Source organism: Jujubicoccus corallicola (genome assembly GCF_047345645.1).
Classification (GTDB): domain Bacteria; phylum Pseudomonadota; class Alphaproteobacteria; order Rhodobacterales; family Rhodobacteraceae; genus JBLEFH01.
In genome coordinates this window covers 111,009-165,430 of sequence record NZ_JBLEFH010000009.1, presented here as the reverse complement: position 1 = coordinate 165,430, position 54,422 = coordinate 111,009, and the positions used below count along the sequence as shown (strand labels likewise).

Genomic DNA, 54,422 nt, shown 5'->3' with positions numbered 1-54,422 from the left:
CAGCTTCGACGATATGGCGCAGGATATCGAGATCCCGGCGCGCTACGGGATCACGCAATCGGTGGGCGACACGGTGGGGCCGGGCGGCTATGTCCGCGCCCTTCGCGCCATCCCGATGATGCTGGAGATCGGCGCGGCCATCGCGGCTCATGCACCGCACGCTTACGTATGTAATCTGACAAATCCGATGAGTGTTCTGACAGGCGCGCTTTACCGGGCGTTCCCGGAGATCCGTTGCTGGGGCGAGTGCCATGAGGTGACGAAACTGCGCAAGCAGGTCGCCTGGATCGCCAATCGCCGCGACGGAGGCGCGCGCTGGACGCAGCGCGATGTGGAGGTCAACGTCCTCGGCATCAACCATTTCACCTTCGTGGACCGGATCAGCCTCGGCGGCGCCGACATGATGCCCGCCTATCGCGATTTCGTGGAGGAATTCGCGGGGCCGGGTTGGACCGCCGCGCCGGTGGACCCGGCGGATGAACATGCGCGCTATTTCGAGGATCGCTCGCGGGTGAAGTTCGATCTCACCCGGCGCTTCGGGATCGCGGCGGCGGCAGGGGACCGGCATCTCGTCGAGTTTCTGCCCGCGGATCTCTATCTCGCGCAGAATGACGACTGGGATTTCGGCATCACGCCGATTGCGTATCGCAAGCGCGACAATGCGGCCCGCCGCGACGCGCGCGCGGCGCTTTTGCGCGGTGAGGGCGAAGTGCAGCCGAAACGCTCGGACGAGGCGCTGGTCGATCAGATCCGCGCGCTTATGGGCGGGGAGCCGCATGTGTCCAACGTAAATATGCCGAACCGCGGCCAGATCGCGAATTTGCCCGAAGGTGCGATTGTGGAAAGCAATGCGCTCTTTTCCGGCCTTGGCGTGACGCCGCTTCTGGCGGGCCGTCTGCCCGAGGAGCTGGCGGCGATCACCCGCGATCACGCGGCGCGCCAGTCGGCCTGGCTGGAGGCGGTCGCCACGGGCGATCACAGCACGATTTTTGAACTGTTCCGGTCTGACCCGTTGGTCGCGCCACTTGGCGATAACAAAGCCCGCGAGATGCTCGCGGAGATGATCCTGGCAACGGCAGCCCATCTGCCAGAGGCCCTGATAAAGGAGGTTGCCTGATGGGAGGAGAAAGCAAATATGTGGGGCTGTGGTATGTCGCGCCCTATGTGATCGGCCTGCTGCTGTTCACCGCATTTCCGTTTGTTGCGTCGCTCTATCTCAGCTTCACCGATTATGACTTGCTGTCATCCCCGGAATGGGTCGGCACGGAGAATTACGAGCGGCTGTTTACCCGCGACCGCACGTTTAGCAAATCGCTGAATGTGACGTTGCTGTATGTGTTTTTGACCGTGCCGCTGAAGCTCGCCTTCGCGCTCTTCATCGCGGTGGTGCTGAATTACCGGCTCAAGGCGATCAACCTCTTCCGCACGGCCTATTATGTGCCCTCGATCCTCGGCGGCTCCATCGCGATTGCGGTGCTGTGGCGCTATATCTTCGCGGATACGGGCCTTGTGAACATGGTCATCACGGCGCTTGGCGGCGAGCCGATCAACTGGTTCGGCGACCCGGAAAACGCGCTCTTTACCATCACGCTGCTGCGCTGCTGGCAGTTCGGCTCGGCGATGGTGATCTTCCTCGCGGCGCTCCAGTCGGTGGACAAATCGCTCTATGAAGCGGCGTCGATTGACGGGGCCGGTCCGTGGCAGATTTTCCGCAATATCACCCTGCCGCTCATCACGCCCGTGATCTTTTTCAACCTGATCATGCAGACCGTGCAGGCGTTTCAGGAATTCAACGGCCCCTACATCATCACGCAAGGCGGCCCTCTCAAATCCACCTATCTGCTGCCCCTTTATATCTATGACGAGGCGTTCAAGAGCTTCGATATGGGTTACGCTTCGGCCATTGCCTGGGTGCTGTTCGTCATCATCATGGTGCTGACGCTGGTCGCCTTCTGGTCGTCGAAAAAGTGGGTCTATTACGCAGGCGACAAGCGGAGCTGAACCTATGTCCATGTTATCCGAACTTCCCAGACAAGACGCCGGCGAACGCCAGCCGCCGACCGCGCTGGAGCTCAAGCTCCGCCGCAAGGCCCGCGTGAACGCGATCATCCGCTACACGCTGCTGACGGTGATTGGCCTGATCATGGTCTATCCGCTGATCTGGCTCGTTGGGGCGTCCTTCAAGACCAATGCAGAAATGTTCTCCTCGCCCTCCTTCTGGCCGAGCGAGCCGACCTTGCAGGGCTATATCGACGGCTGGAAAACCTCGACGCCCTACACATTCGGGCATTTCTTCCTCAACTCGCTCTGGATCATCATTCCCAAGACCATCGGGACGGCGATTTCCTGCACGCTGGTGGCTTACGGCTTCGCGCGGTTTGATTTTCCCTTCAAGAAGATCATGTTCGCCTCGGTGATCGCGACGCTGCTTCTGCCGAATGTCGTGACGCGCATCCCGCAATATCTGCTGTTCCGCGATATTGGCTGGCTCGACAGCTTCCTGCCGCTCTGGGTGCCCTCGGCACTGGCGGGCGATGCGTTCTTCGTGTTCATGATCATCCAGTTCCTGCGCGCCATCCCGCGCGACATGGAAGAGGCCGCGCGTGTGGACGGGGCGAACACCCTTCAGACGCTGATCTATGTGGTGGTGCCGATGCTGATGCCGGCGATCATCTCGGTCTGCCTCTTCCAGTTCATGTGGACGATGAACGACTTTCTCGGGCCGCTCATCTACATCTCCTCGGTGGACAAATATCCTGTGAGCCTCGCGCTCAAACTGTCCATCGACACCACCGAAGCATTTGCCTGGAACCAGATCCTCGCAATGTCGGTTCTCGCACTCGCGCCGTCACTCTTGGTGTTCTTCATGGCGCAGAAATACTTCATCGAAGGCATCTCGACAGGGGGGGTCAAAGGCTAATGGCTCAGTTACAACTTCGTTCGGTCGAAAAGACCTATGGCAACGGCTTCAAGGCGGTTCACGGCATCAATCTCGATGTGGCGGAAGGGGAGTTCATGGTGCTGGTTGGCCCATCGGGCTGCGCCAAATCCACCACGCTGCGGATGATTGCCGGTCTGGAGACCATCACCGGCGGGGAGATCCGCATCGGCGAGCAGGTCGTCAACGATCTCGTCCCCGGCAAGCGCGGCATCGCGATGGTGTTCCAGAACTATGCGCTCTATCCGCATATGAAGGTGCGCAAGAACCTCTCTTTCGGACTCAAGCTGAAGCGCAAGCCGAAAGAGGAGATCGAGCATAAGACGGAAGAGGTGTCGGGCATTCTCGAAATCGAGACCCTGCTCGACCGTCTGCCCAAACAGCTTTCGGGCGGACAGGCGCAGCGGGTCGCCCTTGGGCGCGCGCTTATTAAGCATCCCGAAGTCTTCCTCTTTGACGAGCCGCTTTCGAACCTCGATGCGAAACTGCGGGCCTCGATGCGGGTGCGGATCACCGATCTGCACAAGCGTCTGCGGCAGGAAGGGCGCCCGGCGACGGTGGTTTACGTGACCCATGACCAAGTCGAAGCCATGACCATGGGCGACCGGATCTGCGTTATGAAGGACGGCCACATCATGCAGGTGGCGGACCCGGCGACGCTCTATGAAGCGCCCGCGAATGATTTCGTGGCGGGGTTCATCGGGATGCCGGAAATGAACCTTGTTCTTTGCGATCTTGCGCGCGGTGACGGCGCGCCGGTGCTGACCGTGGGCGGGCAGACAATCCGCGTCCATGACGGGCTGGCGGAGCGGCTGAACACCAGCGAGGGCGTGGTGAAGCTCGGCATCCGCCCGCAGCATCTCGAACTGGTCGCCGCCGAGAGCGAAGACGCCTTCACCGGCACGATCAGCAATCTCGAATTCATGGGGCATGAGGTCAATGTTCATGCCGATGTGGGCGGGGCGACCTTCGTGAGCGTCGTGCCCTCCGAGAAATTCGACAAGAACCTGCAACGCGGCGATGCCGTGGGCCTGAGGCCCGACGGCAAGCGCATCCATATTTTCGATAGCGAAAGCGGCCTCAACCTGTCGCTGGCGCAATGACCATCTGGCTCAATCTGGGAGGAATGAAGATGAGAAAGATTTTTGTAACCACACTTCTGGCAGGCACCGCGCTGTCGAGCGCATCGCAGGCCGCCGATCTGCGGATGAGCTGGTGGGGCGGGGACAGCCGCCACATCGCCACTCAAGAGGCGCTCAAGGTTTGCGGCGAGAAATACGGCCACACGATCCAGCCGGAATTCACCGGATGGACCGGCCATTTCGAGAAAGTCGCCACCCAGATCGCGGGGCAGACCGAAGCGGACATCATGCAGATCAACTGGCCCTGGCTGCCGATCTTTTCGGAAAGCGGCGACGGGTTCGCGGATCTCAATCAGTTCTCGGACACGATTGATCTGTCGCAGTGGAATGAGGATGAGATCGCCGCAGGGACCGTGGACGGCAAGCTGAACGGGCTGTCGATCTCCACCACCGGCCGCCTCTTCGTGTTCAACAAGACGACCTGGGAACAGGCGGGGCTGGAGCTTCCCGAAACTTGGGATGATCTGATGGCCGCGGGCCCGGTCTTTCAGGAGCAGCTTGGCGAGGGCTATTATCCCTTTGAGGGGATCGGCCTCGACGGTTCGCTGATCGTGACCCTTTACGGCACCCAGAAAACCGGCAAATCGCTGATCGACGCGGAGACCAATGAGATCGCATGGACCGAGGAAGACATGGTCGATGCGCTGAATTTCTATCAGTCGATGGTCGATAACAACGTCATCCAGGCCTGGACCGATGTGGCCGCTGCGGGCAATGTGCCGCTCTTTGAGAACCCGAAATGGGCGAATGGCGAGCTTGCTGGCACCTATCAGTGGGACACGACCTATTTCAAAATCTCCGATCCGCTTCAGGACGGGCAGGAGCTGGCTTACACCGATCTTCTGTCGCAGGAGGGTCAGCAGACCGCCGGGATTTATCGCAAATCCTCCATGCTCTTTGCGATCTCGCGCAATTCCGACAATCAGGAAGCCGCCGCGCAGATCGTCAACTGCCTGCTGAATGAGCCGGAAGGGGTGACGGCCATGGGCTCGGCTCGCGGTGTCCCGGCCTCCGATGCGGCGCGCGAGCAGCTTCTGGCGGAGGGCATTCTTCAGCAAGAGCAGGTCGATGCGCAGCAGCTGATCCTCGATGCGGAAGGCCCGGCGATCCACCCGTTCATGGAGCATCCCGATGCGCGTTCGGCCCTCGATGACAATCTTGAGCTATTTGCCTATGGCGAGATTGATGCCGAAACCGCCGCGTCGGATATGTTCTACGGGCTGAACGAACTGCTCGACGAAATCCGCTGATCTCCCTGGCCGGAGCCTTCGGGCTCCGGTTCCCTCCAAGGTCTTTCCCCATGACAGTCACGCTTGAACTTGTTTCCCTTTCCGCGCGCACAGCGACGCTTCTCTGCCGCGACGGCGACACGCGCTATCATTTGGGCGGGCCGCGTGACTGGCGGTTGACCCTTGCGGGCGGCGAGCCCGTTCAGAGCGGGCAAAGCGATGTCGCGCCGGTCTTTCTCGAAGCGCTGTCGCCGGAGACGGACTATGTCTTTGCCATGGGCGGGGCCGACTTGCGTTTCCGCACCGCCGCCTGCGCAGGCGCGGTCAATGTCGCGGATTTCGGCGCGGACCCGGAGGCGGCGGACAACAGCGCGGCCTTTGCGGAGGCCATCGCCGCCGTGCCGCAGGGGGGCACGCTGATGGTGCCGCCGGGCCGCTACCGCATCCGCCCGATTTTCCTCAAAGCGGATATGACGCTGTATCTGCCCGAAGGGGCCACGCTTTACGCCGATCACGACCGCGCGGGCTGGCCGATCCTGCCGCCCCATGACGATGCGGGCCGGGTCATCGGCACATGGGAAGGCTTGCCCGAAGCGGCTTTCGCGGCGCCCGTGACGGCGCTTGATTGCAATAATCTCATCATCACCGGACGCGGCACGCTCGATGCGGGCGGCGACCGGGGCGATTGGTGGGACTGGCCGAAGGAGACCCGCGACGGCGCGCGCCGCCCGCGAGCGCTCTTCGTCGCGCACGGCAAAAATGTGCAGCTTTCGGGGATCACCGTGCAGAATTCCCCAAGCTGGACCGTCCATCCCTACCGCATCGACCGGCTGACCTGCGCCGCGCTGCGGATCGAGAACCCGCCGGACAGCCCGAACACTGATGGGCTGAACCCGGAAAGCTGCACCCATGTTGATCTCGTCGGCATCCATTTCTCCGTGGGCGACGATTGCATCGCGGTGAAGGCGGGCAAGCGCACGCCCGCCAAGGTGGAGCATATCGCGCCGACGCGGCTGCTGAAGGTCCGTCACTGCATGATGGCGCGCGGCCATGGCGCGGTGGTGCTCGGCTCCGAGATGAGCGGCGATATCACTGATGTTCATGCTTATGCGTGCGAATTTACCGGCACGGATCGCGGCTTGCGGATCAAGACCCGGCGCGGGCGCGGCGGCAAGGTCGCGCATGTCCGGTTCGAGAATGTGCTGATGCGCGATGTGGCGACGCCCTTGGCGATCAATGCGTTTTACTACTGCGATCCCGATGGGCGCAGCTCCGCCGTGCAGTCGCGCGGCCCGCGCGCGGTCGATGCCAGCACGCCGGAGATTTACGATATCTGCTTTGAAAATGTGACGGCAACCGGGGTGCAAGCGGTCGGCGCGGCGATCCTTGGCCTGCCGGAAATGCCGGTGAAGGCGGTGGCGCTGCGCGGCTTTCAGGTCAGCTTCGCGCCGGATGCGGCCCCGCAGATCCCCCTCATGGCGGATGATGTGCCCGCATTGAGCAACACGCCGATCTGGAGCGATTTTGCCGAAGTGACCGGCACGGTTGAGGTTTTGAGCAATGAAAAGGAGCCGCAATGACGCTGGCCGAGTATTTCACGGATTTTGTTGCGGATTATCAGCCCTATAAGGGCGGCAATTGGTGCTATGAGGACGGCTGCATCTATCGCGGTCTCGCGCTTTTGGCTGAGGCCACAGGTGAGGCGCGCTGGCGCGAGATGCTGGCAGTGCGTCTGGATGCCCAAATCGAGCCGGGACCGGCGCTGACCGGCTATAATCCTTCGGATTACAATATCGACAATATCCTGTCTGGCCGCGCGGCGCTCTATATGTATCGGGAGACCGGCGCTGCGCGCTATCTCGACGCGGCGAAGCTTCTCATGCGCCAGCTTGCGAGCCATCCGCGCACAAAATCCGGCGTCTATTGGCACAAGCTGCGCTATCCGTGGCAGATCTGGCTCGACGGTCTCTATATGGGCCAGCCGTTTCAGATCGAATACGGGCAGATCACCGGCGATGACGCGCTCATCGCGGACAGTCTGGCGCAACTCGGCGCAGCGCTCGATGCGCTGGCGACGCCCGAAACCGGCCTCTATGCCCACGCGATTGACGAGGCGAAAATGCAGCCCTGGTGCGACCCTGAGACCGGGCAGTCTCACGCCCATTGGTCGCGCTCGCTCGGCTGGCTTGTCATGTGCCTTGTCGATGTGGCCGAGTTGGTCGGGCCGGAACGGTTTGCGCCGCTGAAGGCGCGGACGGAGAAGCTGCTCGCGGATATTGCGGGCTATCGCCAAGCGGAAGGCGCGTGGCTGCAAGTGCTGGACCGCCCTGATCTTGCGGAGAATTATCTCGAAAGCTCGGCCTCTGCGATGTTCGTCTACGGGCTGCTGCGCGGTTCGGATCTGGGGCTCTATGACGGCGATGTGTCGACGCTGATGGAGGATCTCACGCGGTTTGCGATTCAGCCCAATGACGCGGGCGGGCAGAGCATGGTGGAGATGTGCGAAGTCGCGGGTCTCGGCTGGTTCGAGGGCCGGTTCCGCGACGGCTCGGCGGAATATTATCTGACAGAGCGCCGCGTGGCCGATGATGCCAAAGGCGTCGGGCCGATGATGATGGCCTATGCTGCGGATTTGCTGCACAAAAAGGCTGGGTGATGGACACGCTGAAACACGCCCCTTCTGACCTCATTTGGGCCGCGCGGCACCGCGGCGTGCGGCCCGTTCTGACCGACGCGCAGGCCGCGCGCTTCACCCGGCAGGCGGTTCTTGCGCTCACCGGCCCGGCGGGGCAGGAGCGCTATGAGCCGTGGACGCCCGCGCGCGAGATCCGCAGCGACCCTTGCGATTATCTGGTGGATCCGGAGGCGGCCGCGCCCGCCCTTGGCACCGTGCAAGAGGCAGTCGACGCGGCGATCCGGAGCGGCAAAACGGGCCGGGTGATCATTGATCTCGCGCCCGGCACGTATCACGGGCTCGTTTATCTGCCGAAGGTGCAGGGCAGGGGGCTCGCCTTCACCCTGCGCGGGCGCGGCGCGACGCCGCAGGATGTGGAGATCACCGCCGCGATTGATGCGGAAATGCCGGGCGCGGAGTATCAAACCCGCTTCGGCGCAGCGTTCGAGACGGCCGCCCGGGAAAGCCGTGCGATTTTTGCGAGGATTGCTGCGCGGGAGACCTTGAGCACGGCCAATGCCTCCGTCATCCGGACCGAGGCGGATGACACGGAGCTCTTCAATCTCACCATCCGCAACGCCTATAACGCCGACCGCGCCGCCGCGACGCCGGAGGGATTTTCTCCTGACGCCATGGGCCGTTACCCGCGCGGGCAACATCAGGCGGTGGCCTTTCTGAGCGCGGGTGCGGATCGCGTCGTGCTCGGCCATGTGCATCTCAAAAGCTATCAGGACACGCTTTACCTTCAGGCCCCGGACAAGTTTTCGACGGTGCGCAGCTATCTTTTCGACTGTGATATCGAAGGCGATGTGGATTTCATTTTCGGCCAGTCCACCGCCTATTTCGAGGGCTGCACCCTGCGCGCGCTCGGTGCGCGCGGCGCGCGGTGCTGGGTGACGGCGCCGTCCACACATATCCGCACGCCCTTTGGCTTTGTCTTTGAGGATTGCGATTTTGTCGACGACGGCGCGGCACCTTTGGGGCGCGTCCATCTGGGCCGCCAATGGTTTGAGGCCGTGAAAGCGTCGCCCTACGGCACGCCGCCAGTTGCGGGCTATGCGGTGACGCTCGGGCCGGTCAGCTATTACACGCCGCCCAAGGGCGAGATTTCCGAGGCGAGTCTCTTCTCCGTCGGCAAATGCGTCCTTCTGAACTGCCGGATCGGCCCGCAGATCAATCGCGCCGCGCCGTGGGATGACTGGTCCGGTCCGGGTTACGCGGCGGACGGCGCGCTCTTGCCGGGTCCATGGCAGCCACGCTACCGCCCGCATCAGATCGGACCTTCTGATTTCAAACGGTTTTTATCAAACTGGCCGGAACTGGCGCAGGTTGATCTCTCGGATCTGGACCCCGAAGATATCTGGCTTGGCGAATACAACACGATGGAAAGTGAGGCGCGGCATGGCTGACCCTGACCAAAAGATGAAGCGCATTTTGCTAACCGGCGCGACCGGCAGCATGGGCACGGCGATCCGCCCGCTGCTTGGCGAGATCGCCGAGGTCGTCGTGGTCTCGGGCCGCCGGGAGATCACGGATCTTCTGCCCCATGAAGAGAGCGTCCAGACCGAGCTGACCGACCCGGACGGCATGGCCCGCGCGGTCGCCGGGTGCGACGGGATCATCCATCTCGGCGGCTATTCCATCGAGGGGCCGTTCCGCCCGATCATGGAGGCCAATATCGAGGGCGTTTACACGCTCTACGAGGCGGCGCGGGCGCACGGGATGCCGCGGATCATATTCGCCTCGTCCAACCATGTCGTCGGCTACCACCCGCAATCGCAGACCATCGACGCGACGGCGCTGCCCCGGCCCGACAGTCTTTACGGCGTCTCCAAAGTGTTCGGCGAGGCGCTGGCGCGGATGTATTTCGAGAAATTCAGGCAAGAGACGGCGATCCTGCGCATCGGCTCCTGTTTCGATCAGCCCGAGGATCACCGGATGCTGGCGACCTGGTTGTCTTACCGCGATTTCGTGGCGTTCTGCCGGGCGGCGTTTACCGTGCCGGACCTCGGTTGCCCGATCGTTTATGGCGCGTCGGCCAATGACCGCAGTTTCTGGGACAACAGCGCCGCCGCCGCGCTCGGCTGGGCACCGCAGGACAATGCGGAAGACTACGCCGCGGCGGTCGAGGCGGCGCATCCAAACCCCGATCTGAGCGCCCCGATCCACCGCTATCAGGGCGGAAAATTTACCGAAATTCCGATTTTGACGGAGGAAAACCATGACTGATTTCAGCCCCCACGGGAAGCATTTGATTGCCGGCGACTGGGTTTCTGGCGAGCGGAGTTTTGCGTCGGAGCCTGCGCATGGTCCGTCGCATGATTTCAGCGTCGGGTCTGTTGATCTGGTGAACCGCGCCTGCGAGGCCGCGGAAGAGGCGTTTTGGAGCTACGGGTATGCGAGCCGCGAGGACCGCGCCAAGTTCCTCGACGCCATCGCCGATGAGATCGACGCACGCGGCGAGGCCATCACCGAGATCGGCAGCCAGGAAACCGGCCTCCCCGAAGCACGGCTACAGGGCGAGCGTGGACGCACGGTCGGCCAGTTGCGCCTCTTCGCCGAGCACATCCGCAAGGGCGACTATCTCGACCGTCGCCATGATGAAGCGCTGCCGGATCGCGAACCGCTCCCGCGCCCCGACCTGCGGATGATTCAGCGCCCCATCGGGCCGGTCGCCGTGTTCGGTGCATCCAACTTCCCGCTGGCCTTCTCGACCGCGGGCGGCGACACCGCGGCGGCGCTCGCCGCAGGCTGCCCGGTCGTCGTGAAAGGCCATTCCGCCCATCCCGGCACCGGCGAGATTGTCGCCGAGGCGATCCATGCGGCCATCCAGAAAACCAACATGCCGAAGGGCGTCTTCAGCCTGATCCAAGGCGGCAATCGCGAGGTGGGCCAAGCGCTGGTCCAACACCCGCTGATCAAGGCGGTCGGCTTCACCGGCTCGCTTGGCGGCGGACGCGCGCTCTTTGACTTGTGCGCACAGCGCGACGAGCCGATCCCCTTTTTCGGCGAGCTCGGCTCGGTGAACCCGATGTTCGTGCTGCCCGACGCAGCAGCCAAACGCGGGGAAGAGATCGGCACCGGCTGGGCCGGCTCGCTGACCATGGGGGCGGGCCAGTTCTGCACCAATCCCGGCATCGCGGTGATCGAGAAAGGCGCGGCAGGCGACGCCATCGTCTCCGCTGCCAAAGCCGCGCTGTCGGACGCCGCGCCGCAAACCATGCTGACCGACGGCATCGCCAAGGCGTACCGCGACGGCCAAGCCCGCTTCGAGGGCCGCAACAGCGTAACGCCTCTGCTCTCGACCGAAAGCCAGGGCCGCGAAGCCAGCCCCAATCTTTACGAGACCGACGCGGAAACCTATCTGCAAGACCACGCGCTCGGCGAAGAGGTCTTCGGCCCGCTCGGCCTCGTGATCCGGGTCAGCGGTGTCGACGAGATGGCCACGCTGGCGAAGGGTTTCGAAGGCCAACTCACCGCGACGCTCCACATGGACGACGGCGACACCGCCGCTGCCCGCCGCCTGCTCCCGATCCTTGAGCGCAAGGCGGGCCGGGTGCTGGCGAACGGCTTCCCAACCGGTGTGGAGGTGGCCGACGCCATGGTCCATGGCGGCCCCTACCCGGCGAGCACGAACTTCGGCGCAACCTCGGTCGGCACGCTCTCCATCCGCAGGTTCCTGCGCCCCGTGAGTTATCAGAATATTCCGGAAAACGTGCTGCCGGAGGATTTGCGGTAGGGCGCAATCCTACGTTGACTTGTATGATAACTTGTCCTACAAATTTAGCAGACAACTAGGGATGACACATATGACACCTGATTCGCTCAAAACGGCCCTCGGCTCTGGCCTGCTCTCTTTCCCCGTGACGCATTTCGATGCGGATGGTGCCTTTGCGCGGGAAAGCTACAAGAAACATGTGGAATGGCTCGCGGGCTATGACGCGCCGGTGCTTTTCGCAGCGGGCGGGACGGGGGAGTTCTTCTCCCTTTCGCCGGAAGAAATTCCCGAAGTGGTTAAGGCGGCCAAGGAAAGCGCGGGCAAAACGGCGATCGTTTCGGGCTGCGGTTACGGTACGGAAATGGCGGTTTCGATCGCGCAATCTGTTGAAAAGGCAGGCGCGGACGGGATCCTCGTCCTCCCGCATTACCTGATCGACGCGCCGCAGGAGGGTCTTTACCATCATATCAAAAGCATCTGCGATGCGGTCGATTTCGGGGTGATGATCTACAACCGTGACAACTCGCAATTTGAGGTCGATACCGTCGCGCGGCTCTGCGATGCCTGCCCCAATCTGGTCGGGTTCAAGGACGGTTCGGGCGATATTGGCAAGATGCGTCAGATCACTGCGAAAATGGGTGATCGGCTGACTTATCTCGGCGGAATGCCGACGGCGGAGCTCTTCGCGGAGGCCTATCTCGGCGTCGGGTTCACCACCTATTCCTCGGCGGTGTTCAACTTTGTGCCGGAAATGGCAAATAAGTTCTACAAGTCGCTGCGCGCGGGCGATCGGGCGACCTGTGAGACCATTTTGAATGATTTCTTCTTCCCCTTCATGCAGTTGCGCGACCGCCGCAAGGGGTATGCGGTGTCGGCCATCAAGGCGGGCGTGCGTCTGGCAGGGTTTGACGCGGGCAAGGTGCGCGCGCCTCTGGACGATCTGACCAAGGAAGAGGAAGATATCCTGCGCCAGATCATGGACGCCAATAAGTGAGGCTAACCCGTTGAAAATCGTCGATGTCCGAACCCATCTTCTCGAACATGTGCTGGACACGGCCTTTGAAAGCGCGAGCATGCGTTTCGACCGGCGCACCCATGTGCTGGTCGAAATCATCTGCGATGACGGGACCGTGGGCTGGGGCGAATGTCTCGGGCCCGCGCGGCCGAATGCGGCGATTGTCGCGGCATATAAGGGCTTTCTTGTCGGACAGGATCCGCTGGAAAGCGAGAAATTATGGGCGGTGCTCTACAATGCGCTGCGCGATCAAGGGCAGCGTGGGTTAACAATCACAGCACTCTCGGGGATCGACATTGCGCTTTGGGATCTCAAGGGCAAGCATTTCGGTGTCCCGATTTCGACGCTGCTTGGCGGGCGCTGGCGGACGCGGATCGAGGCTTATGCGACCGGTAGCTTCAAGCGCGACGGTATCGACCGGGTGTCTGACAATGCAGAAGAAATGGCGGGCCATGCTGCGGCAGGATTCAACCGGATGAAGATCAAGATCGGTTTCGATCCGGCGGAAGATTTGCGCGTGATCGCCGCCGTGCGCGAGGCGATTGGCCCGGAGCGGCGGCTGATGATTGATGCCAATCATGGTTACACGGCGAGCGAGGCGATTTCTGTCGGACAACGAGCGGCGGAATATGGCATCGACTGGTTCGAGGAGCCGGTGGTTCCCGAACAGCTCGCCGCCTATCGCGAGGTGCGGGCGCGTCAGCCGATTCCGCTTGCAGCGGGTGAGACTTGGCACACCCGTTGGGGCTATCGCGAGCCGCTGGAAACGCGCGCGGTGGACATCATCCAACCCGACCTCTGCGGTGTTGGCGGGATCAGCGAAGCGAAGAAAGTCGCTGATTTGGCAAGCCTTTACGGGGTGCGCGTGGTGCCGCATGTCTGGGGGACGGCGGTGCAGATCGCGGCGGCGCTTCAGTTCATGTCCGCGCTGACGCCCGATCCGGTGCGGGGCAAACCCGTGGAACCGATTCTTGAATTTGACCGTACGCACAACCCGTTCCGCCAGGCGGTGGCGACCGCGCCGCTCGATCACGTCGATGGCTGGGTTGAGGTGCCGGACGGGCCGGGTCTCGGGATCGAGATCAACCGGGACGCGCTGCGTGAATTCGCACCGAAGGGGGCCTGAATGATTGAGCGGAAACTGACCGGGCCTGCGCCCTCTGTCCGATTGCCGGAAGGCACAGTGGACACGCAGATGCATATGTATTTAGAGGGTTTTCCTGCGCGAGAGGGCGGGCCGGGTCTGCCGCTGGATCCGCTGCCGACGCCGCAGATGTATCGCGAAGTGATGGGCTGGCTTGGCATTGATCGGGTCGTGATTACCCAAGGCAATGCGCATCAGACGGACAATGCTTGCCTGCTCGCCTGTCTTGACGAGATGGGGGAGGCGGCGCGCGGTGTGGCGGTTATTACGCCGGAGACAGACGAGGCGGAGATCGCACGCTTGTCGGAAAAGCGGGTTGTCGGGGCGCGGATCATGGATCTTCCCGGCGGCGCGATTGGTCTCGACGCGCTGGAGGCCATTGATGAAAAAGCCGCCAATGCGGGCTGGATGATGGCGGTGCAGTTTGATGGTTCGCATTTGCCGGATTTGGAATCGCGGCTTAAGGCGCTGAAATCCAACTGGGTTTTGGACCATCACGGCAAGATTTTCTCTGGCGCGACGCCGGAACATGTCGCGACGATCAAGCGGTTGATCGATGGCGGAAAAATGTGGTTCAAATTTGCGGGGTGCTATGAGAGCAGCCGCGAGGGCGGGCCGGACTACGCGGATATCGCGCAGGTTGCGCGGGAGATTGGCGTCTATGCGCCGGAACGCATCCTTTGGGGGACAAACTGGCCGCATAATATGGCCAAGGAAACAAAGGATTATCCCGATGATGCGGCGCTGATGGAGACGTCGCTGAGTTGGCTCGCCGATGATCATGCCAAGGCGCTGGCGCTGGTGGATAATCCGGCGGAGTTGTTCCAGTTCTAACCCCGCATCGCTTATGAAAAACGCCCGGTCTGCACGCGCAGCCGGGCGTTTTCTATGCGTTTTCTAGGGATTAGCGCGCCAGCCAGCCGCCATCCACATTCAGAACCGCGCCGTGGATATAGTCCGATGCGGGCGCGGCGAGGAACACCGCGGTGTCGGCAATATCCTCGGGATCCCCCCAGCGACCGGCGGGAATCCGGTCGAGAATGGCCTTGCTGCGCTCTTCGTCATTGCGCAGCGCTTCGGTATTGTTGGTTGCGATGTAGCCGGGCGCGATGGCGTTCACATTCACCCCTTTGGCGGCCCATTCATTGGCGAAAAGTTTGGTTAAACCCGCGACCGCATGTTTCGACGCGGTGTAGGAGGGTACGCGAATGCCGCCTTGGAAGGACAGCAGCGAGGCAATGTTAATGATTTTGCCGGTCTCGCCACGCGCAAACACTTCCCGCGCGAAAGCCTGACAGGTGAAAAACAGCGCCTTGGCGTTCACATCCATCACGGCGTCCCAATCGGCTTCGTCGAAATCGACCGCATCTTCGCGCCGGATGATGCCCGCATTGTTCACCAAGATATCGTAACCCGCGCCCGCAAACACATCCTTGGCGGCCATGGGATCGGCGAAATCGAGTTGGAGACCGGAGCCCTTGCCCCCGGCCTCCGCGATTTTCGCCAACGTCTCGTCGCAGCTGCGGCGACCAGCACAAACCACCTCGGCGCCCGCGCCGGCGAGAGCGACCGCAATCGCCTGACCGATGCCGGTATTCGCACCCGTCACCAGCGCCTTTTTTCCGTTTAAAGAGAAGCGGTTCATTTGAGATCCTTGGGCTGGATGAAGTCCATATCGGTGTAATCGACATTGTCGCCCGCCATCGCCCAGATGAAGGTGTATTCGCCAATGCCCGCACCGGAATGGATCGACCAGGACGGCGAAATCACGGCCTGCTCATCGCTGACAAATAGGTGGCGCGTCTCCTGCGGATCGCCCATGAGATGCAGCACGCGGCTTTCCTCATCCATGCCCCAATAGAGATAAGCTTCCATCCGGCGGTCGTGGATATGGCTCGGGATCGTGTTCCAGACGGAGCCTTCCTCAAGGGAGGTGTAGCCCAGAATAAGTTGGCAACTTTCCATGACTTGCGGGTGGATGAACTGTTTGATGGTGCGTTTGTTGGAGGTCTCCGGCGCGCCCAGTTTCACCTCGACACAATCGGCGACGGTGATGAGTTTCGACGGGTAGGTTTGGTGAGCCGGCGCGGAGGTCAGGTAGAAGCGGCCATTCCCGGTGAAGGTCACGGCGCCGGTGCCTTTGCCGAGATAGAGCACATCGCCGCGGTTCATCTCATAGCTGTTGCCGTCCGCCTCGACGGTGCCGGGCTCGCCAATGTTGACGATGCCCATTTCGCGGCGTTCAAGGAAGGTGTCCGTCTTGGTTTCTTCCACCTTATCAAGCACAAGCGTCCCGCCCGCAGGCACGGCGGCACCCAGAACGAAGCGGTCGTAATGGGTGTAGACGAGCCGGATTTCGCCATCTTTGAACATCCCTTCAGCCATGAAATGGGCGCGCAGCGCGTCCGTATCCATCGTCTTGGCATGTTCGGGGTGGATGGCGTGGCGTGTTTCAACGGTCAGCATGTGGGTCCTCCGGCATAGGTGAAAAATCGCCGCGTGATGCGGTCTTGTATAACAAGTTGTCATACATTTTTTCAGGAGTCAAACGGGACGTACTATGCCGCGCGTTTGGCCGCAATTTATTGCCGGAGCAGTTGGCGATAGCGGTTCTGGCTGCCTTTGAGATGGCGGCGCATGGCGCTCCGCGCGGCCTCTTCATCGCCGTCGAGGATCGCATTGACGATAGCCTCATGCTCTTCCTTGAGCAGCGCCAGATAGTCGGGGGAGACTTCGCGGGCCTCTGGTTTCAACCCGTGGCGGGGGATCATCTGCGCGCCAAGCATCCGAATAATCTCGGGAAAGCGCGGGTTGTTGGTGGCCTCTGCGATGGCGAGGTGGAGATCGAAATCCGCTTTATGGTCGAGGCCGGACTGGTCGATCGCGTCATTCACGGCCCGGAACGCGCCCATAATCGCTTCTTCCTGAGCGGGGGCGCGGCGGATGGCGGCGAGCCCGGCGGCTTCGACTTCAATGGCCGTGCGCAGTTCCAGTAGTTCGATCATCGAGGACAGCCGCGCCGTATCGACATTGCTGAAGGGGACGATGTTTTTCTCTTTGGGCTCAATGACAAAGACGCCCGCGCCGCGCTGCGAGTCCACCAACCCGTCGGCGCGCAGGGAGGCGATGGCCTCGCGCACCACCGTTCGCGAGACGCCGAAGGCCTCGGTCAGCCGCGCTTCGCTGGGGAGCCGGTCGCCCGGTTTATATTTGCCCGCATGGATCTCTCCACGGAGATTGTCGAGCACTTCGACGACGAGCGTTCTGCGTTTTGGCATAGGTGGCACCCCTCGCTTGCGGCAGATTGCCGCAGATTTATATGATGTCATATAGCATCATAATACGCGCGCTGCACAGGTGCTACGTTCAGTTTGGTGAAAATAGGGGAAAACGCGTTGTTTTGCGCGGAAAATGTGAGGCGGCGGTTGTCGGATCACCGTGCACAGCCATTCGCGCACAAAAAACGCCGGCGAGAAACGCCGGCGTTTGGGAGGAAGTTTCAGAAGTCTTAGCTGTTCATCCAGTCGTCGACTTCTTTCTTGGCTTCTTCTTTGGTCTTGCCGTATTTCTGCTGGAGTTTGCCTTCCAGCTGCTCACGGTCGCCATTGATCTGGTCGACTTCATCGTCGGTCAGCTCGCCCCACTTCTCGCGGACGGAGCCTTTGATTTCTTTCCACTTACCTTGGATTTCGTCCCAGTTCATAACTTTCTCCTTTTAAAAGCTATTGATATCTAACCAACGTGACGGAACCGGTTTGGTTCCCCGGGACGCAGAAAAAATCCAAATTTTTCCGAGAAAATAAATTGCGGATCAAAACCGAATGGCGATGGTCGTGTTGTCGGTCTCGAAGGTGCCGCCGATCTCGCGCGCATAGGCGGCGGTGAGGCGCTGGCTGAGCGTGTCGCTCGCGGTTGGCGGGGTGTCGCCGAGCAGGCGGATCGCGCCGGGGGTCGCGTGGATGCGCACCCGCGCCGCGCCCGCATCGCTGAAGCGTTTCAGGCCTTCGACGGTGAGGTGCAGAAGCGCACCGGTTTGCGGGATCGGCATGTCGATCTCGTCCACCTCGAGGGTCAGCTTGAGTTGCCGCATCAACCCGCTGGCGCGCAGGCTCGTCACCAAAGCGGGCAGGGCGGAGGCCATGCGTCGGATTTCGGCGGTTTCCAGATCATGCTGCGCTTTATGCACGACGCTGAGCATCTGGACGCGTTCGGCCATCAACTCGGAAATATCCGCGCCCTTCGCCTCGCGCGCGGCGAGGTGGATCATGGATTGGATGACCTGGAAATTGTTGTTCACCCGGTGCAACAGCTCGCGTTGCAGATCAAGCGCCGTGGTCTGCTGTGTGGCGGAGCGTTCCTCGCAGCAGGTGAGATCCTCGGCCAGCCCGCCAAAAGCGATTTCGAGCGGAGTGTTCGAGGCGAAGCTGCTGCCCGCGCGCGGGTCCTTGCGGAAATTCACGATGTCTTTTTCGAGCCGCGCCGTCTGGCGGTTCACGGCCCGGTCGCAGGCAACGCCGAAAATATAGAGGCTGCCCAGCAGGGCCGCGAGGGTCATCACCACGGAGACCGGGGCGGCGATGCTGGGCGCAAAGAGATGCATCGCGAGGGCCGCTGTCGCCATGGCCGCCGCGATGATGAAGAAAAAGGAGGTGCGCAGATTGCTCTGAAACATGTCTCCTCCCTAGGCGATAGAGCGGGTCGCTTTGAGTGGGGCGGCGCCGGGATCGGTGTCGTCGAGCTTCATCAGCTCGGCGAGTTCCTTGCGCGCGCGGTTCGTGCGGCTCTTCATCGTGCCGACCGCCACGCCGCAGGTTTCCGCCGCTTCCTCGTAAGACAGGCCAAGCGCACCGATGAGGGTCAGCGCCTCGCGCCGTTCGTCAGAGAGCAGCGCAAAGGCTTTGCGAAACTCCGCAAATTGCAGCTTGCTGTCATGGGCGGGCGCGACGGTGAGTTGCGCCGCATAATCGCCATCCACATCCTCAACCTCGCGGCCCGATTTGCGTTTGCCCGAGTAAAAGACATTGCGCAGGATGGTGAACAGCCAGGCGCGCAAATTGGTGCCCGCTTGAAACTTATCGAGATTGCTGAAGGCCTTGACCAGCGCATCCTGCACCAGATCGTCGGCGCGCACCGCATCGCGTGTCAAACTGCGCGCAAAGGCCCGGAGTGCTGGAACATGGTCCAGAATCTCATCACGGGGATCGCTCATCTATGGCTTCCCTTATTGGCAGCGGATTTCAGCTCCGCAATCAATTGGGCAAAACGGTCCGGCACCCCTTCCTGAACGGTCTCATCATAAGCATGCTTAAGATTTCGATCAATCAATTTGCGGAAACGGTCCGGCACCCCCTCATCGACGGTGTCTTGGAACGCCGCTTTGAGTTGATCGCCAATCAATTCCGTATTGTCTGACTTTGCTTCCTTACCCATCTTCGCCATCACATCTGGTTGTCTTTGCGAATGATCTATAGCATTAACGAGCAAACGTCATAAAAAGTTCCGAATTTCCTGATCGTCTGGAGGTCCTGATGGATCATATTGCAACTCATATTCCCTTTCTGCGCCGCTTTGCGCGGGCGCTGACGGGGAGCCAGTCGGCGGGGGACGCCTATGCAGCCGCCGTGCTGGAGGCGATGATCGAGTCGCCCGAAACGATTCCGGGGGCAGACGCGGCACGGGTGGAGCTGTTCCGCATGTTCCACGCGATCTGGCAAAGCTCCGGCGCGCCGGTGAGTGCGGAGGAGCAGGGCCGTGCGGCGCAGGCGCAAAAGCATCTGGCGCATCTGACGCCGAATTCCCGCGAGGCGCTTTTGCTGAGCGCGATGGAAGATTTCGGCGCTGAAGATGTGGCGCGGATCATCGGTGTCGAGGAAAGCGAAGCGGCGGAGCTTATTCGGATCGGTCAGAGCGAACTCGCAGACGCCGCGCGCGGCGCGGTGATGATTATCGAGGACGAGCCGATCATCGCCATGGACCTCGAAACCATCGTCAGCGATGCGGGCCATCAGGTTTTCGGCGTCGCGCAGACCCATGATGAGGCGGTGAAGATTGCCGCCGAGCGCCGCCCCGATCTCATTCTGGCGGATATTCGCCTCGCCGATGAAAGCTCGGGGATCGACGCGGTCAACGATCTGCTGGCGGCCCATGGCGACGTGCCGGTGATCTTCATCACCGCCTATCCCGAAATGCTGCTGACGGGCGAGAAGCCGGAGCCGGCGTTTCTCATCACCAAACCTTTCCGCCCGGAGCAGGTGCTCTCCTCGATCTCGCAGGCGATGTTCTTCGCTTCGACCGAAGCGCTCGCCTAACCTTACCGAATCACAAGAAAAAAGCCGATCCTTTGTTGGGTAAGGATCGGCTTCAGACGGGCGGGGTGAGGGGGCAATCCTGCTAGCCCCGCCACGGGGGTTGTGCCGCGAGAGCGCAAGGCAGAGTCACCGAACCTTGCGCCATCCGACAGTCATGTAACGGCTGAAGTTCCAAAAAGTTTCAAAAAATGTAGCGTGCTGCGTAATTTTTTGCGAAGCTGTGGACGTGTTCGCATTAATCAGTTATGGCTCGTAATCGATTTGGGCGGCCTGACGAGGCGCCTGCGTTCAGGAGAATGGGAGAGTTGGTGCCTTTATCGCACAGACAGCAGACACGCGCTGGCCGGAGCCGCCTGCGTGTATAAGCGTATTCTCCGCCTGACACCCGCCAGGGCCTTTCTGATTACCCTCGTTTTCGGGCTTTTGCTCGCCCTCATCGCCTATCAGGCGGAACGCCGCTCGCGGGCGGCGGAGTTTGACCGTCTGGCGGCGGAGGCGGTGGACCGGATCAATGCGCGGCTCTCCCAGCATGTGGCGCTTCTCACGGCGACGAAGGCCTATTTCGAGACCACCAACCAGATCGCGAACCGCCGGGAATTTGCGCAATTCACCGGGAATTTGCAGCTTGCAGATGATTATGACGGGATTCAGGGTATCGGCTTTGCCATGCTCACCCCGGTCGGGCAGGAGCCCTTTGCCGCCCGCGTGATCGAGCAGAATTATGGCGTGCGGCGGCAGATCCACCCGGAGACGGATCAGCAATTTCGCACCCCCATTACCCTGCTGGAACCGGAGGCTGACCGCAATTTCGTCGCCATTGGTTACGATATGTTCGCCGATCCGGTGCGCCGCGATGCGATGGTCGCGGCGGCCTTGAGCGGGGAAGCGCAGGCGACCGCGCCGGTCTCGCTCGTTCAAGAGATCACGCCACATAAGCAGATGGGATTCCTCATCTATCTGCCGACGGTGCTGGCGAGCACGGATGGGTATCGGGTGCAGGACGAGGCGAACCGGCTCGACGGGTTCATCTATGCGCCGTTCCGCGCCGATGATTTTATTCATGCCGCGCTGGAGGAGGGGGCGAGTATGCCGATCCGCCTGCGCGTGCGGGATCGCGCCATGCCGGAGACCGCGCTTTACGAGAGTTCCGGCGGCATCGAGGGCGATCACATTTTGCCCGCGCTCAGCACGCAGGAAACGCTTGAGGTCTATGGCCGCGAATGGATCGTCGATGTGGCGGCGACGGTGGATTACGAGCTGGAAACCAAGGGGCTCGCCAGTGCCTTCATGGGGCTGATGACGCTGCTTCTGGCCTGGGCGTCGTCGTCCGCCGTGACCGCCTATCGCCGCCGCGCCGATATTGCAAATGAAGCCGCGCTGGCCGCCGAAGAGCAGGCGGAGGCGCGGGAGTTCATCCTTCAGGAAATGAAGCACCGGATCAAAAACCACATCGCGCGGATTCAGGCGATCTCCCGGCAGACGGTGCGCGGGTCGGACAATCTCGAAGAGTTCGACAAGACCTTCAATGCGCGGCTCGCCTCCATGGCGGTGGCGCAGGATGTGCTGTCGCAAGGCGGGATCAGCGCGGCGCCTCTGGGGGCCATTGTCACGAAAGAGCTGGAGCAGATCCTCACCGAAGAGGAAGTCGCCGCGATCGTCTCCGGCCCCGAGGTGATGCTCGGCGCGCGGCAAAGCCACAGCATCGGCCTCATCATCCACGAGTTGATGACCAACGCGCTCAAACATGGCGGCGTGTCCGGGACGGAGCCGGAGCTGAGCGTGACATGGCAGCTGAACGACGGGGTGGACCCGGTCACGGTCCGGCTCTTCTGGAAGGAATCCGGCGGCAAGACCGATTACCAGAATGGCGGCCATTCTGGCTTCGGCTCACGCCTGCTTGATGTCTGCGTCCGCGAGCTTGGCGGCGATTTCTCCCGCGAGATGGAGGCGGACGGGCTGCGCATCACCATCCGCTTCCCGGTTCGCCCGACGAATTTGCCGAGCTAAGCGGGCAGGGGGCGTAGGTTCCCGCGCCGGATTTTCCTTGCGAAAACCCCGGTTTCCACCCGGAGCGGACCCATAACTATAGCTCCCGCGCGTAACGCGAAACGCCCGCCGAAGTTCCCCTAAAAAAATGATTATTTTCTGCGATTTTCGCGGAACGAAAACGGTTCGGGCGGGGTTGTCTCGTCATAGTTGTCATAGAAGGAGACGACCATGAATAAGCTGATGATTACCTCGACCGTTGCTGCACTGATCGCTGCACCGATGGCCTTTGCTGACAATCACGACAGCGCAACCGAGACCGACGCGGCAGCCGCAGAAGCGACCACCGCAGAGGCAAGCACCATGCCGGCAACCGGCGGCGTGTTCCTGACCGAAGTGGACCCGAGCGACATGATGGGCACCACCTTTATCGGCAAGCGCGTCTTCACGACCGAAGGCATGGAGCCGGGTGAGACCGCTGAAGGCGTTCAGGACGGCTGGAACGACGTTGGCGAGATTGGCGACATCGTGCTGACCGCTGAAGGTCAGGTGAAAGCGGTTCTCGTGGACATCGGCGGTTTCCTCGGCATTGGCGAGCGCCGCGTTGCGATGAACATGGAAGAGCTGGCGATGGTGGCTGACAGCAGCACCGAAGACGAGTTCGATTTCTTCCTCGTCGCACCGGTGGCAGAAGCCGACCTTGAGAACGCGCCTGAGTTCGTCTCCCCCGAGCAGGAAGCTGCTGCCGCAGAAGCTGAAGCTGCCCAAGAGCAAGCTGAAGCTGACAACATGGCAGACCCGGCGACCGAAGGCGGCGACATGGACGCTGAGCCGGAGACCGGCATGGAAGAAGTGACCGACCCGGCGGAAATGGACGCTGAAGCGGGCGCAGAAGCCGAAGCTGGTGCTGAGACCGACATGGACGCAGACGCCGGTGCAGACGCTGAAGCAGGCGCAGAGGCAGATGCCGAAGCGGGCGCGGAAGCTGAAACCGAAACTGCGAACTAATCCAACCGGACCCTAGGAGACACATATGAACAATATCATCTATCTCGTGGGCCTCGTTGTCATCGTATTGGCGATTATTGGCTTTGTAATGTAAGCCGAGGCTTAGACCAGAAAGGGCCGGGATCTTCCCCGGCCCTTTTTTATGTGCTAGTTTAATTTTCGGTTTCGGTGGGGGTGTCCGCACGTGCCGAAAATTTCGCGGTTCTCCTTGTTAACGAATATCAGCAAGCGTCAAATTACTGTCACAGCTCTGCGCTAAGGACTCCTCCGGACAAGCAATCAGGAGGATTCTATGCTTCGTTTCACCAGCGCATGTGCGTTGCTTCTCGCAGGGGCCGCTTCGGCGCAGACCGCCGTCAATCAGGAAAGCAGCGCGTGGTATACCGACGCGCAAGCGCTTCTGGAAGAGAAGCTGGCGCATGAAAACAACACGAATACCGCGAAAAATGTGATCCTCTTCGTTGCGGATGGCAACGGCGTCGGCACCAATTATGCGACCCGTCTTTGGGTGGGCCAGCAGGAAGGCGGTCTTGGCGATGATTACGTCCTGCCGCAGGAAGAATTCCCGAATATGGCGCTGGTGAAAACCTACACCACCAACGGTCAGACCCCGGATTCCGCACCGACCGCCTCGGCGCTGAACACCGGCGTGAAGTCGAAAAACGGGATGATCAATGTCAGCGAAGATGTGGCGCTGAGCGATTGTGCAAATTACGACGGCAACACGCTGACCACCTTTGCCGAGATCGCGACCGATCAGGGCAAATCGGTCGGCATCGTCTCCACCGCGCGGATCACCCATGCGACCCCGGCGGCGGTCTATTCCAAGACGCTGAACCGCGATTGGGAGAACGACACCGAGATGCCGGAAGGCGAGTGTCAGCAGACCGAAGACATTGCGGCCCAGCTCATCACCGCCATGGAAGCCGGCACGGTTGATTTCGTCATGGGCGGCGGGCGCCGCAACTTCCTGCCGAATGGTGTGACCGATGATGAGGGCGGCGAAGGCCTGCGCCTCGACGATCGCAACCTCGTGGAAGAAGCGCAGGAGCTTGGCTGGCAGTATGTCTGGAATGACGAGACCGCTGCGGCGGCTGATCCGGGCCAGCCGGTCTTTGGTCTCTTCGAGGCCAGCCATATGCAGTATGAGCATGACCGCGAGGGCGAGCCGAGCGTGGCCGAAATGACCGAAATGGCCATCAACTCGCTGCAAAACAATGAAGACGGCTATTTCCTTCAGGTCGAGTCGGGCCGTGTGGACCACGCCAACCACGATGGCAATCTCTACCGCACCGTGACCGATGGCGCGGCCTTTGCCGAGGCGATTGCCAAAGCGGTCGAGATGACCAACCCGGAAGAGACGCTGATCATCGTGACGGCGGACCACAGCCACGCGATCAACTTCAACGGCTATTGCGGGCGCGGCTCCAACATCGTCGGCCTGTGTATGCAGGTGGATGATGAGGGCACCGAGCATAATGGCGAGCCGAACATGGCGCTCGATGGCAAGCCCTACACCGTGGCGGGCTATCTCAACGGCGCGGGCTCCGTGATGGTGCAGGAAGAGGGTGCGAATGACTACTCTGGCTCGCGTCCTGAACTGACCGAAGAAGAGGCGACCGACCCGGATTATCTCCAGCAGTCGCTGATCCCGATGACCTCCGAAACCCATTCGGGTGAGGACATCACCGCCATGGCCACCGGCCCGTGGTCGCATCTGGTGGATGGCGTGATCGAGCAGAACTTCCTGTTCCACGTCATGAACTACGCGATCTCCGGCGGGGAAGAGATGGCCTCGGGCGATGCGGAAGCCGAAGGCGAGATGGCTGCTGAAGAGGCGGCTTCGGAAGAGGCTCCGGCTGAGGACGCCGCTGCCGAAGAGGGCGAGACCGCCACGCAGTAAGCGTTGCGCGCGAAAGTTTGGAAGCCGCCCGTCACCGGGCGGCTTTTGCGTTTTCAATGGGCGCGCCCGTGAGCGCGATCCCGCAGTAAGCGCATGAAAAGACACGTGAAAACACGCATCTCAATAACCTTATTGTTAAACTCAACTTTGGCGGTTATCTTACGCGCATGACGACTCACGCGCTTGCCTTTGACACGCTCGACACCGCCCGCGAGGTGGATCCTTGTCCGAAGGATCTCGTCAGCGTTTTGAACAAACTCCGCTTCCTGATGGTGACCTGCCGCGCCGCGCCGCGCCTCGATCTGATGAGCGCCTGTGCGGTGCTGTCGATGGAAGGGGAGGTCGCCGCGCGCCGCTATGCCGACACGCTGCTGCGCACGCTCCGCGATGTGCTGGGCCGCGCACCGATTCTCCACGCTCCGGGCACCGAGGGCGTCAGCTTCGACGAAGCGTGGCTGATCCGCATGATTGATCGTATCACACAGGGGGATGAGGCCAGCATGGCGTTCCTTCTGTGCCGCCGCGTGCCGCGCGCACAGCGCAGCGGAGTTGGGTTTTTGGTCCGGGGTTTGGCGCGCGAAATAGAATCGCTCTAAACTGGTTGAACCGCTCCGGGCAATGGGCTACATTAGAACCATTCAAAGGAGACGATTATGACTCAGACTGCAGAAACCCTTGCCCCCGACGCCACCAAAGCGATCTGCGAAGCGCTTGAGCAAGCCAAAGCCGAGACCGTTGTCGCAACGATGCTCGCACAGAATTTCCACTGGAATGTGACCGGCATGGCCTTCGGCCCGCTGCATGCGCTGTTCCAGACCATCTACGAAGATCATTTCGTTGCGCAGGACGATCTCGCGGAGCGTGTGCGCGCTCTTGGCGGCCATGCGGAAGGCAAACTCTCGGTCATGGTCAAGCAGTCCAAGATCGACGAGGATGACGGCAAAGGCGATGCGCAGGACATGATCCGCAAGATGGCCGAAGCCGAGCGCACGCTGGCTTCGACCCTCACCGCAGCCGCCGCAATTGCCGCAGAAAACGACGATCTGCTGACCGAAGACCTCTGCATCGGCCGGGGCCGTGACCATGAGAAATTCGCCTGGCTCCTCTCGGCGCATCTCGACTAAGCGCCGCGCCAGCGACAGACGAAAAACCCGCCTCGATGGCGGGTTTTTTTAGACGTTTTCAGCCGGGTTCTTTACGCCCTTCTTGGCGCATTTGCGGGCGTAAACCTCCGGCCAGGCGTGATATTTGCCCATATGCGCCTGCTGCGCCGCGAGCATTTCCACAAAGGCGATCTGGAATTTCTTCTTTTTCAGGCTCTTGAACATCGATTTCTGCGCCTTGGTCATGGAGCAGCCGATGCAATGGCCTTCGCGCCGGAATTTACAAACGCTGATACAGGGACTTGGGATCTTGGACATGGGGCAGATCTATCACGGAAGGGCGGCGCGCCGCCAGATGGATTAGAGGGCGACGACCTCGACGCGGCTGCCCTTGGCGGAGAGGGCAATTTCTCCGGCCCGGAGCCGCAGCGCATCGGCGCCGAACACATCGCGCCGCCAGCCCTTGAGCGCAGCCACATCATCATCGCCCGCCGCAATCGCATCAAGATCGGCGCTCGACGCGATGAGTTTCTGCGCCACATCCTCGGCATCCGCGCGGGCCTTGAGCAGGACCCGTAGCAGTTCGGAGAGCGCTTCCGCCCCTTGCGGCTTGTGCCGGGGCGTTGGCGGATTGGGCAACTCGGCTTTCGGAATGGCATCGGCGGCGGCGACCGCGCGGAGGATCCCTTCGGCGATCACCCCTTTGCGGGCGTCACGCAGCAGGAGGCGCGATTTGCCAAGGTCCTCAACGGTTTTGGGGCGGGCGGAGGCGATTTCTAGAAGTGCATCATCCTTGAAGACCCGGCCGCGCGGGATGTTGCGATCCTGCGCAAATTGCTCACGGAAAGTCGCAAGCGCCCGCACGGTCGCGAGGAAGCGGCTCGAACCGGAGCGGATCTTGATGCGCTCCCAAGCGGCGGTCGGATCGGCGCGATAGGTGTCGGGATCGGTGAGAAAGGCGAGTTCCTCCTCCACCCACGCCGTGCGCCCGGTTTTCTCCAGCCGCGCCAGCAGTTTCTCGTAAACGCCGCGCAGATGGGTCACATCGGCCAGCGCGTATTTCTTCTGCGCGTCCGAGAGCGGACGGCGCGACCAGTCGGTGAAGCGCGAGGATTTGTCGATGGTGACATTCGGGACCAGCGCCTTGACGAGCCGTTCATAACCCACCTGATCGCCAAAACCGCAGACCATCGCCGCGACCTGTGTGTCGAAAAACGGCGTCGGGATGAAGCCCGCATCATGCCAGAAAATTTCGAGATCCTGCCGCGCGGCGTGGAAGACCTTCACCACATCGGGGTTGCGGAAGAGGTCGAACAGCGGCTCCAGCGAGATGCCGTCCGCCAGCGGATCGACAATCGCGGCGGTCTCGTCATCCTCGCCGGGCATGGCGATCTGCACGAGGCAGAGCTGCGCGAAATAGGTCCGTTCGCGCAGAAACTCCGTGTCCACCGTCAGATAGGGATGTTTTGCAGCCTCGTCGCAAAATGCGGTTAATGCGGCTCTGTCACGAATAATCTGCATCAGCCCAACTCCTTCCCGAGCGGGGTCAAGATCCGCCCGCGCGCCGACAGCGCGTCGTCCATATCATGCGTCACCATCAACACCGGCAGACCCTGCTCCTGCGCCTTTTGAAAGACAAAATGGCGCATATGTTCGCGCAGATCGGTATCGAGTTTTGAAAAGGGTTCATCGAGCAGGAGCGCTTGCGGCTGCGAGAGCAGCGTGCGCATCAGGGCGACCCGCGCGCGCTGCCCGCCCGACAGGCTCTCCGGGTCGCGATGCTCGAAGCCTTCGAGGCCCGCATTGTAAAGCGCCTCGCCAATCACCCGCCGCCGCTCGGCGCCGCGCAGATCGGCGGGCAGGCCAAAGCCGAGATTGCCCGCGACCGAGAGGTGTGGGAACAGCACATCATCCTGAAAGAGAATGCCGATCCGGCGCTGTTTGGTTTCGAGATTCGTAATGTCGCGCCCGAAAAGCAGCACCCGCCCGCGGGCGATGAAGTCATCCGGCATATTGCCGATGAGGAAATTCAGCAGGGTCGATTTGCCGGAGCCGCTTGGCCCCATGATGCTCAGAATCTCGCCGGGCGCGATCGCGAGGTTGAGGCGGACCAGACTGTCACCGCCACGTTGCGCGAGATCGATATGATCGAGGTGCAACCCCCCTGCAATCTCTTCACCCACGCCGCCAATCAAAGTGTCAACCCTTATTCCTTGAATTCTCCATCAGATACGGGAGGGCGGCGGCGAGCGCAAACCCCAAAAAGGGTAAGAGTGTCTGCCATAATGCCCAAACGCCAATAACTTGCCGATTGCCGCCTGCGCTGAGCGCAACCGCCTGTGTGGTCAGGGTTTCGATGCGTCCGGCCCCGATCAGGAGCGTCGGAAGGTATTGCCCGATGGAGACGGCGAGGCCGATGGCGAAGGCGATCAGGATCGGGCGCAGGAGAATCGGCAGGCGCAAGCGCCAGAAAATCCGCCAAGGGGAGGCGCCGAGCGCCGCGCCGACTTTGTCGATCCGCCGGTCATAGGCCGCCCAGGGGCCGGAGAGCGAGAGCCAGACATAGGGCAGCACGAAAATGAGATGGGCAAAGGCGACCGCGAGGGTCGTTCCGTCGAGGCCGAAGCGGATGAAGCTCGTTTGCAGGCCGAAGAGGAAGGCGAGTTGCGGGACGATCAGCGGCAGGAACATCAGCCCGTGCAGGCGCGGCAGGCGCGCGCCGCGGCGCAGCGCTTCGAGGGACAGAAGAACGAGGATCAGCGCCGCGCCCGCCGAGAGCCCCGCGATCAACACGGTTTCGGCGAGGACGGGCATCAGGTCCGGCATCACGCGCATCCAGCCGCGCAAGGTGAGGTTGGCGGGCAGGATGTCCGGCCAGCGCCACGGACCGGCGACGGACCAAAGGGCGAGCAGGGCAAGGCCCAGAAAGATCGCGGCGGTGCTGGCGAGCATCAGGATCATCGCAAGCAGACGCGCCGCGCGGTCGCGCGGGAAGCGGCGGCCAGAGGCGGCGAGCGGGCGCATGAGGCGCGCGGTCACACGTTCGCCCGCGAGCCAGAGCAGGATCAAAAGCAGCGTCAGCCCCATCAGCAGCGCCGCGCCCGCCGCCGCCATGAAGCGGGCGTCGAGATCGGGGTCGCGCATCAGGTCCAGCACGCAGATGGCGAGGGTCGCGGGCAGGTTCGGGCCGAGGATCATCGCCACATCCACTACGGAGACGGAGAAGGCGAGGACGGCAAAAACGGGCAGGCGGATCTGGCGGTAAAGCGCGGGCAGCACGGCGAAGGTGAAGCCCGCGATCTCGCCATAACCCGCCGCCCGCGCGATGCGCATTTTCCGGCGCGGCATGGTCTGGGGCAGGGCGGCGAGGCTCATCAGGAAGAGGAACGGCACCTCTTTGACGACCAGCCCGAAGATCAGGGCGAGGCCGTAGGGGTCTCGCGTCGTCAGCAAATCCGGCGGCGCGTCCCAGCCAAAGACGGGCGCGATCAGGCGAAAGAGCGGGCCGGAGGGCGCGAGCAGCACCGCGATGCCAAGCGCCGCCGCCGCGTGGGGGATCGACAGGAGGGGGGACAGGAGCGCGCGCAGGCGTTGGAAGGTCTTGCTCTCGCTCCACCCCGCGATGAAGGCAAAGGTGAGGGCGAGGGAAATGACCGTCGCCGCGAGGCCGGTCCAGATACTGAGGAAAATCGCCTCTACCATCCCCGGCTTGCCGAGCAGCATGGCGAAGGGCTCAAGGCTGAGGGCCGTGCCACCAAGCGCGGGCAGATAGCCAAAGGCCGGGAGCAATGTGCCCGCCAGCCCCGCCAGAACCGGCAGGGCGATCACCGCCAGCATCAGCCAGGGCGCAAGGGCGAGCGGGCCGCGCATTTACTGGCCGTAGCGGCGCTGCCACTCCTCCGAAATGCGTTCGGACCAGCTCACATGCGGCTCGGGCAGGGAAGCGCCGAGGTCTTCAGGCGAGAGGGTCGCCGGGCCGCGCTCCACATCGAAAAGCGCGCGCTGATCGTCAGGGAGCGCCGCGACGTCCAGCACCGTGTTGCCGCCCCAAAGATCGCCCTCCTGCTTGCGCGCCTGCGCCTCGGGCGAGAGCAGGAAATTGGCCACGACCATCGCCGCTTCCTTGTCGGGCGAGTTATAGGGGATGGCGACGAAATTGGTGTTGGCGAGGGTGCCGCCCTCCATCACGAATGTCCGCACGGTCTCGGGCAAAATCCCTTCCGCAATCGCCGCCGACGCGCCGCCGGGATTATAGGCGAAGCCAATCTCGATCTCGCCATCCGCGAGGAGTTGGCGGAGCGCCGTTTCATTCTCCGGAAAGGCGCGGGCGCTGCGCCAGAGGTTCGGATGCAGCGCGTCGAGATAGTCCCAAAGCGGCGCGGTGGCGGCTTCATAGGTTTCATCCGTGGCGGGTTCCAGAAACATCTCCGGGCTGTCCGTCAGCGACAGAAGCACCTGTTTCAGGAACGTCTCGCCCAGATAATCCGGCGGCTGCGGATAGGTGAAGCGGCCCGGATTGCCCGCCGCCCAATCGGCCAGCGCGGCGATGCTCATGGGCGGTTCCGGCAGGCTCTCGCTGTCATGCTCAAAGACAAGCTGCGCCATGTCCCACGGGGCCTCATAGCCCTCCACATCCACCCCAAAATCATTCACGGTCGTGGGCTTGCCTTCAACATCGACGAGATCGAAATGTGGCAAATCCTCCGCCCATGGCCCGAAGAGCAGGCCGTTTTCCTTCATCGCCGCAAAATTCGCGCCATTGATCCAGATGAGATCCACCGCGCCATTCTCATCCTGCCCCGCCGTTTTCTCGGCCAGAACCCGGCTCACCGTGTCGGCCGTGTCGGAGATTTTCACATGCTCAAGCGTGACACCCATGGGCGCGACCTGCTCGGCCACCCAGTCGATATAGGCATTGATCCCCTCGGACCCCGCCCAGGCGTGAAACTGCACGGTCTGGCCCTCTGCGGCGGCGACCGTTGCCTCCCAGTCGATCGGCTGGGCATGGGCCAAAGCGGCACTGGCGAGAAGCGCGGCGAGGGTGGTGCGGATCATGAAATCTCTCCTGTTTGCGCGCAACTTAGAGGCCCGCACGGGTTTGGGCAATGACACGCGGGCAGCCGTGCGTAAGACGCTACGAAAAGGGGCCGGAAAGGGTTTCCCTCCGGCCCGTGAAGATTTTGTGAAGAGGGCGGCGCATCCGCCCGCGCCGTTACCGAATCCCGACGGCTTGGCTCTGCTGCTGGCCCAGCACCTGAATTTGGCTGATCCCTGCGAGGTCTTGCGCGTCGAGGAAGACGGCGACGGCGATGGTGCGCGAGCGCGGTGTCGGGCCGGGGCGCGGCTCTTCGGGCGGCAGGGCGCGGAATTCGAGGCGCAGGATGCCGTCCGCCAGCGTTTCGGGCGAGACCGGGCGCAGCTGCGCGTCATAATAGCCAGCGCTCGGCAGGATCGCTTCGGCGCGGATGATGACGCCCGAGGGGGTGCGCTCGGCGGCGGCGGTGCTGACCTGCATGGCGAGTTCCGTCGGATCTTCCTCGACCCGCTCGGCATTGCGGTCGCCCACAATATACCGGTCGAGCCGCTGAAGTTGGCCGCAACCAGCGACCAGCGCCAGGACGGAAAGAGCAAGAACCGCGGATTTCATAACGCACCTATCTCTGTTTGCCCCTTGGATAGCCTCGCGCGCGGTCTATGAAAAGCCCAGATCGTTCGGGGGGCAGACGGCTGGGTCGATCATTCGGTGCTGACGCTGGAACTTGCGCAATGCGGGACCAAGTTGCCGTCCATTCCCACAAACTGGAGGTCTGCTTCAAACAAACAAGATCAGACCGCTCACCGATGCAGCGATCTAGTCGTTGCATTTGCCCCGTTCTTGCAACGTTGCCCGCTGAGATTGTATAATTTGTAACGAACAAGTTTTCCGGAACCGTTTATGCCAGAAGTTGATTTTGAGGAATTTGAATATGCCAAAAACCGGGTTCCAGACAGGCTCTATATTTCGAAGAGTTTCAGCTACGCTGGCAAAGAAACCGTTTACCGGCACGGCTGGAAAAGGTTGGAGGAAGGGCCGTTGAAAGAGCTCGTCAGGGATGGTGATGAATTCGTTCTTCATGAAACCGATAAGGGTATCCAGCAGATAAAGGCCCGGTTCATCGAAGATGGAAGGAGAATAACCCATCTCCACATTCAGCGATGGAGTACCAAAACTGGTAATCCAATGGGTGATCAGGTCGTGTTATATGGTGAGCAAATTTATAGGTTGTTAGAGTTTCTAAACAATATCCAGCGCTTGGAAATTCATGGACCTGCCAAACTCAATGTCAATGAGGCCGATTTGCGCTTAGTCCACATGCCGGACGCTGAGGCGCGCAAACTGCTTAAAGACCGTCCTGATCTCGTTGCCGAATTTGCACGCAGCCAGATCACTAACGAGGATGTCGTGGCGCTGGCATACCGCCGCAAAGAACTGAAAGCTTTCTACGAAATGCTCGACACAGCTAAGGATGTCTCAGAAGGCAGTTGGCAAGAGTTCTTTGAGCGCAATCAGTGGATTTTTGGCTACGGCCTTAGCTACGTTTTCACTACAGGGTTGGATGGACGAAAACTTCAACAAACGATCCGTGGATCCAGTTTGGTTGCGCCGGGAAAGGTTCCAGATGGCATCATGAAGACCCGCGCAGCTATCAGCGCCCTGTGCTTAGTTGAGATCAAGAAAAGCGACACCGGCCTTTTGAAAGATAACGAGTACCGCCGTGGCACGTGGGCACCTTCTGCGGAACTCAGTGGCGCGGTGGCTCAGTGCCAAGAGACGTTGCGTGCCGCGACCAAAGAACTAGACACTTACCATCGCCTTTCCGACGACCAAGGCAACCCGACGGGAGAGGAATTGTTGGCGGTTCAGCCTAGATCATTCCTCGTAATTGGCAGTCTTGGTCAGTTTAAAACCGAGAAGGGTGTGAACGCATCGCGTTATCAGGCTTTCGAGGGTTTCCGCCGAAACCTGCGCCAACCAGAAATTATCACCTTTGATGAGTTATACGAGCGCGCTCGATTCATCGTTGAACATACTGAAAATTCAGGTGTGTCTACTGAAAGCGACGACGAAGACGAAATTCCCTTCTAATTACAACGTGCTCTACAAGGCAGCCCTTTGCACAAAGTGCAGCGTTCGTCAATGAATGTCTCAAACCGGACGTTCACTGTATGACAGGGGCAGCCTCTCATGGGAGGATGCTCACCCGCCGATCTTTACAACTCGATACCACCCGCGTTCTCGCAAAAGCTCGGAGGACCCTCGCACCCACACCACCCCAGCTCGCTCTTGTTGCCGGGGGCGATGATGCCTATTGTCCGCGGCGAAGAAGGAGAGCCCATGGCCACCGCCGCATTCGAAGACATTGTTGCCAATTTTGAATTTCTCGACGATTGGGAAGATCGCTACCGTTATGTCATTGAGATGGGGAAGGACTTCCCGCCGCTCGATGATGCGCTGAAGGTCGATGCGACCAAGGTGGAGGGCTGTGCCAGTCAGGTGTGGCTGGTGCCGCGCATCGAGGACGGCAAGCTGCAGTTCATGGGCGAGTCCGATGCGATGATCGTGGAGGGGCTGATCGCGGTGCTGCATGCGCTTTATGCAGGGTTGCCGCCAGCGGCGGCGGCGGCGGTGGATGCGCCGGCGGAATTGAAACGCCTCTCGCTCGATGAGGCGCTGTCGGCGCAGCGCTCGAACGGGCTGAAGGCAATGGTGGCGCGGCTGCAAGCCTATGCCGCAGAGAATGAGGGTTAAAATGGGACTTTTCAGCGATCTTCTGGCCGAGCGCGGCTTTCTGCTGACCGATGGGGCGACGGGGACGAACCTGTTCAATATGGGCCTGACCGCCGGGGATGCGCCGGAGCTGTGGAATGTCGATAAGCCGGACAATATCCGCAAGCTGTATCAGGGCGCGGTGGATGCGGGGTCGGATCTCTTTCTAACGAATTCCTTTGGCGGGAATGCAAGCCGCCTCAAGCTGCATAATGCGCAGGACCGGGTGTTTGAGCTCAACAAAATCGCCGCCGAGCTGGGCCGCGAGGTGGCGGACAAGGCGGATCGCAAGGTGATCGTTGCCGGGTCCATGGGGCCGACCGGGGATATTTTCCAGCCCGTGGGGACGCTCTCCCACGAAGAGGGCGTCGAGATGTTCGAGGAGCAGGCGCGCGGGCTGATCGCGGGCGGCGCGGATGTGCTTTGGGTCGAGACGATCTCCGCCCCTGAGGAATATCGCGCGGCGGCTGAGGCGATTGGCAATGTCGGTGCGGAATGGGTCGGGACGATGAGTTTCGACACGGCGGGGCGCACCATGATGGGCGTGACCTCCGAAGGCATGGTGGATCTGGTCGAGAGCCTTGGCCACAAGCCGGTGGCCTTTGGCGCGAATTGCGGGGTGGGGGCCTCGGATATTCTGCGCACGGTTCTGGGGATGGCGCCGACGGCGCAGCGCCCGATTGTCTCGAAAGGCAATGCGGGGATCCCGAAATATGTCGAGGGCCACATTCATTATGACGGCACCCCCGAGGTGATGGCGCAATATGCGGTGATGGCGCGGGATGCGGGCGCGGCGGTGATTGGCGGGTGCTGCGGCACCATGCCCGAGCATTTGCGGGCCATGCGCGCGGCACTCGACAGCACGCCGAAAGGCGATGCGCCGAGCCTTGAGGAAATTGCGGCGGCGCTTGGCGGGTTCTCGTCGGACAGCGATGGCACGGGCGATCCGGCGGATGCGCCCAAGCGGCAGCGCCGCAGCCGCCGGCGCGGATAACCGGCCCCGGAAACTCCACAATCGCTCGATCCCTGGCGGTCTCGCTCATGTGGATTTTCCGCGCCCTTGCGTTTCAGAAAAACGAGAGTTGATCTCCGGCCTTTGGCGGCTGCCCGAAGCGGCTGCAATCTAGCGGCGGGTTTCTCGCATCGAGGTGGAAGCGCCGTTTGGCGAGGCGGAAGCGTTGGTGGAGAAGCTCGATTTCCTTTCCCTCACCGCGCATCCGGCTGCCATAGCGCGGATCGTTGTCGCGCCCGCCGCGCATGGCGCGGATGCGGTTCATGATGTGTGCGGCCTTGCCGGGGTGGTGGCGCTCCAGCCAGTCGCGGAAGAGCGGCGCGACCTCATAGGGCAGGCGGACCGGGATCATGCTGGCGCTGCTGGCCCCGGCTTCGCGGGCGGCTTCCAGGATCGATTCCAGTTCCGGCTCGTTCAGCACCGGAATGATCGGCGCGACCATCACGCGGACCGGCACCCCGGCTTTCGTCAGCCCCTCAATCATCTTGAGCCGCGTTTGCGGCGTCGGCGCGCGGGGCTCCATCTGGCGGGCGAGTTTGGCGTTGAGCGTGGTGAGGGAGACCCCGGCGAGGGCCATGTTTTTCGCCGCGAGTTCGCCCCAGAGATCCACATCGCGCAGGACCAGCCGCCCGCGGGTGACGAGGGTGACGGGGTGGTTCCAGTCCGACAGCACGCGCAGGAGTTTCGGCATGATCTCGAATTTCGCTTCGGCGGGCTGATAGGGGTCCGTGTTGGTGCCAAGCGCGATCGGGGCAACCTTGTAGGACGGGCGCGCCAGTTGCCGCTCCAGCACTGCTGCCGCATTCGGTTTGGCGGTGAGTTTGGTTTCAAAATCAAGGCCCGGCGAGAGGCCGATATAGGAATGGCTGGGCCGGGCGAAGCAATAGATGCAGCCATGTTCGCAGCCGCGATACGGGTTGATCGAGCGGTCGAAGGGCACATCCGGGGAGGTGTTGCGAGCGATGATGCTGCGCGGCTCCTCGGTGGTGATTTCGGTGCGCAGCAGCCGCTCTTCCTCGGGAATATCCCAGCCATCCGATTCGCGCTCCCGCCGCTCCTTTTCGAAGCGGCCCGGCGGGCGGGTGTCCGCGCCGCGGGCTTTCAGGCGCTCATCGGGATTGCGTGGTGGAAGCATAAACCGAGACTAGAACACTAAGAGAACATTTACCAGTCCCAAGCCCGCGCCTTGGCGGCGCTCTGCCGCTGGTCAAGCGCCCGCAAATGCAGTATGAAGCGCCCTGATTGAACCCAAAGGCTGGACCCATGGCAGACGACGACGACCTCATTCTCTCCGAGCTCAATGATGAAGAGCTGTGCGAGCAGATGATGGACGACCTTTATGACGGTCTCAAAGACGAGATTGTCGAAGGGGTGAATATCCTGCTGGAGCGCGGCTGGATGCCCTATGACATCCTCACTAAATCGCTGGTGCTGGGGATGAAGGTCGTGGGCGATGATTTCCGCGACGGGATTCTGTTTGTCCCCGAGGTGCTGCTTGCCGCCAATGCGATGAAAGCGGGGATGGCGGTGCTGAAGCCGCTCCTGACCGAGACCGGCGCGCCGAAGCTGGGCAAGATGGTCATCGGCACGGTGAAGGGCGACATTCACGACATCGGCAAAAATCTCGTAACGATGATGATGGAAGGCGCGGGCTTCGAGGTGCGGGATCTGGGGATCAACACCGAAGCCGAGAGCTATATCAACGCGCTGCATGAGGAAGAGGCGGATATCCTCGGCATGTCGGCGCTGCTGACGACCACGATGCCCTACATGAAAAACGTCATCGACGAGTTGAAAGCGCGCGGCGAGCGCGATGATTTCATCGTCATGGTCGGGGGCGCGCCGCTCAACGAAGAGTTCGGCAAAGCCATCGGCGCGGATGCCTATTGCAAGGACGCCGCGGTCGCGGTGGAGACGGCGAAAGAGCTGATCGCGCGGCGGCATAACCAAGCCAGCGCCTGACGTGGTGAATATCTCGACACTCGCCTTTGTTCTCGTGGCTGTTTACGCGGCGCTGATCGGCGGCGTCTGGTTTTTCGGGCTGATCATCGGCATTGGGAGCGTCTCGCCATTGGCTTTGATATTGATTTTAATCGTTCTTTTTCCCATTGCTTACATTATCGGGAAAGTGATTGCCGAACGTCTGACGAATGAAGAGGACCGCAAATATGACGACATCGAAAAATGATATTCTCGTGGTGACGAGCGACATCGTGCCGGGCCGCGAGGTTGACGAGGCGCTTGGCCTCGTGCGCGGCACCACGGTGCGCGCACGCCATGTCGGTGCGGATATCGTGGCGTCAGTCCGCAGCGTTTTTGGCGGCGAGATTTCGGAGTATACGGCTATGGTTGCTGGCGCGCGTGAACAGGCGCTGGACCGGCTGCGCGATGAGGCCCGCGCGCTTGGCGCGAATGCCGTCATCGCGATGCGCTTCGAAAGCAGTTCCGGCGCGAAGGGCGAGGTCGATGTGCTGGTCTATGGGACGGCTGTGCGCCTTAAGTAACCAAAATCGGCAAGTTTTTACTCTAAAATCAAAAAAATGTCACTCCCGGATGACATTGGTTAAAATTTGATGCATTCTCATCTGCGACGCTTGGTGGATCACGCGTCAATGGAATGGGTGAGATATGAAACAGATTTTAGCACTCAGTGCGGCCCTTGCCGTCTTGAGCGCCTGCGCGTCGTCGTCGGAGATGTCCGCAGAGCAGCAGAGCGATTCCTTTCTTGAGGTTCTGAACATCCCGCCAAGCGGGCCGGTGTCGGAAACCGTGATGAAGGACGGGCTGGCCGCGATGCGCGCGGTGCCGCGTGGGTATGATTATGAGGATGTGCTGGTCGAGGGGCGGAGCGAAGGGCGCTTGCTGGTGCTGGTGCGCGCAACGCCGGAGACGAGTCTCGAAGAGGCCGATGCGGTGTATTATCGCGAGCGGGCCGTGCGGGTCTGCGTGGAAGCGGCGGAGGGCCGTCCGGCGCAGGCAATGTTTGCGACCTATCCCGATGGCGGCTATGGTGCGGCTCTGGTCTGCGACAATGCGTTGCCGCTGTCCTATGCAAACGCAAATATTCCGATGATGGCCCCATGATCCGATTTCTTCTTCCGCTCGTCGCCCTTGCCGCCTGCACCGCCCCTGCCGAGACGCCGAATGCCCGGCCGCCGGGCCTGACCAGCGATGCGGCCATTCTCGCGCGGCTTGGCGATGTGTCCGAGCGCCATCCGGAGGTGGATCTTGAAACGGCGCTCGACGAGATTACGCCGAACCGTTTGCTGGTTCTCGCGCGGGCGAGGCCCGACGCGGATGTGAATGAACTCAATGGGTTCCTCAGCGAGGTGCTGTGTATCGAGGCATCAAAAGGCCGTCCGGAGAAGACGCTGCTCCGGGATTACGCGGATGGTGATATCGGTTTGGGTTTGATCTGTGCAGAGACGCTGCCCTATGACGAGGCCGATGCGCGGATCGGGCAGCTCTCGCGCGGCGAAGCACTGGCAGATTAGACGCAGTCGGAAACTAAATCCCGCTTTTCTCCGTTGCATCTGGTGACAGCGCCGTAAGGCTCTGAAAGATTACAGGAGAATTGACGGAGAGATCTCATGTTCAGATTTGCCTTGCCGCTCGCGCTGCTTGCGGGCTGCGCCGCGACCAGCCCCGAAACCCGCGTCGATGATCCTTTGCCCGAAGATGCGAAAATGGGTCTCGATTATTACGTCTCGGGCGGCGGTGTCGTGCTGCTCGAAGCGCGGTTTGCGCGGGAGGTGCCACGCGAGCTTGCGGGCTTCATCATGGCCGAGGATTTGTGCATCGGCACGCTTGGCGGCACGCCGGAAGAGATTTCCGGGATGCCTTTCGAGGATGGCGAATTGGGGGTGCTGGTGATTTGCGCCGAGGTTCCCCAAATCGAAACCGCTAGTGACCGTATTGACGCCTGGGAGCCGGGGGATGGTGTGCAATGAAACAGTTTATGGTCCTCCCGATTCTGGGGCTCGCGGCCTGCGCGGCCAGCCCGAATGCGCCCGATGAGGTGGAGATGAGCACGCGGCTTCTCAGCACCAACAAGATGGTGCTGACGGGCACGGTTGGCCCGTCGGTCGATCCGGTGGATTTGATCAGCACGCTCGGGTTCTCCTGCGAAGCGACCATGGGCGGCACGGTGCGCCTGCTCTCCGTTCAGGAAGAGCTGCAAAATGGCCGCCGGGCGGTGATGATGATTTGCGAGGATCTCAATGATCTGGACCAGATTGGCCAGCTTGCCTCGGAGCTTGACCGCGAATTGCAGGCTCATAGTCAGGGCGGTCAGGCGGGCTGAAGCGCCGCCATCGCGGTGGCGAGATCGCCATATCCGGTGAAACGTCGCTCATAGGTGAGGCCGAGCCGATCCGCCGCGTCGCGCGCCTTGGCATCGAGCGCCGGATCGTCGGTTTGCGCGAGATAGACCAGCTTTTCGTAATTGCCGAACATCATCGGAATCAGGTCAGGATGTTTGTCGAAGCCCATGGGTTTCCAGACAAAGGCCTCGAATTGCCGGGCGAGGAAGTCGGTCAGGTAGAAGCTGGTGACTTCATCGCGCGCGGCGAAGGCTTCGTTGCCATCGAAGAAGGAATAGCAATGCGGGCCGTCGATCCGCGCGACGCCGAGGCGCGCGCAAACCGCGTCGAGTGCGCCCGCCGTGCCGCAATCGCCGTAGAGGACGAACACATCGTCATACTCCGCCCGCCGCGCGAGGATTTCAGCCTCGACGGCGGGCGCGATTTTTTCGGGCCGCAGATGCAGGTCGGCGGGCAGGCAATGCAGGTCGAGATGATCCCATCCATTCGCGGATTTGAGCGCCAGCACTTCACGTGCCAGCGCGCCGCACGCCAGAAGGAGGATCTTCTCGGCCATGGTCAGCCCGTGGTCAGCTTGTCGAGGATCCGCGCCCAGGAGCGGATGCCTTTGTGGAAGCTGCGCAGGTTGTATTTCTCATTCGGCGAATGGATCGCGTCGTCATCAAGCGCGTAGCCGATAAGCATCGCATCCATATCGAGAATGGTTTTGAAATAGCCCGCAATCGGGATCGAGCCGCCCATGCCGGAGAACACCGCCTCATTCGGCCACTCCTCGGAGAGCGCCTCGCGGGCTTTCTCGAATTCGGGCCGGTCGGTGTTCATCACCGCAGCAGGCGCGCCGTCAAGATCGCCGTTCCATGTGACCGACGCATCCTTCGGAAGCTGCGCCTTCACATGGGCGCGGAGATTTTTGCGCACCTCTGTAGGGTCCATATCGCCGACGAGGCGGCAGGTGATTTTGCAATGCGCCTCGGCGGGGATCACGGTTTTGCTGCCCGCGCCCTGATAGCCGCCCCAAAGCCCGTTGATCTCCAGCGTCGGCCGCGCCCATTGCTGTTCCAGCGTGGAATAGCCTTGCTCGCCATGGGGCTGCGAATAGCCGACCGAGCCAAGATAATCCTTTTCGTCAAAGGGGATGCTCTCCCACTGGCGGCGCATTTCATCGGAAATCTCATGCACGCCGTCATAGAAATTCGGGACGGTGACGCGGCCATTTTCATCCCAGAAACTGGCGATGACTTCGGAGATCACCCGCAGCGGGTTGAGGCCGGGGCCGCCGTAATGGCCGGAATGGAGGTCAATGCGCGGGCCGTGGAGGGTGAATTCTTCCTTCAGCATCCCGCGCAATTGCGAGGAGATCGACGGCACATCGGGCGCGACCATGGAGGTGTCGCAAATGAGCGCAAGATCGGCGGTGAGTTCCTCGCGGTTCTCTTCCATGAAAGGCACGAGAGAGGGCGAGCCGCTTTCCTCTTCGCCCTCGAAAAAGAGCGTGATCTTGCAGGGGAACGCGCCGGTCTCGGCCTTCCACGCGCGGACGGCCTCGACGAAGGTCATGAGCTGGCCTTTGTCGTCCGACGATCCACGCCCGCGAATGACCTTGCCGTTTTTGGTCTCTTCGATTTGCGGCTCGAAAGGCGGGGTGTTCCACAGCTCCAGCGGGTCGACCGGCTGCACGTCATAGTGGCCGTAGAACAGGAGATGCGGCGCGCCTTCCCCGGCATGGGCGACGACCATCGGATGGCCGGGCGTGTCCCGCAGCTCCACGTCAAAGCCGATGGTTTTGAGATCCTCGACCAGCCACTGACCGGCTTTGCGGGTCTCGTCATTATAGGCGGGGTCGGTGGAAATACTCTCGATCTTGAGCAGCTCGAACAGGCGCTCGACGGCGGGGTCGAGATCAGCGTCGATACGGTCGAGGATCTTGTCGATACTCATGAAATTCTCCTGCGAATGACTTTGGCAGGACGCTATCAGGGGCGGGCCGGGGGTGCCAGTGCTGTGATTAGGGTGGGCACTGGTGCGGGTTGTTCACGGGCAGCGATGGCGATGGCGCCGGGTCGGCGTGAGCGAAAGGGGAAGCCACGTGCACCCGGCGCGATGCGGCGGCGTGCCGGGCCTCAGCCCTTCCAGATCCAGCCGCCGCCCAAAACCTGCGGGCTGTCGGGGTTGTAGAAGACGCAAGCCTGACCCGGCGCGATGCCTTGCTCGGGGGTGAGCAGTTCGACCTCGGCCTCGCGGTCCGAGAGCGGGCGGATGATCGCGGGCGCAGGCGGGCGGGTCGAGCGGACGCGGACGAGCGCTTCGATTTCGCCCTTAAACGGGCCTTCGCCAAGCCAGTTGATCTCGCGCACCGGGATGCGGCGGGTCGCCAGTGCCTCTTTCGGGCCGACGATGACGCGGCGGGTGTCCGGGTCGAGCTTCACCACATAGAGCGGCTCGCCGCCGCCGATGCCAAGCCCGCGGCGCTGCCCGATTGTGTAGTGGATGACGCCTTTATGCTCCCCCAGAACCCGGCCATCGAGATGTACGATCTCGCCGGGATCCGCCGCACCGGGCCGCAGTTTTTCGATGACCGAGGCGTAATTGCCGTTCGGCACGAAGCAGATGTCCTGACTGTCCGGCTTGTCCGCCACCGCGAGGCCGTAGCGGGCCGCGAGTTTGCGGGTCTCGTCCTTGTTCGGCAGACCGCCCAAAGGGAAGCGCAGATAATCAAGCTGTTCTTGGGTGGTGGAGAAGAGGAAATAGCTCTGATCGCGGTTCGGGTCGGCGGCGCTGTGGAGCTCCGCCTTGCCGTCCACCATCTCGCGGCGGATATAGTGACCCGTCGCCATGCAATCCGCGTCGAGATCCTTGGCCGTTTCCAGAAGATCGCGGAACTTCACCCGCTCATTGCAGCGGATGCAAGGCACCGGGGTCGCGCCCGCGAGATAAGCATCGGCGAACTCGTCAATCACGCTTTCCTTGAACTTGCTCTCATAGTCGAGAACGTAATGGGGAAAGCCCATTTCCTCGGCTACCCGGCGCGCATCATGGATGTCGCGGCCCGCACAGCACGCACCTTTTTTCGCCAGCGCCGCGCCGTGATCGTAAAGCTGGAGCGTCACCCCCACCACGTCATAGCCTTCTTCGGCCAGCATAGCGGCCACGACCGAGCTATCGACACCGCCGGACATGGCGACGACGACACGGGTGTCTTGCGGGGCCTTCGCAAAGCCCAAAGAATTGCGCGCGTGATGGGTCATGATGATCTCCTGAAGCGCGCAATATAAGAAAATTGTCGGTATTCTGAAAGGGGGGGCTTCAAAGGATTTTAACGGACACAGGGTTAACTCGCCCATGGGTAAAACAAATGGGTGAAAAACGATGTATGTCCGTAAAGTTGCGGGCCCGGTCTCTGTGCGCGGGCTCAATGGGGAACTGATCACACGTGCCGATCTGCCGCCGGAGGATACGGTCCGCTGGGTGGCAGGGCGCAAAGCCATTGTCGTGGCCGCCGTTCAGGGCGGAATGTTAACGGAAGAAGAGGCCTGCGAGAAATACTCACTTTCCGCAGATGAGCTGGCAGAATGGATGACTCTGGCCTCGGAACATGGAAGTGCAGCACTAAAAACGACAAAGATAAAAAATTACCGATAATGTTGTTTCCCTCTTCCGGTCCTTTTTTTAAACTTTGCGTTAACCTTATTGCGCAAGGTTAACCGCCATACGGCAGAGTCACCGGAGGGAAATATGCGCATTTTGTTGGTCGAGGACGACCCCGTCACATCGCGAAGCATCGAAATGATGCTCGCGGGGGCGAATTTTAACGTCTACGCGACGGATCTCGGCGAGGAATGTATCGATCTTGCAAAGCTTTACGATTATGATCTGATCTTACTCGATCTCAATCTACCAGACATTCACGGCTATGATGTTCTGCGCCAGTTGCGGCGCGGGCGCATCGAGACACCGATCCTGATTCTCTCCGGCGAATCAGAAACCGAGGATAAAATCCGCGGTTTTGGCTTCGGGGCCGATGATTACATGACCAAACCTTTCCACCAGGAAGAACTGGTCGCGCGGATCCATGCGATTGTGCGCCGCTCGAAAGGGCATGCGCAGTCGATCATCGCGACGGGCCGCGTTAAGGTTAATCTGGATGCCAAGACGGTGGAGGTGGACGGCAAGCCCGTGCATCTGACCGGCAAGGAATACCAGATGTTCGAGCTTCTGAGCCTGCGCAAGGGCACCACGCTCACCAAGGAGATGTTCCTGAACCATCTCTATGGCGGGATGGATGAGCCGGAGCTGAAGATCATCGACGTGTTTATCTGTAAGCTTCGCAAGAAACTGTCTACCGCTCTGGGCGGCGACAACTATATCGATACAGTCTGGGGCCGCGGCTATGTGCTGCGCGATCCGGTGCCGGATGAGGTGCGCGAAGTCGCGCATGTCGCGAACGGGTAAACGGTAAACCATGTTTCAAAAGAGACCGGCCTTCGGGCCGGTTTCTTTTTGCGCGCATGGCAGGGCGGGAAAACGCCGCTTTTGCCAGCGCGCGGGGAGGGTTATGAAGAGGGCAAGCTGAGAGGTTTGCCGATGGAAAAAGAAATCGAAACGCTGTCCGAAGACGCCGCGAAGGCGCGGCTGACGCAGCTTGCGGAGACGTTAAGCCAGGCGGAAGCGGACTACCGCGACGCCGCGCCCGCGCTCACAGATGCGGAATATGACGCGCTGAAGCGGGAAAACGCAGCTATTGAGGCAAAATTTCCGCATTTAAAGCGCGCGGATAGCCCGAGTGAGCGGGTCGGCGCGCCGGTTGCCGCCGGATTTGGCAAGATCAAGCATCCGGTGCCGATGCTCTCCCTCGCCAATGGTTTCGATGATGAGGATATTGCGGAATTCGACGCCTCCGTGAAGCGGTTTCTCGGCCTGCCTGCGGATCAGGATCTGGCCTATATGGCGGAGCCGAAGATCGACGGGCTATCGCTCGCGCTGCGCTATGAAAAGGGCGAGCTGGTCTATGCGGCGACGCGCGGCGATGGGCAGACGGGTGAGGACGTCACCAAAAATGCCTGCACGATCAAGGACATTCCGGCAAAACTTCAAGGCGACGCGCCGGATCTGATTGAGGTGCGCGGCGAGGTCTATATGTCTCACGCCGATTTCGCGGCGCTCAATGCGCGGCAGGAGGCGGAGGGCGGGCAGATCTTCGCCAATCCGCGCAATGCCGCCGCCGGATCGCTGCGCCAGTTGGATGCGAGCGTCACCGAAAAACGCCCGCTGCGCTTTTTCGCCTATAGCTGGGGCGCGCTCTCCGCGCCGCTGGGCGAAACGCAATCGGCGAGTCTCGATGCCTTCGCGGCCTTTGGCCTACCGGTGAACAGTGACTCGAAGCGCTGCAAGAACGTGCAAGAGATCATTGATTATTATAATGAAATCTCCGCGCGCCGTGCTGATCTTGGCTATGATATCGACGGCGTGGTCTACAAGGTGGACGACCTTGCGTTGCAAAACCGCATGGGCCTGCGCTCGACGACGCCCCGCTGGGCGATTGCCCATAAATTCCCGGCGGAGATTGCGGAAACCACGATTGAGGCGATCGACATTCAGGTGGGCCGGACCGGCGCGCTCTCGCCGGTGGCGCGCCTCAAGCCGGTGACGGTGGGCGGGGTCGTTGTTTCGAACGCCACGCTGCACAACGCCGACTATATCGCCGGGCTCGACAGCCGCGGCGCCCAGATCCGCGAGGGCCGCGATATTCGCGTTGGCGATCAGGTCACGATCTACCGCGCGGGCGATGTGATCCCGAAGGTTCTGGACGTGATCGCCCATAAGGACGGCGCGGAACTCTATGAATTCCCGACCGAATGTCCGATCTGCGGCGCGCCGGTGATCCGCGAACCGGGTGAGGCGGTCCATCGCTGCACGGGCGCGCTCTCCTGCCCGGCGCAGGCGGTGGAGAAGCTGAAACACTTCGTCTCCCGCGCCGCATTCGACATCGAAGGGCTCGGCGCGAAGCAGGTGGAAAGTTTCTACGCTCTCGGCTGGATCACCTCGCCGGTGGAGATTTTCACCCTCGAAGAGCGCCACGGGCCCGCCACCGCACAGCCGCTCCGCGCGCTCGAAGGCTGGGGCGCGCAGTCCGCGAAGAACCTTTTCAAAGCGATTGATGATAAACGCGAAATCCCGTTCGCGCGGTTGATTTTCGGCCTCGGTATTCGCCATGTGGGCGAGGTCACGGGCAAGATGCTCGCGCGGCATTATGGTGACTGGGATAGTTTCCGCAGCGCGCTTGATGCTGCGGCGGAGGACGAGACGGCGCGGGCGGAACTGCTGGCGATTGACGGCGTCGGCCCGGTGATGGCCGAGGCGCTGATTGATTTTGCCAAGGCTGAGGAGGCGCGCAAGATCATGGACCAGCTTGGCGAGATCCTGACGATCACGCCGGAGGAAGCGCCGCAGACCTCCTCGAAGATTTCCGGGAAGACGCTTGTTTTCACGGGAACATTGGAGGAAATGACCCGCTCGGAGGCCAAGGCGCGGGCCGAGGCGCTTGGGGCGAAGGTATCCGGTTCCGTCTCCGCGAAAACCGATTTGGTCGTCGCCGGGCCGGGCGGCGGTTCCAAGCTGAAAAAGGCGCAGGAACTCGGCATCGAGACGGTCGATGAGGCGGGCTTTCGCGCGCTGATCGAGGGCTGAATGGCACGGCCCGAAGCGCTTTTCCCCCTCTTCGGCGATCTGGAATCGCTGCCGGGGATTGGGCGCAAAACGGCGGAACATCTTGAGAATCTGGCGATTTTCAAACCCGCCGATCTCGCGTTCACGCTGCCTGCGGGCGTGCATGACCGGCGCTTGCGTGAGAGGCTGGCGGACACTCCGGCGGGCATGGCGAGCTTCCGCGTGATCGTGCTGGCCCATCAGAAACCGGCCAGCCGGAGCCGTCCCTGGCGCGTTGATTGCGCGGTCGGGCCGGACCGGCTCCAGATCGTGTTTTTCCATGCGCGTGGAGACTGGGTGGAGCGGCAGCTTCCGGTGGGCGCGGAGCGGATCGTGTCGGGGAAACTGGAGTGGTTCGAGGGCCGTCCGCAGATCGCGCATCCTGATTATATTACGGAAAACGAAGGGGAAATTCCTGCGTTTGAGCCTGTTTATCCGCTGACGGAAGGAGTGACGCAAAAGACCATGCGCAAGGCGGCGGAGGGGGTTTTGGACTTGCTGCCGACGCTGCCGGAATGGATCGCGCCGTCGCTCAAAGCCAAGGAAAACTGGCCGGATTGGGATGCGGCGCTCACCGCTGCGCATCATCCGAAAAGCACGGTGGCGCTGCAGGCGAAGGACCCGGCGCGGCGGCGGCTGGCCTATGACGAGGTGTTCGCGCATCAATTGGCGCTGGCCATTTCGCGGCAAAATCGGCGGCGGACGCGCGGGCGGGTGACGGTTGGAGATGGGCATTTGCGCGGCAAGGTGATCGCGGCGTTGCCCTTCGCGCCGACGGGGGCGCAAACGCGCGCGGTGGAGGAGATTGCCGCCGATCTCGCCGCGCCGCAGCGCATGTATCGGCTGCTTCAGGGCGATGTCGGCGCGGGCAAAACGCTGGTCGCGATGCTGGCGCTTTTGACGGCGGTTGAGGCGGGCGGACAGGGCGCGATGATGGCCCCGACTGAGATCCTCGCGCGGCAACATGCGGCGGCGCTGGCGCCGCTCGCGGAGGCGGCGGGTGTTCAGATGGTCACTTTAACAGGCCGCGATAGTGGGCGGGACCGGCAGGAAAAACTGGAGCGGATTGCGAGCGGTGAGGCACAGGTTATCCTCGGCACCCACGCCCTGTTCCAGCGCGATGTGAGCTTCCACGACCTGCGCCTTGCGGTGATTGACGAGCAGCACCGTTTCGGGGTGCGTCAGCGGATGGATCTGGGCGCGAAGGGCGCGGCGGTCGATATGCTGGTGATGACCGCGACGCCGATCCCGCGCTCGCTCGCGCTCAGCCAATATGGCGAGATGGATGTGAGCGTGCTGGACGAAAAGCCGCCGGGCCGCCAGCCGGTCGAGACGGTGCTGGTTTCGATGGAGCGCGAGGCGCAGGTGGTAGAGAGGCTCCGGGCGGCGATCTCCGGCGGGGCGCAGATTTACTGGGTCTGCCCGCTCGTCGAGGAGAGCGAGGTGATGGACCTCAAATCCGTCGAGGACCGCGCGCGGGTGCTCCGCAAGGCGCTCGGCGAGGAGGCGGTCGGCCTCGTTCACGGCCAGATGCTGCCGGAGGCGCGGGATACGGCCATGGCGGATTTCAAGGCCGGGCGCACGCGGCTTTTGGTGGCGACGACGGTGATCGAAGTGGGCGTCGATGTGCCGAATGCGACAATCATGGTGATCGAAAACGCCGAGCATTTTGGCCTGGCGCAACTTCATCAATTGCGCGGAAGGGTCGGGCGCGGCTCGGAAAAATCGACTTGCTTGCTGCTCTATGCGCCGCCCCTGGGCAAGACGGCAGAGGCGCGGCTGAAGGCGCTGCGAGAGACCGAGGACGGGTTCCGCATTGCTGAGACGGATCTCAAACTGCGCGGTGCGGGCGATCTTTTGGGCGTCGCGCAATCGGGCCTCCCGCGCTTCCGCATCGCCGATATCGAGGCAGATGCGGCGCTGATGGCGCTGGCCCAATCCGATTCTCGCGCGCTCCTTGAGTCGGACCCGAATCTGACCTCGGACCGGGGCGAGGCGGCGCGCTATGTTCTTTACTTGTTCTCACATGATGAGAGTTTCCGTTTCCTTTCAGTGGGTTGAGCGTTCACCCTTAATGTTCCGATAATGTTCTTGACTGACCGGGTCATTAATGAGAACAATTGGTAAACATCAAAGGAGAACGCCATGAAACATCTGATGAACACCGCACACACGGCCCATCACGTGGCACGGATGAACAAGGAGCTGATTGCCGATGCGTTCGGAATGAGCGCCGTGGCCGTCCTGATCCTCGGTGTGTTTTTCCTGCCCAGCCTCGTCTGACGGCCAAAGGTTACGCCTCGGGTTCAGGCGTGTCGGGGACACCTCTCTGCCCCGCAACAAATGCTGCCGAACTGCCTCCGGCTGCTTGCTCTGAAGAACCCCAACTGCCCCGCCGAAATGGCGGGGTTTTTTTGTGGCTATGGCGCGGAAGTTTGCCAATTCGATTTAAATCTTCCCGATGCGGAATTTTACCCTTCATCTCCGGCCCAAACCGATTAGGGTGCAAAGTGCAATTCTTTAATTTACGGGGTGGATCCATGATGACCAAAAGCTTGAGAACTCTTCTGACCATTGCGGTGCCGTTGGTCTTTTCTGCACAGGCGGTCGTCGCGCAAGATAATGGCCCGATCGCGACCGGCCAGCATGCGAGCGGTGAGGTGGTGGCCGAAATTGATGGGATGGTGCCGGAGACGGACCGGGTCACGATCAAAATGACCCTGCGCCCGACCCAAGAAGGCAGCCGGGTATCGCCGAAGGTGATTTATTCGGGTCTCAATGGAAATGTCTATGAGGAGATCTATCTGCTTGCTGGAGATACGAAATACATGCTCCTGCGTGACGACGGAAACAATGTGATCGCGTCGCGATCCCTTGTGGCAAGCGGTTCAGGCCCGTCGCTTGGCGTTTGGTACGGTGTGTTCCCGATGCCCGATCCGGGTGAGGCGATCATGCTGTTCATGCCGAATATGCAACCCATTGGTCCCTTCACCATGCAGGCGCGATGAGCTTCTCGATGCGTCTTTTCATGATCGCCAGTCTTGCTTGCGCCATGCCGTTTGCGGCGCAGGCGCAAGACGCGGGCGAGGATCTGTCGCCCTTTATGCGAGATCTGGTCTACGATACACGCATGTTGATGCTGCCGGCCGCGGATTTGCCGGACAGCCTGCGAGCGGTTGCCGATGAAACCGACGGGATGGCCCTGCGCGAGACCGAGGACAGCTTCATCCTGTCGGTGACAAGCGACGTGCTTTTCGCCTTTGACAGCGCGGAGTTGTCAGAGACGGCGCAGACCACGCTCAGCGATATCGCGGCCTTGCTGAAGGCGAATCCAGGTCCGGCGGTCAATGTTGTCGGCCATACGGATTCCAAGGGTGAGGACGCGTATAATCAGACCCTCTCCGAAGAGCGCGCGGCGTCGGTCATGGCGTTCTTGCAGGAAAATGACGTGGCCGCGGAGCGATTGAGCGCGAGCGGTCGCGGGGAGGCCGAGCCGGTTGCCCCGAATGAGGTGGACGGTGCCGACAACCCCGAGGGCCGCGCGCAAAATCGCCGTGTGGAATTTATTCTGCCCAAAGAAGATTAAGGCAACCTTTGGTGCCGCCTTACCCCTCCCACGCCTCCAGCACCGCCTCGGGCGCCAGCATGATCGAGGCGTGGCGGTTGGCGTAGTCGCGGGCGGGGAGCAGGACTTCGTAATCGGCGAAGGGGGCGGTCGGCACGGGGCCGTCCTCTTTCAGCATGGCGCGCAATTCGCGTGCGAGCGCCTCCACCTCGTCTCGGCTCCGGCCCACCACTTGCGCGGCGAAAATCGCGGCGGAGGCGGTGCCGAGGGCGCAGGCGCGCACGGTGTGGCTGTAATCGGCGATCACCCCGTCCTCGATTTTTAGCGCCACTTCCAGCGACGAGCCGCAAAGGGGGGAGCGGCGGCTGGCGGTCAGATCCGGGTTCGCGAGCGGTTCGGTCTTGGGCAGGTTCTGCGAAAAGGCCAAAATCCGCTCGGAATAGAGCGACATGAGGTCGGTTTTGTCCTGATCTTGGCTCATGGTCTTTTCCCGCGCAGTGCTTCGCTTTACCTAAGGCGCATGAGAGGGAAAGGGAAGGGCATGGGTTTCGACATTGATGCGCTGAAATACACCGAGGCCGGGCTGATCCCCGCCATTGCGCAAGCCGAAAGCGGCGAGGTGCTGATGATGGCGTGGATGAACGCGGCGAGCATTCGCGAGACGCTGGAGACGGGGCAGGTCTGTTACTGGTCGCGCTCGCGGCAGAGTTTCTGGCGCAAGGGGGAGAGTTCGGGCCATGTGCAGAGGCTGATCGAGATGCGCGTCGACTGCGATGCGGACACGCTTTTGCTGATCGTCGATCAAAAAGGCCCCGCCTGTCACACGAACCGGCGGAGCTGTTTTTATCGTGCCGTTCGGGACGGCGCATTTGTCGAGCTGATGACGCCTGAGAGTTAACCGGCCATCGCCGCCTGCTCGCGTTCCATGACGCGGGTGAGGGCGGGACGGTCCGCGCAGCGGGCGACCCATGCGCGGATCACGTCGCTCTGCGGCATGAAATCCGGGAAGAAAATGAAGGGCGAGGCGCAGAGCAGGTCGGCGGCGGAGTAGTCCTCGCCCAGAAGATAGGGCCCGTCCTTCAGTCCGTCTTCCAGCGTGCTGACCATGGTGTCGACCGTGCCGAAGCTTTTGGCCATCGCCGGATGGTCGATCTGGCCAAAGACGGAGGTGAGGATCGGCTCCATAACGCCCTGATAATAAAACAGCCATTTGAGGTAAGCGCCGCGTTTTGGGTCGCCGATGGGGCGGCCAAGCGGGCTGTCCGGCACCATGTCGGTGAGATAGAGGATGATCGCGCCGCGCTCGCGGATTTGCTCGTCCCCATCGACCAGCAGCGGCACTTTCTTTTCGGGATGCGGGTTCTTCGGGTCCGGCCCGCCGGAGCCGTCCTGACGGGGGATGGACACCGTCTCGATCTGCACCTCTAAGCCCATCTCTTCAACGAGTTGGAGGATATTGGTCGAGCGGCTCATGGGCGCGTGGTAGAGGGTCAGCATCGGTTTCTCCTTGTGTTTCGATGGGGGCAATCTACGCTTGGCCTGCTGACAATTTGCGTCAGGAGGGAGCGATGGCCCGTACAGATCGTTTGATGCGTCTGATGGACGCGCTGCGCCGCTTGCCCGCGCCGGTCACGGCCGCGCGGCTGGCGGCGGAAACCGATGTCTCGCCGCGCCAGATTTACCGCGATATTGCGACGCTTCGGGCCGGCGGCGCGCTGATCGACGGGGAGGCGGGGCTTGGCTATACGCTCACCGAGGACCGCGCGCTGCCGCCGCAATCCTTCAGCCGGCTGGAGATCGAGGCGCTGATGCTGGCGGTGAACGGGCTCGGGGCGCTTGGCGATCCGCGCCTGAGCCGGGCCGGGGCCGACGCGCTCGCCCGGATCATCGCGACCCTGCCGGAGCGGCAATCGCGGCAGGCGGCCCATGCGATTCTGCGCTCGCATCGCGCGCCGCAGATCCGGCCCGAGCCGCAGGTGGATATGGACCTCATCCACCGCGCCTGTTGGGAGGAATTCAGCCTGCACTGCACCTATCGCGACCTCAAGGGGCAGGTGACGGCCCGCGAGATCTGGCCGCTCGCGCTTTCCTACACCGAAAGCAGCCTGATGCTGCTCGTCCATTGCAAGCTGCGGGAGGATTTTCGCACCTTCCATGTCAGCCATATCCTGAGCATCGCCGAGGGCGGTACCAGTTTCCGTCCGCGCCGGGTGGGCCTGATCCGGGACTATGTGGCGGCGCTGAAGGCGCGCCCGCCCGCGCCGTCCTGCCCGATGATCGACCGGATTTCCGAGGGCGATACCCCGTCCTCGCGGTAAAGCCGGATCGCCCGCGCATCGTCGCGTTTGGCGAGGCGTTTGCCGTTTTCGTCGCGGATCAGCCGGTGGTGGCGATAGATCGGGGTGGGGAGGCCGAGCAATTTTTGCAGCAGCACATGGATCGCGGTGGCCTCGAAAAGATCGGCGCCGCGCGTGACATGGGTGACGTCCTGCGCCGCGTCGTCCAGCACGACCGAGAGGTGATAGCTCGTGCCCATATCCTTGCGCCCCAACACCACATCGCCAATATTTTCAATAAGATGCGCGGGCGTGATCTCGTGACGCGTGCCCTCCGGGGTGCCATGGATCTCGCCGATTTCCGTGAACGCGACCGGCCCGACCGCCTCCGCCGCCTTGCGCATATCGAGGCGGAGGGCCATGCCGCCCGGCATCGCTTTAGGGCGCGGTTTGTCGCGACAGGTGCCGGGATAGACCGGCCCGTCTGGCCCCATGGGCGCGCCCTCCTGCGGGGCGGAGAGGGCGGTAGCAATGTCCTTGCGGTTACATGAACAAGGGTAAATAAGCGCCCGATCCCAAAGGGACTTTAGCGTCTCGTGATACACATCCAGCCGCTCCGATTGCCGCATCACCGGCGTCTCCCACGTGATCCCGAGCCAGGCCAGATCCTCGTAAATCAGCGCTTCCCATTCCGCCCGCGCGCGGCCTTGGTCGATGTCCTCGATGCGCAGGAGAAACCGCCCGCCTGCGGACCTCGCGGCGTCATAGGCGGTGAGGGCGGAGAAGGCGTGGCCGAGATGCAGCGGCCCGGTCGGCGAGGGCGCGAAGCGCTCGACGGTCACCGCTTGCGCATCACATAAACATCCGCGCCCATATCCAGCCCGGTCAGATGCGGCCCATGTTCGCGGAAGAGAAGCTCGGCCCGCCCGCCATCGATCAGATTGTTGATCTGGGCGAGATAGGCATGATGCTTCATGGTCAAGTCATTCTGCGTAAAGGCAAAAAGCCCGCCGGGTTTGACCAGCTCCATGGTCCGCACAATCGTTGCGGGCGGCGCGTGATGGGGGGTGATGACGCCAATCGCGGTCACATAGTCCCATTGCCCGTCGATGTTAAAATCGCTGGTGAAATCGGTTTGGATGAGGTTGCGAAAAAAAGGCTTCTTGCGGGCTTCGGCGAGCATGGTCTCCGAGCGGTCCACCCCGTCAATCGTGGTAAACCCGGCCTCGGTCAGCGCTTCGGCAGAAAGCCCGGTGCCGCAACCGAGGTCGAGCAGCGGCAGCGCCTTGTCTTCGGCAAATTGCGACAGCGCCTTGGCCGTGCGGTAATGGCTCTGATAGCCGTATTCGATCAGATCCGCGTCGTAACTCGGGCCCCATTCTTCGGTGAGGGGCAGGCTGTCGTCAGGGTCCTGCGCGAAATACCGGTTGAGAAATCCGAGGGCGGTGGAGAGTGGGTTGTTCATAAGGACCATCATAACGGTCCTGTGGGGCGTGTCAAAAGCCGCCCGCGCGGGTCAGACGCCCGCGAGCCAGTCCGTGAAATCCGCCTTCGCCCGGTCGGTATAGGCTTTGTAACGGGTCTTGCGGCCCTTCCGCCCGCCGCGTGCATCCACGGGCGGGAAGAGTCCGAAATTCACGTTCATCGGCTGGAAGGTTTTCGCATCCGCGCCGCCGGTGATATGGGTGATGAGCGCGCCCATGGCGGTGGTGTTCGGCGGCGCGCCCGCGGTTTTGCCAAGCGCTTCGGCGGCGGCGAGACGGCCCGCAAGCAGCCCCATTGCGGCGCTCTCCACATAGCCCTCCACCCCCGTGACCTGACCCGCAAAACGCAGATGCGGCGCGGCTTTGAGGCGCAGCTGATCGTCCAGAAGTTCCGGCGAGTTGATGAAAATATTGCGGTGAATCCCGCCGAGCCGGGCAAAGCGCGCGTCCTCAAGGCCGGGGATCATCCGCAGCACATCCGTCTGCGCGCCATATTTCATTTTCGTCTGGAATCCCACGATGTTGAAGAGGGTTCCTAAAGCGTTGTCCCGGCGCAGTTGCACCACCGCATAGGGCTTGTTCGTCGGGTCATGCGGGTTGGTGAGGCCCACCGGCTTCATCGGCCCAAAGCGCAGCGTATCGCGCCCGCGCGATGCCATCACCTCGATGGGCAGGCAGCCGTCGAAATAGGGCGTGTCCTTCTCCCAATCCTTGAACTCGGTCTTTTCGGATTCCAGCAGCGCGTCGATGAAGGCCTCATATTGCGCCTTGTCCATCGGGCAGTTGAGGTAGGCCTTCTGCTCCGCCTCCGTCTCGCCCTTGTCATAGCGGGACTGGAACCAGGCGCGGTCCATATTGATGCTGTCATGGTAAACAATCGGCGCAATGGCATCGAAGAACGCCAGCCCGTCCTTGCCCGTCGCGTCCAATATCGCATGGGCAAGCGACTCCGAGGTTTGCGGCCCGGTCGCGATGATCGTCTGGCCCCAGTCCTCAGGCGGAAGACCCGAGATTTCGCCATATTCTACAGTAACTTGCGGATGATTCTTCAAGCGCGCTGTCACCGCTGCGGAGAAGCCATGCCGA

The 54,422-nt window shown here is 61.8% G+C and carries 60 protein-coding genes (2 of these 60 cut by a window edge); 38 read left to right on the top strand and 22 right to left on the bottom strand.

What is annotated here, in order from left to right; genetic code table 11:
* From ACMA5I_RS13990 to ACMA5I_RS13930, 13 genes are all read left to right on the top strand, one after another.
* Positions 1-1,117: the 3' portion of a family 4 glycosyl hydrolase gene (locus ACMA5I_RS13990; RefSeq protein ID WP_525886897.1), read on the top strand. 284 nt of this gene lie to the left of the window's left edge; only the last 1,117 of its 1,401 coding nucleotides appear in the window; the start codon falls outside the window, past its left edge; the stop codon is at positions 1,115-1,117.
* Positions 1,117-2,001: a carbohydrate ABC transporter permease gene (locus ACMA5I_RS13985; protein WP_525886896.1), complete on the top strand. Its 885-nt coding sequence runs from the start codon at positions 1,117-1,119 to the stop codon at positions 1,999-2,001. Before ACMA5I_RS13990 ends, ACMA5I_RS13985 begins: the two co-directional genes overlap by 1 nt.
* A 4-nt stretch (positions 2,002-2,005) precedes the next feature.
* On the top strand, positions 2,006-2,920 hold the full coding sequence (locus ACMA5I_RS13980) for a carbohydrate ABC transporter permease (protein ID WP_525886895.1): 915 nt from the start codon (positions 2,006-2,008) through the stop codon (positions 2,918-2,920).
* Positions 2,920-4,041: an ABC transporter ATP-binding protein gene (locus ACMA5I_RS13975; protein WP_525886894.1), complete on the top strand. Its 1,122-nt coding sequence runs from the start codon at positions 2,920-2,922 to the stop codon at positions 4,039-4,041. Before ACMA5I_RS13980 ends, ACMA5I_RS13975 begins: the two co-directional genes overlap by 1 nt.
* A gap of 29 nt (positions 4,042-4,070) precedes the next feature.
* A complete protein-coding gene (locus ACMA5I_RS13970; RefSeq protein ID WP_525886893.1) occupies positions 4,071-5,330 on the top strand; it encodes an ABC transporter substrate-binding protein in 1,260 nt (419 codons plus the stop codon).
* 50 nt (positions 5,331-5,380) lie between these two features.
* A complete protein-coding gene (gene pglA, locus ACMA5I_RS13965; protein ID WP_525886892.1) occupies positions 5,381-6,889 on the top strand; it encodes a polygalacturonase PglA in 1,509 nt (502 codons plus the stop codon).
* Complete coding sequence (locus ACMA5I_RS13960) at positions 6,886-7,965, top strand: glycoside hydrolase family 88/105 protein (protein WP_525886891.1); 1,080 nt, start codon at positions 6,886-6,888, stop codon at positions 7,963-7,965. Before pglA ends, ACMA5I_RS13960 begins: the two co-directional genes overlap by 4 nt.
* On the top strand, positions 7,965-9,392 hold the full coding sequence (locus ACMA5I_RS13955; RefSeq protein ID WP_525886890.1) for a pectinesterase family protein: 1,428 nt from the start codon (positions 7,965-7,967) through the stop codon (positions 9,390-9,392). Before ACMA5I_RS13960 ends, ACMA5I_RS13955 begins: the two co-directional genes overlap by 1 nt.
* Positions 9,385-10,212, top strand: coding sequence for an NAD-dependent epimerase/dehydratase family protein (locus ACMA5I_RS13950; RefSeq protein WP_525886889.1), 828 nt, complete (start codon positions 9,385-9,387; stop codon positions 10,210-10,212). The genes ACMA5I_RS13955 and ACMA5I_RS13950 overlap by 8 nt, the downstream gene beginning before the upstream one ends.
* Entirely contained in the window at positions 10,205-11,722 is a 1,518-nt protein-coding gene (locus ACMA5I_RS13945; protein ID WP_525886888.1) for an aldehyde dehydrogenase (NADP(+)), read from the top strand. The genes ACMA5I_RS13950 and ACMA5I_RS13945 overlap by 8 nt, the downstream gene beginning before the upstream one ends.
* A gap of 70 nt (positions 11,723-11,792) precedes the next feature.
* Complete coding sequence (gene kdgD / locus ACMA5I_RS13940; protein ID WP_525886887.1) at positions 11,793-12,695, top strand: 5-dehydro-4-deoxyglucarate dehydratase; 903 nt, start codon at positions 11,793-11,795, stop codon at positions 12,693-12,695.
* 10 nt (positions 12,696-12,705) lie between these two features.
* Positions 12,706-13,842: a mandelate racemase/muconate lactonizing enzyme family protein gene (locus tag ACMA5I_RS13935; protein ID WP_525886886.1), complete on the top strand. Its 1,137-nt coding sequence runs from the start codon at positions 12,706-12,708 to the stop codon at positions 13,840-13,842.
* Complete coding sequence (locus tag ACMA5I_RS13930) at positions 13,843-14,694, top strand: amidohydrolase family protein (protein WP_525886885.1); 852 nt, start codon at positions 13,843-13,845, stop codon at positions 14,692-14,694.
* 70 nt (positions 14,695-14,764) lie between these two features.
* On the opposite strand, the gene kduD is transcribed toward ACMA5I_RS13930, so the two are convergent.
* From kduD to ACMA5I_RS13895, 7 genes are all read right to left on the bottom strand, one after another.
* The gene (gene kduD, locus ACMA5I_RS13925; protein ID WP_525886884.1) at positions 14,765-15,505 is read right to left on the bottom strand and encodes a 2-dehydro-3-deoxy-D-gluconate 5-dehydrogenase KduD; all 741 of its coding nucleotides are present in this window, start codon (positions 15,503-15,505) and stop codon (positions 14,765-14,767) included.
* Entirely contained in the window at positions 15,502-16,326 is an 825-nt protein-coding gene (kduI, locus tag ACMA5I_RS13920; RefSeq protein ID WP_525886883.1) for a 5-dehydro-4-deoxy-D-glucuronate isomerase, read from the bottom strand. Before kduI ends, kduD begins: the two co-directional genes overlap by 4 nt.
* A gap of 116 nt (positions 16,327-16,442) precedes the next feature.
* Positions 16,443-17,138, bottom strand: coding sequence for a FadR/GntR family transcriptional regulator (locus tag ACMA5I_RS13915; RefSeq protein ID WP_525886882.1), 696 nt, complete (start codon positions 17,136-17,138; stop codon positions 16,443-16,445).
* Between the two features lie 230 nt (positions 17,139-17,368).
* Positions 17,369-17,563, bottom strand: a complete 195-nt coding sequence (locus tag ACMA5I_RS13910) for a CsbD family protein (protein WP_525886881.1) — start codon at positions 17,561-17,563, stop codon at positions 17,369-17,371.
* A 108-nt stretch (positions 17,564-17,671) separates the two neighbouring features.
* Positions 17,672-18,532, bottom strand: coding sequence for a histidine kinase dimerization/phosphoacceptor domain -containing protein (locus ACMA5I_RS13905; protein WP_525886880.1), 861 nt, complete (start codon positions 18,530-18,532; stop codon positions 17,672-17,674).
* A gap of 9 nt (positions 18,533-18,541) precedes the next feature.
* The gene (locus ACMA5I_RS13900; protein ID WP_525886879.1) at positions 18,542-19,069 is read right to left on the bottom strand and encodes an RNA polymerase sigma factor; all 528 of its coding nucleotides are present in this window, start codon (positions 19,067-19,069) and stop codon (positions 18,542-18,544) included.
* Positions 19,066-19,299 (bottom strand): NepR family anti-sigma factor, encoded by a 234-nt coding sequence (locus ACMA5I_RS13895; RefSeq protein WP_525886878.1) that lies wholly within the window; start codon positions 19,297-19,299, stop codon positions 19,066-19,068. Before ACMA5I_RS13895 ends, ACMA5I_RS13900 begins: the two co-directional genes overlap by 4 nt.
* Positions 19,300-19,388: 89 nt before the next feature.
* On the opposite strand from ACMA5I_RS13895, the gene ACMA5I_RS13890 reads away from it, so the two are divergent.
* The 6 genes from ACMA5I_RS13890 to ACMA5I_RS13865 all read left to right on the top strand — a co-directional run bounded on the left by ACMA5I_RS13890 (position 19,389) and on the right by ACMA5I_RS13865 (position 26,189).
* Entirely contained in the window at positions 19,389-20,168 is a 780-nt protein-coding gene (locus tag ACMA5I_RS13890) for a PhyR family response regulator anti-anti-sigma factor (RefSeq protein WP_525886877.1), read from the top strand.
* 357 nt (positions 20,169-20,525) lie between these two features.
* A complete protein-coding gene (locus ACMA5I_RS13885; protein WP_525886876.1) occupies positions 20,526-22,175 on the top strand; it encodes a CHASE domain-containing protein in 1,650 nt (549 codons plus the stop codon).
* 210 nt (positions 22,176-22,385) lie between these two features.
* On the top strand, positions 22,386-23,162 hold the full coding sequence (locus tag ACMA5I_RS13880) for a PRC-barrel domain-containing protein (RefSeq protein ID WP_525886875.1): 777 nt from the start codon (positions 22,386-22,388) through the stop codon (positions 23,160-23,162).
* A gap of 292 nt (positions 23,163-23,454) precedes the next feature.
* Complete coding sequence (locus ACMA5I_RS13875; protein WP_525886874.1) at positions 23,455-25,065, top strand: alkaline phosphatase; 1,611 nt, start codon at positions 23,455-23,457, stop codon at positions 25,063-25,065.
* Positions 25,066-25,232: 167 nt separating this feature from the next.
* Positions 25,233-25,661 carry a hypothetical protein gene (locus tag ACMA5I_RS13870; RefSeq protein WP_525886873.1) on the top strand — a complete coding sequence of 143 codons (429 nt, stop codon included), beginning with the start codon at positions 25,233-25,235 and terminating at the stop codon, positions 25,659-25,661.
* 57 nt (positions 25,662-25,718) lie between these two features.
* Complete coding sequence (locus tag ACMA5I_RS13865; protein WP_525886872.1) at positions 25,719-26,189, top strand: Dps family protein; 471 nt, start codon at positions 25,719-25,721, stop codon at positions 26,187-26,189.
* A 48-nt stretch (positions 26,190-26,237) separates the two neighbouring features.
* Here ACMA5I_RS13865 and ACMA5I_RS13860 read toward each other — a convergent pair whose 3' ends face one another.
* From ACMA5I_RS13860 to ACMA5I_RS13835, 6 genes are all read right to left on the bottom strand, one after another.
* Positions 26,238-26,486: a DUF1289 domain-containing protein gene (locus tag ACMA5I_RS13860; protein ID WP_525886871.1), complete on the bottom strand. Its 249-nt coding sequence runs from the start codon at positions 26,484-26,486 to the stop codon at positions 26,238-26,240.
* A gap of 42 nt (positions 26,487-26,528) precedes the next feature.
* Positions 26,529-27,689 (bottom strand): ribonuclease D, encoded by a 1,161-nt coding sequence (gene rnd / locus ACMA5I_RS13855; RefSeq protein ID WP_525886870.1) that lies wholly within the window; start codon positions 27,687-27,689, stop codon positions 26,529-26,531.
* On the bottom strand, positions 27,689-28,351 hold the full coding sequence (locus tag ACMA5I_RS13850; protein WP_525886869.1) for an ABC transporter ATP-binding protein: 663 nt from the start codon (positions 28,349-28,351) through the stop codon (positions 27,689-27,691). The genes rnd and ACMA5I_RS13850 overlap by 1 nt, the downstream gene beginning before the upstream one ends.
* 16 nt (positions 28,352-28,367) lie before the next feature.
* A complete protein-coding gene (locus tag ACMA5I_RS13845) occupies positions 28,368-30,038 on the bottom strand; it encodes an ABC transporter permease (protein ID WP_525886868.1) in 1,671 nt (556 codons plus the stop codon).
* The gene (locus ACMA5I_RS13840; protein WP_525886867.1) at positions 30,039-31,223 is read right to left on the bottom strand and encodes an ABC transporter substrate-binding protein; all 1,185 of its coding nucleotides are present in this window, start codon (positions 31,221-31,223) and stop codon (positions 30,039-30,041) included.
* A 157-nt stretch (positions 31,224-31,380) separates the two neighbouring features.
* Positions 31,381-31,815, bottom strand: a complete 435-nt coding sequence (locus ACMA5I_RS13835; RefSeq protein WP_525886866.1) for a hypothetical protein — start codon at positions 31,813-31,815, stop codon at positions 31,381-31,383.
* A gap of 288 nt (positions 31,816-32,103) precedes the next feature.
* Here ACMA5I_RS13835 and ACMA5I_RS13830 point away from each other — a divergent pair, with 288 nt between their 5' ends.
* The 3 genes from ACMA5I_RS13830 to bmt all read left to right on the top strand — a co-directional run bounded on the left by ACMA5I_RS13830 (position 32,104) and on the right by bmt (position 34,969).
* The gene (locus ACMA5I_RS13830; RefSeq protein ID WP_525886865.1) at positions 32,104-33,294 is read left to right on the top strand and encodes a Shedu anti-phage system protein SduA domain-containing protein; all 1,191 of its coding nucleotides are present in this window, start codon (positions 32,104-32,106) and stop codon (positions 33,292-33,294) included.
* Positions 33,295-33,543: 249 nt separating this feature from the next.
* Positions 33,544-33,957, top strand: a complete 414-nt coding sequence (locus tag ACMA5I_RS13825; protein WP_525886864.1) for a SufE family protein — start codon at positions 33,544-33,546, stop codon at positions 33,955-33,957.
* Between the two features lies 1 nt (position 33,958).
* Entirely contained in the window at positions 33,959-34,969 is a 1,011-nt protein-coding gene (bmt, locus tag ACMA5I_RS13820) for a betaine--homocysteine S-methyltransferase (RefSeq protein ID WP_525886863.1), read from the top strand.
* 73 nt (positions 34,970-35,042) lie between these two features.
* Here bmt and ACMA5I_RS13815 read toward each other — a convergent pair whose 3' ends face one another.
* Positions 35,043-36,122 carry a PA0069 family radical SAM protein gene (locus ACMA5I_RS13815; protein WP_525886862.1) on the bottom strand — a complete coding sequence of 360 codons (1,080 nt, stop codon included), beginning with the start codon at positions 36,120-36,122 and terminating at the stop codon, positions 35,043-35,045.
* Between the two features lie 128 nt (positions 36,123-36,250).
* On the opposite strand from ACMA5I_RS13815, the gene ACMA5I_RS13810 reads away from it, so the two are divergent.
* The 7 genes from ACMA5I_RS13810 (at position 36,251) to ACMA5I_RS13780 (ending at position 39,290) form a co-directional block, all read left to right on the top strand.
* On the top strand, positions 36,251-36,949 hold the full coding sequence (locus ACMA5I_RS13810) for a cobalamin B12-binding domain-containing protein (RefSeq protein ID WP_525886861.1): 699 nt from the start codon (positions 36,251-36,253) through the stop codon (positions 36,947-36,949).
* Positions 36,950-36,953: 4 nt separating this feature from the next.
* Positions 36,954-37,175, top strand: a complete 222-nt coding sequence (locus tag ACMA5I_RS13805; protein ID WP_525886860.1) for a hypothetical protein — start codon at positions 36,954-36,956, stop codon at positions 37,173-37,175.
* Positions 37,156-37,491, top strand: coding sequence for a YbjQ family protein (locus tag ACMA5I_RS13800; RefSeq protein ID WP_525886859.1), 336 nt, complete (start codon positions 37,156-37,158; stop codon positions 37,489-37,491). The genes ACMA5I_RS13805 and ACMA5I_RS13800 overlap by 20 nt, the downstream gene beginning before the upstream one ends.
* 124 nt (positions 37,492-37,615) lie before the next feature.
* On the top strand, positions 37,616-38,071 hold the full coding sequence (locus ACMA5I_RS13795) for a hypothetical protein (protein WP_525886858.1): 456 nt from the start codon (positions 37,616-37,618) through the stop codon (positions 38,069-38,071).
* Positions 38,068-38,481 carry a hypothetical protein gene (locus ACMA5I_RS13790; protein ID WP_525886857.1) on the top strand — a complete coding sequence of 138 codons (414 nt, stop codon included), beginning with the start codon at positions 38,068-38,070 and terminating at the stop codon, positions 38,479-38,481. The genes ACMA5I_RS13795 and ACMA5I_RS13790 overlap by 4 nt, the downstream gene beginning before the upstream one ends.
* Before the next feature lie 96 nt (positions 38,482-38,577).
* Positions 38,578-38,937 carry a hypothetical protein gene (locus ACMA5I_RS13785; RefSeq protein ID WP_525886856.1) on the top strand — a complete coding sequence of 120 codons (360 nt, stop codon included), beginning with the start codon at positions 38,578-38,580 and terminating at the stop codon, positions 38,935-38,937.
* The gene (locus ACMA5I_RS13780; protein WP_525886855.1) at positions 38,934-39,290 is read left to right on the top strand and encodes a hypothetical protein; all 357 of its coding nucleotides are present in this window, start codon (positions 38,934-38,936) and stop codon (positions 39,288-39,290) included. Before ACMA5I_RS13785 ends, ACMA5I_RS13780 begins: the two co-directional genes overlap by 4 nt.
* On the opposite strand, the gene ACMA5I_RS13775 is transcribed toward ACMA5I_RS13780, so the two are convergent.
* The 3 genes from ACMA5I_RS13775 to mnmA all read right to left on the bottom strand — a co-directional run bounded on the left by ACMA5I_RS13775 (position 39,278) and on the right by mnmA (position 42,554).
* Complete coding sequence (locus ACMA5I_RS13775; RefSeq protein ID WP_525886854.1) at positions 39,278-39,865, bottom strand: DUF1638 domain-containing protein; 588 nt, start codon at positions 39,863-39,865, stop codon at positions 39,278-39,280. The genes ACMA5I_RS13780 and ACMA5I_RS13775 overlap by 13 nt on opposite strands.
* A gap of 2 nt (positions 39,866-39,867) precedes the next feature.
* Positions 39,868-41,247 (bottom strand): dipeptidase, encoded by a 1,380-nt coding sequence (locus ACMA5I_RS13770; protein WP_525886853.1) that lies wholly within the window; start codon positions 41,245-41,247, stop codon positions 39,868-39,870.
* Positions 41,248-41,429: 182 nt separating this feature from the next.
* Complete coding sequence (mnmA, locus tag ACMA5I_RS13765; protein WP_525886852.1) at positions 41,430-42,554, bottom strand: tRNA 2-thiouridine(34) synthase MnmA; 1,125 nt, start codon at positions 42,552-42,554, stop codon at positions 41,430-41,432.
* Between the two features lie 121 nt (positions 42,555-42,675).
* Here mnmA and sciP point away from each other — a divergent pair, with 121 nt between their 5' ends.
* The 7 genes from sciP (at position 42,676) to ACMA5I_RS13730 (ending at position 49,597) form a co-directional block, all read left to right on the top strand.
* Positions 42,676-42,948, top strand: coding sequence for a CtrA inhibitor SciP (gene sciP, locus ACMA5I_RS13760; protein ID WP_525886851.1), 273 nt, complete (start codon positions 42,676-42,678; stop codon positions 42,946-42,948).
* A 93-nt stretch (positions 42,949-43,041) separates the two neighbouring features.
* Positions 43,042-43,758 carry a response regulator transcription factor CtrA gene (gene ctrA, locus ACMA5I_RS13755; protein ID WP_525886850.1) on the top strand — a complete coding sequence of 239 codons (717 nt, stop codon included), beginning with the start codon at positions 43,042-43,044 and terminating at the stop codon, positions 43,756-43,758.
* A 132-nt stretch (positions 43,759-43,890) separates the two neighbouring features.
* A complete protein-coding gene (gene ligA / locus ACMA5I_RS13750; RefSeq protein WP_525886849.1) occupies positions 43,891-45,993 on the top strand; it encodes an NAD-dependent DNA ligase LigA in 2,103 nt (700 codons plus the stop codon).
* Complete coding sequence (gene recG / locus ACMA5I_RS13745) at positions 45,994-48,072, top strand: ATP-dependent DNA helicase RecG (protein ID WP_525886848.1); 2,079 nt, start codon at positions 45,994-45,996, stop codon at positions 48,070-48,072. It begins immediately after the preceding gene.
* A gap of 84 nt (positions 48,073-48,156) precedes the next feature.
* On the top strand, positions 48,157-48,294 hold the full coding sequence (locus tag ACMA5I_RS13740; RefSeq protein WP_525886847.1) for a hypothetical protein: 138 nt from the start codon (positions 48,157-48,159) through the stop codon (positions 48,292-48,294).
* 260 nt (positions 48,295-48,554) lie between these two features.
* On the top strand, positions 48,555-49,019 hold the full coding sequence (locus ACMA5I_RS13735; protein WP_525886846.1) for a hypothetical protein: 465 nt from the start codon (positions 48,555-48,557) through the stop codon (positions 49,017-49,019).
* Positions 49,016-49,597, top strand: coding sequence for an OmpA family protein (locus ACMA5I_RS13730; RefSeq protein ID WP_525886845.1), 582 nt, complete (start codon positions 49,016-49,018; stop codon positions 49,595-49,597). The genes ACMA5I_RS13735 and ACMA5I_RS13730 overlap by 4 nt, the downstream gene beginning before the upstream one ends.
* A 19-nt stretch (positions 49,598-49,616) precedes the next feature.
* Here the strand turns inward: ACMA5I_RS13730 and ACMA5I_RS13725 are convergent, their stop codons facing one another.
* On the bottom strand, positions 49,617-50,057 hold the full coding sequence (locus ACMA5I_RS13725) for an iron-sulfur cluster assembly scaffold protein (protein WP_525886844.1): 441 nt from the start codon (positions 50,055-50,057) through the stop codon (positions 49,617-49,619).
* Positions 50,058-50,117: 60 nt separating this feature from the next.
* On the opposite strand from ACMA5I_RS13725, the gene hisI reads away from it, so the two are divergent.
* Positions 50,118-50,474, top strand: a complete 357-nt coding sequence (hisI, locus tag ACMA5I_RS13720) for a phosphoribosyl-AMP cyclohydrolase (protein ID WP_525886843.1) — start codon at positions 50,118-50,120, stop codon at positions 50,472-50,474.
* Here the strand turns inward: hisI and ACMA5I_RS13715 are convergent.
* Positions 50,471-51,073: a glutathione S-transferase C-terminal domain-containing protein gene (locus ACMA5I_RS13715; RefSeq protein WP_525886842.1), complete on the bottom strand. Its 603-nt coding sequence runs from the start codon at positions 51,071-51,073 to the stop codon at positions 50,471-50,473. The two genes, hisI and ACMA5I_RS13715, sit on opposite strands and share 4 nt — an antisense overlap.
* A 71-nt stretch (positions 51,074-51,144) precedes the next feature.
* On the opposite strand from ACMA5I_RS13715, the gene ACMA5I_RS13710 reads away from it, so the two are divergent.
* Entirely contained in the window at positions 51,145-51,894 is a 750-nt protein-coding gene (locus ACMA5I_RS13710) for a helix-turn-helix transcriptional regulator (RefSeq protein ID WP_525886841.1), read from the top strand.
* Here the strand turns inward: ACMA5I_RS13710 and gluQRS are convergent.
* The 3 genes in view from gluQRS to trmFO are tightly spaced (at most 51 nt apart) and all read right to left on the bottom strand, a layout consistent with a single transcriptional unit that may run on beyond the window.
* Positions 51,804-52,694, bottom strand: a complete 891-nt coding sequence (gene gluQRS / locus ACMA5I_RS13705; RefSeq protein ID WP_525886840.1) for a tRNA glutamyl-Q(34) synthetase GluQRS — start codon at positions 52,692-52,694, stop codon at positions 51,804-51,806. The genes ACMA5I_RS13710 and gluQRS overlap by 91 nt on opposite strands.
* On the bottom strand, positions 52,691-53,317 hold the full coding sequence (locus tag ACMA5I_RS13700; protein ID WP_525886839.1) for a class I SAM-dependent DNA methyltransferase: 627 nt from the start codon (positions 53,315-53,317) through the stop codon (positions 52,691-52,693). Before ACMA5I_RS13700 ends, gluQRS begins: the two co-directional genes overlap by 4 nt.
* A 51-nt stretch (positions 53,318-53,368) precedes the next feature.
* On the bottom strand, positions 53,369-54,422 hold the 3' portion of the coding sequence (trmFO, locus tag ACMA5I_RS13695) for a methylenetetrahydrofolate--tRNA-(uracil(54)-C(5))-methyltransferase (FADH(2)-oxidizing) TrmFO (protein WP_525886838.1). 293 nt of this gene lie beyond the right edge of the window; 1,054 of the gene's 1,347 nt are visible here — the last part of the coding sequence; the start codon falls outside the window, past its right edge; its stop codon occupies positions 53,369-53,371.

Bases quoted from the DNA above. Each gene is read 5' to 3' on its own strand.
- ACMA5I_RS13985 (WP_525886896.1), top strand. From the start codon at position 1,117: ATGGGAGGAGAAAGCAAATATGTGGGGCTGTGGTATGTCGCGCCCTAT.
- ACMA5I_RS13980 (WP_525886895.1), top strand. From the start codon at position 2,006: ATGTCCATGTTATCCGAACTTCCCAGACAAGACGCCGGCGAACGCCAG.
- ACMA5I_RS13975 (WP_525886894.1), top strand. From the start codon at position 2,920: ATGGCTCAGTTACAACTTCGTTCGGTCGAAAAGACCTATGGCAACGGC.
- ACMA5I_RS13970 (WP_525886893.1), top strand. From the start codon at position 4,071: ATGAGAAAGATTTTTGTAACCACACTTCTGGCAGGCACCGCGCTGTCG.
- pglA (WP_525886892.1), top strand. From the start codon at position 5,381: ATGACAGTCACGCTTGAACTTGTTTCCCTTTCCGCGCGCACAGCGACG.
- ACMA5I_RS13960 (WP_525886891.1), top strand. From the start codon at position 6,886: ATGACGCTGGCCGAGTATTTCACGGATTTTGTTGCGGATTATCAGCCC.
- ACMA5I_RS13955 (WP_525886890.1), top strand. From the start codon at position 7,965: ATGGACACGCTGAAACACGCCCCTTCTGACCTCATTTGGGCCGCGCGG.
- ACMA5I_RS13950 (WP_525886889.1), top strand. From the start codon at position 9,385: ATGGCTGACCCTGACCAAAAGATGAAGCGCATTTTGCTAACCGGCGCG.
- ACMA5I_RS13945 (WP_525886888.1), top strand. From the start codon at position 10,205: ATGACTGATTTCAGCCCCCACGGGAAGCATTTGATTGCCGGCGACTGG.
- kdgD (WP_525886887.1), top strand. From the start codon at position 11,793: ATGACACCTGATTCGCTCAAAACGGCCCTCGGCTCTGGCCTGCTCTCT.
- ACMA5I_RS13930 (WP_525886885.1), top strand. From the start codon at position 13,843: ATGATTGAGCGGAAACTGACCGGGCCTGCGCCCTCTGTCCGATTGCCG.
- kduD (WP_525886884.1), bottom strand. From the start codon at position 15,505: ATGAACCGCTTCTCTTTAAACGGAAAAAAGGCGCTGGTGACGGGTGCG.
- kduI (WP_525886883.1), bottom strand. From the start codon at position 16,326: ATGCTGACCGTTGAAACACGCCACGCCATCCACCCCGAACATGCCAAG.
- ACMA5I_RS13915 (WP_525886882.1), bottom strand. From the start codon at position 17,138: ATGCCAAAACGCAGAACGCTCGTCGTCGAAGTGCTCGACAATCTCCGT.
- ACMA5I_RS13910 (WP_525886881.1), bottom strand. From the start codon at position 17,563: ATGAACTGGGACGAAATCCAAGGTAAGTGGAAAGAAATCAAAGGCTCC.
- ACMA5I_RS13905 (WP_525886880.1), bottom strand. From the start codon at position 18,532: ATGTTTCAGAGCAATCTGCGCACCTCCTTTTTCTTCATCATCGCGGCG.
- ACMA5I_RS13900 (WP_525886879.1), bottom strand. From the start codon at position 19,069: ATGAGCGATCCCCGTGATGAGATTCTGGACCATGTTCCAGCACTCCGG.
- ACMA5I_RS13895 (WP_525886878.1), bottom strand. From the start codon at position 19,299: ATGGCGAAGATGGGTAAGGAAGCAAAGTCAGACAATACGGAATTGATT.
- ACMA5I_RS13890 (WP_525886877.1), top strand. From the start codon at position 19,389: ATGGATCATATTGCAACTCATATTCCCTTTCTGCGCCGCTTTGCGCGG.
- ACMA5I_RS13880 (WP_525886875.1), top strand. From the start codon at position 22,386: ATGAATAAGCTGATGATTACCTCGACCGTTGCTGCACTGATCGCTGCA.
- ACMA5I_RS13875 (WP_525886874.1), top strand. From the start codon at position 23,455: ATGCTTCGTTTCACCAGCGCATGTGCGTTGCTTCTCGCAGGGGCCGCT.
- ACMA5I_RS13870 (WP_525886873.1), top strand. From the start codon at position 25,233: ATGACGACTCACGCGCTTGCCTTTGACACGCTCGACACCGCCCGCGAG.
- ACMA5I_RS13865 (WP_525886872.1), top strand. From the start codon at position 25,719: ATGACTCAGACTGCAGAAACCCTTGCCCCCGACGCCACCAAAGCGATC.
- ACMA5I_RS13860 (WP_525886871.1), bottom strand. From the start codon at position 26,486: ATGTCCAAGATCCCAAGTCCCTGTATCAGCGTTTGTAAATTCCGGCGC.
- rnd (WP_525886870.1), bottom strand. From the start codon at position 27,689: ATGCAGATTATTCGTGACAGAGCCGCATTAACCGCATTTTGCGACGAG.
- ACMA5I_RS13845 (WP_525886868.1), bottom strand. From the start codon at position 30,038: ATGCGCGGCCCGCTCGCCCTTGCGCCCTGGCTGATGCTGGCGGTGATC.
- ACMA5I_RS13840 (WP_525886867.1), bottom strand. From the start codon at position 31,223: ATGATCCGCACCACCCTCGCCGCGCTTCTCGCCAGTGCCGCTTTGGCC.
- ACMA5I_RS13835 (WP_525886866.1), bottom strand. From the start codon at position 31,815: ATGAAATCCGCGGTTCTTGCTCTTTCCGTCCTGGCGCTGGTCGCTGGT.
- ACMA5I_RS13830 (WP_525886865.1), top strand. From the start codon at position 32,104: ATGCCAGAAGTTGATTTTGAGGAATTTGAATATGCCAAAAACCGGGTT.
- ACMA5I_RS13825 (WP_525886864.1), top strand. From the start codon at position 33,544: ATGGCCACCGCCGCATTCGAAGACATTGTTGCCAATTTTGAATTTCTC.
- bmt (WP_525886863.1), top strand. From the start codon at position 33,959: ATGGGACTTTTCAGCGATCTTCTGGCCGAGCGCGGCTTTCTGCTGACC.
- ACMA5I_RS13815 (WP_525886862.1), bottom strand. From the start codon at position 36,122: ATGCTTCCACCACGCAATCCCGATGAGCGCCTGAAAGCCCGCGGCGCG.
- ACMA5I_RS13810 (WP_525886861.1), top strand. From the start codon at position 36,251: ATGGCAGACGACGACGACCTCATTCTCTCCGAGCTCAATGATGAAGAG.
- ACMA5I_RS13800 (WP_525886859.1), top strand. From the start codon at position 37,156: ATGACGACATCGAAAAATGATATTCTCGTGGTGACGAGCGACATCGTG.
- ACMA5I_RS13795 (WP_525886858.1), top strand. From the start codon at position 37,616: ATGAAACAGATTTTAGCACTCAGTGCGGCCCTTGCCGTCTTGAGCGCC.
- ACMA5I_RS13790 (WP_525886857.1), top strand. From the start codon at position 38,068: ATGATCCGATTTCTTCTTCCGCTCGTCGCCCTTGCCGCCTGCACCGCC.
- ACMA5I_RS13785 (WP_525886856.1), top strand. From the start codon at position 38,578: ATGTTCAGATTTGCCTTGCCGCTCGCGCTGCTTGCGGGCTGCGCCGCG.
- ACMA5I_RS13780 (WP_525886855.1), top strand. From the start codon at position 38,934: ATGAAACAGTTTATGGTCCTCCCGATTCTGGGGCTCGCGGCCTGCGCG.
- ACMA5I_RS13775 (WP_525886854.1), bottom strand. From the start codon at position 39,865: ATGGCCGAGAAGATCCTCCTTCTGGCGTGCGGCGCGCTGGCACGTGAA.
- ACMA5I_RS13770 (WP_525886853.1), bottom strand. From the start codon at position 41,247: ATGAGTATCGACAAGATCCTCGACCGTATCGACGCTGATCTCGACCCC.
- mnmA (WP_525886852.1), bottom strand. From the start codon at position 42,554: ATGACCCATCACGCGCGCAATTCTTTGGGCTTTGCGAAGGCCCCGCAA.
- sciP (WP_525886851.1), top strand. From the start codon at position 42,676: ATGTATGTCCGTAAAGTTGCGGGCCCGGTCTCTGTGCGCGGGCTCAAT.
- ctrA (WP_525886850.1), top strand. From the start codon at position 43,042: ATGCGCATTTTGTTGGTCGAGGACGACCCCGTCACATCGCGAAGCATC.
- ligA (WP_525886849.1), top strand. From the start codon at position 43,891: ATGGAAAAAGAAATCGAAACGCTGTCCGAAGACGCCGCGAAGGCGCGG.
- recG (WP_525886848.1), top strand. From the start codon at position 45,994: ATGGCACGGCCCGAAGCGCTTTTCCCCCTCTTCGGCGATCTGGAATCG.
- ACMA5I_RS13740 (WP_525886847.1), top strand. From the start codon at position 48,157: ATGAAACATCTGATGAACACCGCACACACGGCCCATCACGTGGCACGG.
- ACMA5I_RS13735 (WP_525886846.1), top strand. From the start codon at position 48,555: ATGACCAAAAGCTTGAGAACTCTTCTGACCATTGCGGTGCCGTTGGTC.
- ACMA5I_RS13730 (WP_525886845.1), top strand. From the start codon at position 49,016: ATGAGCTTCTCGATGCGTCTTTTCATGATCGCCAGTCTTGCTTGCGCC.
- ACMA5I_RS13725 (WP_525886844.1), bottom strand. From the start codon at position 50,057: ATGAGCCAAGATCAGGACAAAACCGACCTCATGTCGCTCTATTCCGAG.
- hisI (WP_525886843.1), top strand. From the start codon at position 50,118: ATGGGTTTCGACATTGATGCGCTGAAATACACCGAGGCCGGGCTGATC.
- ACMA5I_RS13715 (WP_525886842.1), bottom strand. From the start codon at position 51,073: ATGCTGACCCTCTACCACGCGCCCATGAGCCGCTCGACCAATATCCTC.
- ACMA5I_RS13710 (WP_525886841.1), top strand. From the start codon at position 51,145: ATGGCCCGTACAGATCGTTTGATGCGTCTGATGGACGCGCTGCGCCGC.
- ACMA5I_RS13700 (WP_525886839.1), bottom strand. From the start codon at position 53,317: ATGAACAACCCACTCTCCACCGCCCTCGGATTTCTCAACCGGTATTTC.